Annotated in this window: 54 protein-coding genes and 1 other RNA gene (1 of these 55 only partly in view); 20 read left to right on the top strand and 35 right to left on the bottom strand. The window is 64.3% G+C overall.

The window, feature by feature from the left end; translation table 11 throughout:
- Positions 1-134 precede the first annotated feature (134 nt).
- The 4 genes from infB to rimP all read right to left on the bottom strand — a co-directional run bounded on the left by infB (position 135) and on the right by rimP (position 5981).
- Complete coding sequence (gene infB, locus F3H95_RS21765) at positions 135-2924, bottom strand: translation initiation factor IF-2 (RefSeq protein WP_149747538.1); 2790 nt, start codon at positions 2922-2924, stop codon at positions 135-137.
- Positions 2925-3026: 102 nt separating this feature from the next.
- Entirely contained in the window at positions 3027-3704 is a 678-nt protein-coding gene (locus tag F3H95_RS21760; protein WP_143124257.1) for an RNA-binding protein, read from the bottom strand.
- Positions 3701-5323: a transcription termination factor NusA gene (gene nusA, locus F3H95_RS21755; protein ID WP_149747537.1), complete on the bottom strand. Its 1623-nt coding sequence runs from the start codon at positions 5321-5323 to the stop codon at positions 3701-3703. Before nusA ends, F3H95_RS21760 begins: the two co-directional genes overlap by 4 nt.
- Positions 5324-5390: 67 nt before the next feature.
- Complete coding sequence (gene rimP / locus F3H95_RS21750) at positions 5391-5981, bottom strand: ribosome maturation factor RimP (protein WP_143124255.1); 591 nt, start codon at positions 5979-5981, stop codon at positions 5391-5393.
- Positions 5982-6228: 247 nt separating this feature from the next.
- On the opposite strand from rimP, the gene F3H95_RS21745 reads away from it, so the two are divergent.
- Together F3H95_RS21745 and F3H95_RS21740 are read left to right on the top strand one after the other, a co-directional pair.
- Positions 6229-7869, top strand: coding sequence for an MFS transporter (locus tag F3H95_RS21745; protein ID WP_143124254.1), 1641 nt, complete (start codon positions 6229-6231; stop codon positions 7867-7869).
- A 15-nt stretch (positions 7870-7884) separates the two neighbouring features.
- Positions 7885-8340 carry a GNAT family N-acetyltransferase gene (locus tag F3H95_RS21740; protein ID WP_149747536.1) on the top strand — a complete coding sequence of 152 codons (456 nt, stop codon included), beginning with the start codon at positions 7885-7887 and terminating at the stop codon, positions 8338-8340.
- Positions 8341-8440: 100 nt separating this feature from the next.
- Here F3H95_RS21740 and F3H95_RS21735 read toward each other — a convergent pair whose 3' ends face one another.
- Both F3H95_RS21735 and recR read right to left on the bottom strand, forming a co-directional pair.
- Complete coding sequence (locus F3H95_RS21735) at positions 8441-9643, bottom strand: lytic murein transglycosylase (RefSeq protein WP_244618105.1); 1203 nt, start codon at positions 9641-9643, stop codon at positions 8441-8443.
- Positions 9644-9984: 341 nt separating this feature from the next.
- The gene (gene recR / locus F3H95_RS21730) at positions 9985-10590 is read right to left on the bottom strand and encodes a recombination mediator RecR (RefSeq protein ID WP_143124251.1); all 606 of its coding nucleotides are present in this window, start codon (positions 10588-10590) and stop codon (positions 9985-9987) included.
- A gap of 56 nt (positions 10591-10646) precedes the next feature.
- On the opposite strand from recR, the gene F3H95_RS21725 reads away from it, so the two are divergent.
- Positions 10647-11258: an MOSC domain-containing protein gene (locus tag F3H95_RS21725; RefSeq protein WP_149747534.1), complete on the top strand. Its 612-nt coding sequence runs from the start codon at positions 10647-10649 to the stop codon at positions 11256-11258.
- 60 nt (positions 11259-11318) lie between these two features.
- On the opposite strand, the gene F3H95_RS21720 is transcribed toward F3H95_RS21725, so the two are convergent.
- The 3 genes from F3H95_RS21720 to ffs all read right to left on the bottom strand — a co-directional run bounded on the left by F3H95_RS21720 (position 11319) and on the right by ffs (position 13763).
- A complete protein-coding gene (locus F3H95_RS21720) occupies positions 11319-11642 on the bottom strand; it encodes a YbaB/EbfC family nucleoid-associated protein (RefSeq protein ID WP_143124249.1) in 324 nt (107 codons plus the stop codon).
- Positions 11643-11674: 32 nt separating this feature from the next.
- Positions 11675-13582, bottom strand: a complete 1908-nt coding sequence (locus tag F3H95_RS21715; RefSeq protein WP_149747533.1) for a DNA polymerase III subunit gamma/tau — start codon at positions 13580-13582, stop codon at positions 11675-11677.
- Between the two features lie 84 nt (positions 13583-13666).
- An RNA gene (gene ffs, locus F3H95_RS21710) (signal recognition particle sRNA small type) lies at positions 13667-13763 on the bottom strand.
- 87 nt (positions 13764-13850) lie between these two features.
- Between ffs and F3H95_RS21705 the strand changes: the two genes are divergently transcribed.
- Both F3H95_RS21705 and nudC read left to right on the top strand, forming a co-directional pair.
- On the top strand, positions 13851-14261 hold the full coding sequence (locus F3H95_RS21705; protein ID WP_143124247.1) for an HIT family protein: 411 nt from the start codon (positions 13851-13853) through the stop codon (positions 14259-14261).
- Positions 14258-15226 carry an NAD(+) diphosphatase gene (nudC, locus tag F3H95_RS21700; RefSeq protein ID WP_188134450.1) on the top strand — a complete coding sequence of 323 codons (969 nt, stop codon included), beginning with the start codon at positions 14258-14260 and terminating at the stop codon, positions 15224-15226. Before F3H95_RS21705 ends, nudC begins: the two co-directional genes overlap by 4 nt.
- Before the next feature lie 7 nt (positions 15227-15233).
- Here the strand turns inward: nudC and F3H95_RS21695 are convergent, their stop codons facing one another.
- The 3 genes from F3H95_RS21695 to F3H95_RS21685 all read right to left on the bottom strand — a co-directional run bounded on the left by F3H95_RS21695 (position 15234) and on the right by F3H95_RS21685 (position 17925).
- Complete coding sequence (locus tag F3H95_RS21695; RefSeq protein ID WP_149747531.1) at positions 15234-16178, bottom strand: DMT family transporter; 945 nt, start codon at positions 16176-16178, stop codon at positions 15234-15236.
- Positions 16179-16294: 116 nt separating this feature from the next.
- The gene (locus F3H95_RS21690; RefSeq protein ID WP_143124244.1) at positions 16295-17158 is read right to left on the bottom strand and encodes a prephenate dehydratase; all 864 of its coding nucleotides are present in this window, start codon (positions 17156-17158) and stop codon (positions 16295-16297) included.
- A gap of 11 nt (positions 17159-17169) precedes the next feature.
- A complete protein-coding gene (locus tag F3H95_RS21685) occupies positions 17170-17925 on the bottom strand; it encodes a 3-deoxy-manno-octulosonate cytidylyltransferase (RefSeq protein ID WP_143124243.1) in 756 nt (251 codons plus the stop codon).
- Positions 17926-18076: 151 nt separating this feature from the next.
- On the opposite strand from F3H95_RS21685, the gene F3H95_RS21680 reads away from it, so the two are divergent.
- On the top strand, positions 18077-18649 hold the full coding sequence (locus F3H95_RS21680; protein ID WP_143124242.1) for a cytochrome c family protein: 573 nt from the start codon (positions 18077-18079) through the stop codon (positions 18647-18649).
- 104 nt (positions 18650-18753) lie between these two features.
- On the opposite strand, the gene F3H95_RS21675 is transcribed toward F3H95_RS21680, so the two are convergent.
- Entirely contained in the window at positions 18754-19701 is a 948-nt protein-coding gene (locus F3H95_RS21675) for an AEC family transporter (RefSeq protein WP_149747530.1), read from the bottom strand.
- A gap of 64 nt (positions 19702-19765) precedes the next feature.
- Between F3H95_RS21675 and F3H95_RS27235 the strand changes: the two genes are divergently transcribed.
- The gene (locus tag F3H95_RS27235; protein ID WP_188134449.1) at positions 19766-19909 is read left to right on the top strand and encodes a hypothetical protein; all 144 of its coding nucleotides are present in this window, start codon (positions 19766-19768) and stop codon (positions 19907-19909) included.
- A gap of 92 nt (positions 19910-20001) precedes the next feature.
- Positions 20002-20994 carry an adenosine kinase gene (locus F3H95_RS21670; protein ID WP_143124240.1) on the top strand — a complete coding sequence of 331 codons (993 nt, stop codon included), beginning with the start codon at positions 20002-20004 and terminating at the stop codon, positions 20992-20994.
- 84 nt (positions 20995-21078) lie between these two features.
- Here F3H95_RS21670 and F3H95_RS21665 read toward each other — a convergent pair whose 3' ends face one another.
- Positions 21079-21630, bottom strand: coding sequence for an SH3 domain-containing protein (locus tag F3H95_RS21665; RefSeq protein WP_143124239.1), 552 nt, complete (start codon positions 21628-21630; stop codon positions 21079-21081).
- 175 nt (positions 21631-21805) lie between these two features.
- On the opposite strand from F3H95_RS21665, the gene F3H95_RS21660 reads away from it, so the two are divergent.
- A complete protein-coding gene (locus tag F3H95_RS21660) occupies positions 21806-22810 on the top strand; it encodes a D-glycerate dehydrogenase (RefSeq protein WP_143124238.1) in 1005 nt (334 codons plus the stop codon).
- Between the two features lie 158 nt (positions 22811-22968).
- The gene (locus F3H95_RS21655) at positions 22969-23469 is read left to right on the top strand and encodes a DUF3833 family protein (RefSeq protein WP_149747529.1); all 501 of its coding nucleotides are present in this window, start codon (positions 22969-22971) and stop codon (positions 23467-23469) included.
- Here the strand turns inward: F3H95_RS21655 and F3H95_RS21650 are convergent.
- From F3H95_RS21650 to recF, 3 genes are read right to left on the bottom strand one after another with little or no spacing between them, the layout of a single operon-like run.
- Positions 23459-23971 (bottom strand): GNAT family N-acetyltransferase, encoded by a 513-nt coding sequence (locus F3H95_RS21650; RefSeq protein WP_149747566.1) that lies wholly within the window; start codon positions 23969-23971, stop codon positions 23459-23461. The two genes, F3H95_RS21655 and F3H95_RS21650, sit on opposite strands and share 11 nt — an antisense overlap.
- The gene (locus tag F3H95_RS21645; RefSeq protein ID WP_143126554.1) at positions 23971-24738 is read right to left on the bottom strand and encodes a molybdopterin-synthase adenylyltransferase MoeB; all 768 of its coding nucleotides are present in this window, start codon (positions 24736-24738) and stop codon (positions 23971-23973) included. The genes F3H95_RS21650 and F3H95_RS21645 overlap by 1 nt, the downstream gene beginning before the upstream one ends.
- A gap of 57 nt (positions 24739-24795) precedes the next feature.
- The gene (gene recF, locus F3H95_RS21640; RefSeq protein ID WP_143126553.1) at positions 24796-25917 is read right to left on the bottom strand and encodes a DNA replication/repair protein RecF; all 1122 of its coding nucleotides are present in this window, start codon (positions 25915-25917) and stop codon (positions 24796-24798) included.
- Between the two features lie 211 nt (positions 25918-26128).
- Between recF and F3H95_RS21635 the strand changes: the two genes are divergently transcribed.
- Both F3H95_RS21635 and F3H95_RS21630 read left to right on the top strand, forming a co-directional pair.
- Positions 26129-26416, top strand: coding sequence for a hypothetical protein (locus F3H95_RS21635; protein ID WP_143126552.1), 288 nt, complete (start codon positions 26129-26131; stop codon positions 26414-26416).
- A 98-nt stretch (positions 26417-26514) separates the two neighbouring features.
- Positions 26515-26751, top strand: coding sequence for a SlyX family protein (locus F3H95_RS21630; RefSeq protein WP_149747528.1), 237 nt, complete (start codon positions 26515-26517; stop codon positions 26749-26751).
- Between the two features lie 42 nt (positions 26752-26793).
- On the opposite strand, the gene F3H95_RS21625 is transcribed toward F3H95_RS21630, so the two are convergent.
- Positions 26794-27384 (bottom strand): TetR/AcrR family transcriptional regulator, encoded by a 591-nt coding sequence (locus F3H95_RS21625; RefSeq protein WP_143126551.1) that lies wholly within the window; start codon positions 27382-27384, stop codon positions 26794-26796.
- 352 nt (positions 27385-27736) lie between these two features.
- Between F3H95_RS21625 and F3H95_RS21620 the strand changes: the two genes are divergently transcribed.
- Together F3H95_RS21620 and F3H95_RS21615 are read left to right on the top strand one after the other, a co-directional pair.
- Entirely contained in the window at positions 27737-27937 is a 201-nt protein-coding gene (locus tag F3H95_RS21620) for a hypothetical protein (RefSeq protein ID WP_149747527.1), read from the top strand.
- Positions 27938-28061: 124 nt separating this feature from the next.
- A complete protein-coding gene (locus F3H95_RS21615) occupies positions 28062-28637 on the top strand; it encodes a threonine transporter RhtB (protein WP_149747526.1) in 576 nt (191 codons plus the stop codon).
- Between the two features lie 357 nt (positions 28638-28994).
- Here F3H95_RS21615 and dnaJ read toward each other — a convergent pair whose 3' ends face one another.
- The 3 genes from dnaJ to F3H95_RS21600 all read right to left on the bottom strand — a co-directional run bounded on the left by dnaJ (position 28995) and on the right by F3H95_RS21600 (position 34858).
- Complete coding sequence (gene dnaJ / locus F3H95_RS21610; RefSeq protein ID WP_143126548.1) at positions 28995-30137, bottom strand: molecular chaperone DnaJ; 1143 nt, start codon at positions 30135-30137, stop codon at positions 28995-28997.
- A gap of 84 nt (positions 30138-30221) precedes the next feature.
- Positions 30222-32123 (bottom strand): molecular chaperone DnaK, encoded by a 1902-nt coding sequence (dnaK, locus tag F3H95_RS21605; RefSeq protein ID WP_143126547.1) that lies wholly within the window; start codon positions 32121-32123, stop codon positions 30222-30224.
- 197 nt (positions 32124-32320) lie between these two features.
- Entirely contained in the window at positions 32321-34858 is a 2538-nt protein-coding gene (locus F3H95_RS21600; RefSeq protein WP_149747525.1) for a PBP1A family penicillin-binding protein, read from the bottom strand.
- A 527-nt stretch (positions 34859-35385) separates the two neighbouring features.
- Here F3H95_RS21600 and F3H95_RS21595 point away from each other — a divergent pair.
- Together F3H95_RS21595 and F3H95_RS21590 are read left to right on the top strand one after the other, a co-directional pair.
- On the top strand, positions 35386-35598 hold the full coding sequence (locus F3H95_RS21595) for a hypothetical protein (RefSeq protein WP_149747524.1): 213 nt from the start codon (positions 35386-35388) through the stop codon (positions 35596-35598).
- A gap of 212 nt (positions 35599-35810) precedes the next feature.
- Entirely contained in the window at positions 35811-36167 is a 357-nt protein-coding gene (locus tag F3H95_RS21590; RefSeq protein WP_143126545.1) for a hypothetical protein, read from the top strand.
- Here F3H95_RS21590 and F3H95_RS21585 read toward each other — a convergent pair.
- Positions 36158-36643 carry a YbaK/EbsC family protein gene (locus F3H95_RS21585; protein WP_149747523.1) on the bottom strand — a complete coding sequence of 162 codons (486 nt, stop codon included), beginning with the start codon at positions 36641-36643 and terminating at the stop codon, positions 36158-36160. The genes F3H95_RS21590 and F3H95_RS21585 overlap by 10 nt on opposite strands.
- 500 nt (positions 36644-37143) lie before the next feature.
- Here F3H95_RS21585 and F3H95_RS21580 point away from each other — a divergent pair, with 500 nt between their 5' ends.
- The gene (locus F3H95_RS21580) at positions 37144-37353 is read left to right on the top strand and encodes a cold-shock protein (RefSeq protein WP_143126589.1); all 210 of its coding nucleotides are present in this window, start codon (positions 37144-37146) and stop codon (positions 37351-37353) included.
- Between the two features lie 355 nt (positions 37354-37708).
- Here the strand turns inward: F3H95_RS21580 and F3H95_RS21575 are convergent, their stop codons facing one another.
- From F3H95_RS21575 to F3H95_RS21565, 3 genes are all read right to left on the bottom strand, one after another.
- The gene (locus tag F3H95_RS21575) at positions 37709-39091 is read right to left on the bottom strand and encodes a dipeptidase (RefSeq protein ID WP_149747522.1); all 1383 of its coding nucleotides are present in this window, start codon (positions 39089-39091) and stop codon (positions 37709-37711) included.
- 50 nt (positions 39092-39141) lie between these two features.
- Positions 39142-39645, bottom strand: a complete 504-nt coding sequence (locus F3H95_RS21570) for a MarR family transcriptional regulator (protein ID WP_149747521.1) — start codon at positions 39643-39645, stop codon at positions 39142-39144.
- Positions 39646-39947: 302 nt separating this feature from the next.
- Positions 39948-40184 carry a hypothetical protein gene (locus F3H95_RS21565; protein ID WP_149747520.1) on the bottom strand — a complete coding sequence of 79 codons (237 nt, stop codon included), beginning with the start codon at positions 40182-40184 and terminating at the stop codon, positions 39948-39950.
- A 17-nt stretch (positions 40185-40201) separates the two neighbouring features.
- On the opposite strand from F3H95_RS21565, the gene polA reads away from it, so the two are divergent.
- On the top strand, positions 40202-43195 hold the full coding sequence (gene polA / locus F3H95_RS21560) for a DNA polymerase I (protein ID WP_149747519.1): 2994 nt from the start codon (positions 40202-40204) through the stop codon (positions 43193-43195).
- A 37-nt stretch (positions 43196-43232) separates the two neighbouring features.
- Here the strand turns inward: polA and F3H95_RS21555 are convergent, their stop codons facing one another.
- The 10 genes from F3H95_RS21555 to mepA form a co-directional block, all read right to left on the bottom strand.
- Positions 43233-43526 (bottom strand): hypothetical protein, encoded by a 294-nt coding sequence (locus F3H95_RS21555; protein ID WP_143126593.1) that lies wholly within the window; start codon positions 43524-43526, stop codon positions 43233-43235.
- A gap of 106 nt (positions 43527-43632) precedes the next feature.
- Positions 43633-44241, bottom strand: coding sequence for a phosphonate metabolism protein/1,5-bisphosphokinase (PRPP-forming) PhnN (phnN, locus tag F3H95_RS21550; RefSeq protein WP_149747565.1), 609 nt, complete (start codon positions 44239-44241; stop codon positions 43633-43635).
- Positions 44241-45380: an alpha-D-ribose 1-methylphosphonate 5-triphosphate diphosphatase gene (locus tag F3H95_RS21545; RefSeq protein ID WP_149747518.1), complete on the bottom strand. Its 1140-nt coding sequence runs from the start codon at positions 45378-45380 to the stop codon at positions 44241-44243. The genes phnN and F3H95_RS21545 overlap by 1 nt, the downstream gene beginning before the upstream one ends.
- Positions 45377-46090, bottom strand: coding sequence for a DUF1045 domain-containing protein (locus F3H95_RS21540; RefSeq protein ID WP_149747517.1), 714 nt, complete (start codon positions 46088-46090; stop codon positions 45377-45379). The genes F3H95_RS21545 and F3H95_RS21540 overlap by 4 nt, the downstream gene beginning before the upstream one ends.
- 323 nt (positions 46091-46413) lie before the next feature.
- A complete protein-coding gene (locus tag F3H95_RS21535) occupies positions 46414-47049 on the bottom strand; it encodes a 2,3-bisphosphoglycerate-dependent phosphoglycerate mutase (RefSeq protein ID WP_149747516.1) in 636 nt (211 codons plus the stop codon).
- A gap of 27 nt (positions 47050-47076) precedes the next feature.
- Positions 47077-47898: a 4-hydroxy-tetrahydrodipicolinate reductase gene (gene dapB / locus F3H95_RS21530; RefSeq protein ID WP_149747515.1), complete on the bottom strand. Its 822-nt coding sequence runs from the start codon at positions 47896-47898 to the stop codon at positions 47077-47079.
- Between the two features lie 77 nt (positions 47899-47975).
- Entirely contained in the window at positions 47976-49760 is a 1785-nt protein-coding gene (locus F3H95_RS21525) for an ABC transporter ATP-binding protein (protein ID WP_149747514.1), read from the bottom strand.
- Positions 49761-49887: 127 nt separating this feature from the next.
- Positions 49888-50910 (bottom strand): glucokinase, encoded by a 1023-nt coding sequence (locus F3H95_RS21520; protein ID WP_149747513.1) that lies wholly within the window; start codon positions 50908-50910, stop codon positions 49888-49890.
- Between the two features lie 75 nt (positions 50911-50985).
- Positions 50986-51360 (bottom strand): methylglyoxal synthase, encoded by a 375-nt coding sequence (locus tag F3H95_RS21515; protein WP_143126600.1) that lies wholly within the window; start codon positions 51358-51360, stop codon positions 50986-50988.
- 144 nt (positions 51361-51504) lie between these two features.
- Positions 51505-52506, bottom strand: a complete 1002-nt coding sequence (gene mepA / locus F3H95_RS21510; RefSeq protein ID WP_149747564.1) for a penicillin-insensitive murein endopeptidase — start codon at positions 52504-52506, stop codon at positions 51505-51507.
- A gap of 247 nt (positions 52507-52753) precedes the next feature.
- Between mepA and F3H95_RS21505 the strand changes: the two genes are divergently transcribed.
- Positions 52754-54592, top strand: coding sequence for an extracellular solute-binding protein (locus F3H95_RS21505; RefSeq protein WP_149747512.1), 1839 nt, complete (start codon positions 52754-52756; stop codon positions 54590-54592).
- Between the two features lie 140 nt (positions 54593-54732).
- On the top strand, positions 54733-55202 hold the 5' portion of the coding sequence (locus F3H95_RS21500; protein WP_149747511.1) for a microcin C ABC transporter permease YejB. 616 nt of this gene lie beyond the right edge of the window; 470 of the gene's 1086 nt are visible here — the first part of the coding sequence; its start codon is at positions 54733-54735; its stop codon lies off the right edge, out of view.

Below are 55202 nucleotides of genomic sequence, written 5' to 3'. Positions count from 1 at the left end.
GGCGATGCCCGTCTGGATTGCGCGGACCGGAAACCCAACCGTCGAAGGCCTGTGCCGGGGTTCCCGCTTACAGTGGACGAAATGCAAAACGCCGGGCACAGGGCCCGGCGCTGGATGGTGTCTCTGTCCGTACGTCAGAGCGTACGGGTAACATGTTCCACGCGGAAGCACTCGATGGTATCGCCGGCGCGGATGTCTTCGTAGTTCTCGAAGGCCATGCCGCATTCCTGACCGACCGGCACTTCGGAGACTTCGTCCTTGAAGCGCTTGAGCGTCTTGAGCTTGCCTTCGTGGATGACCACGTTGTCGCGAACGAGGCGCACGCCTGCACCGCGCTCCACCTTGCCTTCGATGACGCGGCAACCCGCGACCTTGCCGACCTTGGTGATGTTGAACACCTCCAGGATCTCGGCATTGCCGAGGAAGGTCTCGCGGCGTTCCGGCGAGAGCAGGCCCGACATCGCTGCCTTCACGTCATCCACCAGATCGTAGATGATGTTGTAGTAGCGGATTTCGGTGCCGGTGCGTTCGGCCAGCGTACGGGCCTGCGCATTGGCGCGGACGTTGAAGCCGATGATGGCGGCATTCGAGGCCTCGGCCAGCGAAATATCCGATTCCGTCACGCCGCCAACGCCCGAATGGACGATACGGGCACGCACTTCGTCGGTGCCGAGCTTTTCCAGCGCGCCGGCAATGGCTTCGATCGAGCCCTGCACGTCGCCCTTGATGAGCAGCGGGAACTCCTTCATGCCCGACGTCTGCAGCTGGCTCATCATCTGTTCCAGCGAACCGCGCGAACCGGACTGGCGGGCTGCCGCCTTGTCGCGGGCGAGACGCTGGCGATACTCGGAGATTTCGCGGGCACGGGCTTCGTTTTCCACGACGGCGAACTTGTCACCGGCAGCCGGCGTACCTGACAGACCGAGAACCTCGACCGGCATGGCAGGACCCGCTTCCTTGACGTGTTCGCCCTTATCGTTGACGAGCGCGCGCACACGGCCCCACTGGTCGCCGGCAACGATGATCTGGCCGGGCTTCAGCGTGCCCTTCTGGATCAGGACGGTGGCAACGGCACCACGACCGCGGTCGAGCTGGGCTTCGATGACCGAGCCTTCCGCCGTGCGGTTCGGGTTTGCCTTGAGGTCCAGAACTTCGGCCTGCAGCAGGATGGCTTCCAAGAGCTTGTCGAGATTCAGGCCGTTCTTGGCCGAGACTTCGACGTCGAGCGTTTCACCGCCCATGGATTCCACGAAGACTTCGTGCTGCAGCAGCGCGGTGCGAACGCGCTGCGGGTCGGCCGTCGGCTTGTCGATCTTGTTGATCGCCACGATGATCGGAACACCTGCTGCCTTGGCATGGTTGATGGACTCGATCGTCTGCGGCATCACGCTGTCATCAGCGGCCACCACGAGGATGGCGATGTCGGTGACCTGCGCACCACGGGCACGCATGGCCGTGAAGGCTGCGTGGCCGGGGGTGTCGATGAAGGTGATCTTCTGGCCGTTCTGCTCGACCTGATAGGCGCCGATGTGCTGGGTGATGCCACCGGCTTCGCCAGCCACCACATTCGCCTTGCGGATCGCATCGAGCAGCGAGGTCTTGCCGTGGTCGACGTGACCCATGATGGTGACGACCGGCGGACGCGGCAGAAGCTCGCCTGCGTCGTCGGCCACGTTGAAGATGCCTTCTTCAACGTCGGATTCGGAGACGCGCTTGACGGTATGACCGAATTCGGTGGCGATGAGTTCAGCGAGGTCGGCGTCGATGACGTCGCCCGGCTTCATCATCTGGCCTTCCTTCATCAGGTACTTGATCACGTCGACGGCGCGTTCGGACATGCGCTGCGACAGTTCCTGAATGGTGATGGTTTCCGGCAGGATGACCTCGCGCATGACCTTTTCGCGGGTTTCCTGCATCTGGCTGCGGCGGAACTTTTCCTGGCGGCGGCGCATGGCCGACAGCGAACGGCCACGGGCGTTGCCGTCCTCGTCCACGTCAGCCGTCGTGACCGTCAGCTTGCCGCGACGGCGATCGTCTTCCTTCGGGCGGGCCGGAACCTTGGCAGGAGCGGGAGCCGCCACCTTGCCGCGGGCCGGGCCACGGGCGGAACCGCGATCGTCGTCCTCGTCATCCGATGCCTTGCGGCTGCGTGGCGCGACGCCGGCCGGTGCGGGGGCTGCCCCGGGAGCCGCCGGGCGCGGCGGCTGCGGACGATTGTCCGGAGCGCGTGCGGCAACAGGTTGCGGTGCCGGCTGTGCTGCAGCGGCCGGGCGTTCGACGGCTGCTGCCGGCTGCGGCTGGGCGGCAGCTTCCTCCTTGGCCGCTTCGGCGGCAACCTTGGCTTCCTCAGCCAGGCGGGCTTCCTCTGCGCGGGCCTCTTCAGCGCGGCGCGCTTCCTCGACCTTGCGGCGCGCTTCCTCTTCGGCGCGCTGCTTGGCTTCGATCACGTCGCGGGCCTGAGCCTCGGCAAGCGCACGGCGACGGGCATCCATCTCGCTGGCCGAGAGGTCGTGCAGGACATTGCCACGCGGACGATCCGGCTGGCGCTGCGGCTGCTGCGGACGACCCTGGTTGTTCTGGTGACCCTGATGGCCCTGTGGGCGCTGGCCCTGCTGCGGACGCTGCTGCTGGTTGGGCTGGTGGATGCGCGGCGGCGGCGTGGTCTGGGCCGGGCGCGGCTGCGGAGCCGGCGCTGCTGCCTCTGCCGGGCGCTGCTGCGGCTGGGCAGGGGCTGCCACCGGCGTGATCGGCTTTTCATCTTCCGGGCGGATCGGGCGACGCTTGCGCGTCTCGACCACGACCGCCTTGGTGCGACCGCGACCCATGTCCTGGCGTACGGTACCCTGGGCCATCCCTGAGGGCTTCAGGGTGAGGGTCTTCTTGCCCGTAACGCTGAGTGTCTTGTCGTCTTTACTGTCGGTCATCCGTTCCTGTTCCTTCCGACAGGAACAGAGATGGCAACCATCAGATCCTGTCGTTCAATACATGTCTTCCAATGCGGCAGCCGGCGATTGCCGGTAACCGCGTCATGTCCTTGACCGGCCAGCGCCGCCATTCGCTCCGGAGTGACCGCCAGTGCGGTACGTTTCGAGCTTGGTTGCGCGCTTCACTACACCCTCACCCGCCTGTCCGGCAAGCGCCGCGGCATGGATAAAAGCATTCTGGCCCATCAGTTCGTCCATTTCGGCCGCAGTCAGAAGCCGGAAGGAGGGAATGTCCTCCTCGGCCTCTGTCCCGAGCCTCCAGGCCTTGCGGGCCTGGTCAATCTTTCGCACGCCGTCGGCTGCGGCATCGGCCGCATGAAACACACCAACGGCCTCGCCGCCACGAATGGCGGCATCCACTTTCATGGCGCCGGAGATGAACTGGCCCGCCTTGCGCGCCATGTTCATCATGCCCACCATGTCGGCCACCAGAAGGCGGTCGACGAGGTCGACAAGCTCGGCGGAGGCCTTGGCCTCCATCTTCAGTGCCCGCGAGAACAGCTTGCGCTGAACCGCCCGCTCGACCAGGCCACGTTCGGCCCGGATCCAGCAACCGCGGCCCGGCAGCTGGCGTTTCAGATCCGGCACCACCTGGCCATCAGGCCCCGCGACGAAGCGGATGAGGTCCGCCGGATCGGTCGCCTCACGGGTGACGATGCAGGTGCGATCGTTCACCACGAGATCCTCGTCGTCCGCGTCATGCTCGGGCGCCGCGATCATTGTTCGGCAGCGGCATCCGCCTCCTCGTCAACCGCTTCCCCGGCCTCATCGGCCTGTTCGCGGGCCAGATCCTCTTCGGTGATCCAGCCGGCCAGCAGACGGGCCTGCACGATCATGGTCTCGGCTTCCACGCGGGATACGTCGAACTTGGAGAAGATGCCTTCGTACTTCTTCGTCTCGCCGTCCTTGCGTTCGGTCCAGCCGATCAGGTCGTCGGCGGCGCAGCCGGCAAAGTCTTCCACCGTCTTGATGCCGTCCTCGCCGAGCGCCACCAGCATCTTGCCGGTCAGGCCCTCGATCTGGCGCAGTTCGTCGGCAACGCCGAGTTCGCGGCGCTTGGCATCCATTTCCGCCTCGAGACGGTCGAGATATTCGCGGGCGCGGGTCTGGATCTCGTTGGCGGTGTCGTCATCGAAGCCGTCGATCGAGGAGATCTCGTCGAGATCGACATAGGCAAGTTCTTCCACCTGGGCAAAACCTTCGGAGGCGAGAACCTGGCCGACCATCTCGTCGACGTCGAGGGCGTCCATGAACAGGTTGGTGCGCTCGTTGAATTCCTTCTGGCGGCGTTCCGATTCCTCGGCCTCCGTCATGATGTCGATGTCCCAGCCGGTCAGCTGCGAAGCGAGACGCACGTTCTGGCCGCGACGGCCGATGGCGAGCGACAGCTGCTCATCCGGAACCACCACTTCGATGCGTTCTGCATCTTCGTCGAGAACGACCTTGGCCACTTCCGCCGGCTGCAGTGCGTTGACGATGAAGGAGGCCGGATCGGCCGACCACGGAATGATGTCGATCTTTTCGCCCTGCAGTTCGCCGACGACGGCCTGAACGCGGGAGCCGCGCATACCGACGCAGGCGCCGACCGGATCGATCGACGAATCGTTCGAGATGACGGCGATCTTGGCGCGCGAACCCGGATCGCGGGCCACCGACTTGATCTGGATGATACCGTCGTAGATTTCCGGCACTTCCATGGTGAACAGCTTCACCATGAACTGCGGATGGGTACGCGACAGGAAGATCTGCGGACCGCGCTGTTCACGACGCACGTCGTAGACATAGGCGCGGACGCGATCGCCATAGCGCATGTTTTCGCGCGGGATCATCTCGTCGCGGCGGATGATGCCTTCGCCACGGCCGAGATCGACGATCACGTTGCCGTATTCGACGCGCTTGACGGTGCCGTTGACGATTTCGCCGACGCGGTCCTTGAACTCGTCATACTGGCGGTCACGCTCGGCTTCGCGCACCTTCTGCACGATGACCTGCTTGGCCGACTGGGCGGCGATACGGCCGAAATCCATCGGCGGCAGCGGATCGGCAATGAAGTCGCCGATCTTGGCATCGACATTGCGGTCGCGGGCCAGAAGCAGCGGGATCTGGGTGTTGTAATCCTCGGCCTGTTCGACCACTTCCAGCAGACGCTGCAGGCGGATTTCGCCGGTCTTGGAATTGATGTCGGCGCGGATATTGCTCTCCGTGCCGTAACGGGAGCGGGCCGCCTTCTGGATCGCATCGGCCATCGCGGCCAGAACGATCTCGCGGTCGATGACTTTTTCGCGCGCCACTGCATCTGCGATCTGCAGAAGTTCAAGCCGGTTCGCACTCACTGCCATTGTTGTCGGTCTCCGTAGATCGAATGTCTGCTGCCGGCCGGGTTGCGGCGGGCAAAATGGGGTCTGTTCAGTCTTCGTCGGCTTCGTCGTTCTGGTTGGCGGCTTCCGCCTTGGCCAGCTTGTCGGCGCGCAACGCATCCCGGATCAGGTCGTCCGTCAGGATCAGCTTGGCTTCCGCCAGCGCCGCATAGGGAACGGTCACGCGCGGTTCTTCGCCGTAGGCAACCTGGTCGCGCTCCAGCGTAAAGCCGTTCTCGTCCGTCTCGGCGATCTTGCCGCGGAAACGCTTGCGGCCATCGAGCAGGACGGAGGTCTCGCACTTCACCAGATGCCCGCTCCAGCGGACGAAATCGGACTTGCGCACCATCGGCCGGTCGATTCCCGGCGAGGACACTTCCAGATGATACGCCTTATCGATCGGATCTTCCACATCGAGAACCGGCGAAACCGCCATGGAGACCGCTTCGCAGTCTTCCACGGTCATGGTGCCGTCGTTGCGCTCGCACATGATCTGCAGCGTCAGACCGTTCTGGTTGAGAAGCCGCACCCGGACAAGGCGAAAATCCATCGCCTCCAGAGTGGGCTCGATGATTTCCGCGATCCTGAGGTCGAGACCCGTCTCGACGATGAGACGCGGTTCCTTCTGGCTGTCCTGCATATGGTCTTTCGGCGTGGTCGCCGTCCCGGCGATGAAGTTCCGTTGGCCTGACCGCCTAATAAAAAAGAGCGGGTCCTTCGCGGGCCCACTCTTCATCTGACGATCAAGAATTTACGGTTCATATACGCGCTAAACCCGCCGATTGCAAGGCCTTGCCGGGGTGGGCCCGGCAAGGCCGGATTTCCGCTTGCCGCCACCGCCGCCACGACTAGTTTAGGCATCGACATGAATCACAGCGAGGTCCACCGTGCCCGAGCGGGTTTCCCCCCTGGCGCCATTCGGCCACCAGACATTCCGCACCATCTGGATCGCCAGCATCGCCTCCAATTTCGGCGGACTGATCCAGTCCGTGGGTGCTGCCTGGATGATGACGGCAATTTCCCGCTCGGAAAACATGGTGGCGCTGGTGCAGTCCTCCACGGCGCTGCCCATCATGCTGTTTTCGCTGGTAGCAGGTGCGCTCGCCGACAACTTCAACCGGCGCAGCATCATGCTGGCAGCTCAGGGCTTCATGCTCGCCGTCTCGGTGCTGCTCACTGTCTTTGCCTTCTTCGGCTGGCTCGACCCGTGGTTGCTTCTCGCCTTCACCTTTTTGATCGGTTGCGGCACGGCCCTTAACAACCCCTCGTGGCAAGCCTCCGTCGGCGACATGGTTCCGCGCGCCATCCTGCCGGCGGCCGTCACGCTGAACAGCGTCGGCTTCAACATCACCCGCAGCCTCGGGCCCGCGATCGGCGGGGCGATCGTGGCGGCTTTCGGGGCCGCCGCCGCCTTTGCCGCCAATGCCGTCAGCTATCTGGCGCTGATCTATGCGCTGATCCGCTGGCAGTCGGAGGTGCCTGCGAGCAAGCTGCCGCGCGAAACGCTGGGGCGGGCGCTCTCGGCCGGCTTCGGCTATGTGGCGATGTCGCCGAAGCTGGTCAACGTGCTGTTCCGCTCCGCGCTGTTCGGCCTGTCGGCCAGCGCCATCCTGGCGCTTCTGCCGCTCGTCGCGCGCGATCTGGTGGCCGGCGGTCCGCTGACCTACGGCTTCATGCTGGGCGCCTTCGGCATCGGGGCCATTGGCGGAGCACTTCTCAATGCGAGACTGCGGGAACTGTTCTCCAGCGAAATGATCGTCCGGATCGCCTTTGCCGGCTTCGGCGTGAGCGCGGTCGTGGCGGCTCTCTCCACATCCACCCTGCTGACCTCGGCCGTTCTGCTCATTCCCGGGGCCTGCTGGGTACTGGCGCTGTCCCTGTTCAACACCACGGTGCAGTTGTCGACGCCGCGCTGGGTGGTCGGGCGTGCGCTCTCCTTCTATCAGACCGCGGCCTTCGGCGGCGTCGCGGTCGGCAGCTGGCTCTGGGGCCGGCTGGCGGAAGACCACGGCGTGGCCACCGCGCTGATGCTGGCGAGCCTTGCCATGGTGCTCGGCGCAGCCATCGGCTGGAAGTTCGCGCTGCCTTCGCTCGAGACCCTCAACCTCGATCCGGTCAACACGTTCCGCGAACCGTCGCTCCGCCTTGATCTGCAGCCGCGCAGCGGTCCCATCGTTCTCCTCATCGATTACGTGATCCGCGAGGAGAACGTGCCGGAATTTTTGGCGCTGATGTCGGAGCGCCGGCGCATCCGCATCCGCGACGGCGCCCGCCAGTGGGCGCTGCTGCGCGATCTGGAAAACCCGGACATCTGGACGGAAACCTATCACACCGCCACCTGGGCGGATTACGTGCGCCACAACCAGCGCCGCACCCAGGCTGATTCCGAAGTGTGGACCCGCATCCGCGCCCTGCATGCCGGGGAAGAGGGGCCGCGCGTCCACCGCATGATCGAGCGCCAGGCCATTCCGCCGCGCGATGCCGGCGACGACATCTTCCACAAGACATCCATCGATCTTCATCACTGAGGGCAGGGGCGGCAGATGGTCGAGATACGAAAGGCAGCGCACCGGGACCTTGGCGCCATCGTCGCCATGCTGGCTGACGATGCGCTGGGTCTTTCCCGCGAGGTGGTGTCCGATCCCGTCGACAGCCGCTACGAGGCGGCCTTCGCCGCCATCGACGCGGATCCCAACCAGCTGCTGGCCGTGGTCGTCCGCGCGGATGGGGCGGTGATCGGCTGCCTGCAGGTGAGCTTCATTCCCGGCCTTTCCCGGCTGGGTCTCTGGCGCGGCCAGATCGAAAGCGTGCGGATCGCCAGCGGCGAACGCGGCGGCGGGCTCGGCCGCCTCATGATCGGCTGGGCCATCGAGGAATGCCGCAAGCGCGGCTGCGGCCTCGTGCAGCTCACCTCCGACAAGCGCCGCGACGAGGCGCTGCACTTCTATGAATCCCTCGGCTTCGAGGCGACGCATGAGGGCTTCAAGCTGAACCTGTAGAGCGCTTCCGGCGAAAGCGGGATCGCCGGTGACGTTCCATCTTTTTGTTTCCTATTCAGTTGCAGGGGCGAAACCGGTTGCCGCTTTCGCGGGAATGACCCTAGCGCAGTTTTGCCTTCAGGCCTTCGTCTGGAAAGCAGGTCGGTGAAAACCCGTTCTTTGCCTGCCAGTCGCCGAGCGAGCGGCGGGTCTTGAAGCCGGCAAGACCATCGGCCTTGCCCACGTCATAGCCCTTGGCCTGCAGCGCCGTCTGCATGGCGAGCACATCCGAGCGGCGCATCTTGCCGACCGGCCCCCAGCCACCGTCGAAGGCGCCGGCGCCATAGGCGATCCGGTCGGCCAGATTGCCGATGAAGAGCGCGTAGAGGTCGGAATTGTTGTATTCCTTCAGCACGTAGAAATTCGGCGTGACGATGAATTCCGGCCCGTTGCGGCCGGCGGGCACCAGCATCATGCCCTCCACCCTGGCCTCATGGGCGGGAAAGGGTTTTGCGGAGGTGCGGGCAATCCCCATCGCGGCCCAGGCGGCAATCGGTTTCGCGAGATCCGGCCCTTCCTGCGCACAGGACACAGCGGCCGGGATCGACACTTCGAAACCCCAGTCGCGGCCGCGCTGCCAGCCCTTCAGCGCAAGATAATGCGCGATCGAGCCCAGCGTGTCCGGCACTGAATCCCAGATGTCGGCGCGGCCGTCGCCATCGAAATCCACCGCATAGCGGGCATAGCTGGAGGGCATGAACTGCGGCTGGCCAAGCGCGCCGGCCCAGGATCCCATCATCCGCCCCGGCGCCACGTCGCCATGCTGGAGGATGCGCAGCGCATCGATCAGTTCGGCGCGGAACATCGCCTTGCGGGTCGACATGAAGGCCTTGGTCGCGAGAACCTCGATCGCCGGATAGGGAAGCTTCGCGCGGCCATAGCCGGTTTCTCGGCCCCAGATGGCAAGGACCACCGCGCCCGGCACCCCATAGGTGCGCTCCACCTGGCGCAGCGTCGCCGCATGCGTTTCGGCCAGCATCCGGCCGGTCGCTGCCAGCGCCTGCAGCCGCGTTTCGGAAAAATAGGCGCCTGGCGAGGAGAATTCCGCCTGGCTCTGATCCTGTTCCTTCGGGGGCGTCGTGCCGGGCGGCACGAGATCCGGCAGGCTCCAGTTCAGACGAATGCCGCGAAAGGCGCTGTCGATCGTCGCCTGAGAGACACCGGCCTTGCGGGCATCGGGGGTGAGATCGCGGCTGATCCAGCTGCGGAACTGCGCCTCCACCTCGGATCTGGAGGAGGCCGCGAGGGCGGGGAGGGTGGTCAGCGTAGCGAGGGCAAAGGCGGAGAGAAGCTTGCTGCTGAATGACACAGTCCCCCACCCAATCCCCCTCTGGCCTGCCGGCCATCTCTCCCACAAGGGGGGAGAAGACCTGCGGCCCCGCCATGCCCCGATCAAGGCGACGAGATCGCGGCAGGTTAAGCCCCTCCCCCTTGTGGGGAGGGGTTGGGGAGGGGTCTTTGTGACCCATCCAGTCGTCGTTCCACTCAAGGAGAGGGGGAATCTCGCGGATCTGTCCATGTCCACCGACGATCCGGAAGTGTCATGCCGTCGGGTGAAAATGTTCCGAAGAAGCCCTGTCAACCTATCGCCTCCTCCTGTCACCCTCATATCGCCGTGCGCGCCCTCAGCGCCGCCGTGAGCGTTCCCTCGTCCAGATAGTCCAGCTCGCCCCCCACCGGCACGCCATGCGCCAGCCGGGTGATCTTCACCGGAAGATCGGACAGACGGTCGGTGATGTAGTGCGCGGTCGCCTGGCCTTCCACCGTGGCATTGACCGCCAGGATGATTTCCCGCACGCCGCCCTCGCTGACGCGGGTGATCAGACCCTTGATGTTGAGATCGTCCGGCCCGACGCCATCGAGCGGCGACAGCGTTCCGCCCAGCACGTGATAGGCGGCGTTCATGGCACCGGCCCGTTCCAGCGCCCAGAGGTCGGAGACATCCTCCACCACGATGATCACCGACTGGTCGCGGCGATCGTCGGTGCAGACCGTGCACGGGTCGCTGGTATCGACATTGCCGCAGCGCGAGCAGACCTTGACCTTGTCATAGGCCTCGCCGAGGGCGACCGAGAGCGGCCCCATCAGCTGTTCGCGCTTCTTGATCAGGTGCAGCGCCGCCCGCCGTGCCGAACGGGGGCCGAGCCCCGGCACCTTGGCGAGCAGCTGGATCAGTTTTTCGATTTCGGGACCGGTAACGCGTTTTGCCATGCGCCGCTTTTAGAGCATAAGAGGCCGGAACGGAATCCGACTTTGGAGCGCCCGGCATGAAAGTCACCGCCATCTGCATCGGCCAGGCCGGGAAACTACCCGGCAAATCCGCGAAAACCGGCATTCGCAAGGCAGAGGTCACGGCGGCGGTGCTGGTCGACCGGCACGGGCTCGTCGGCGATTCGATCTGTAACCGCAAGCATCACGGCGGCCCCGACCAGGCCGTCTATGGCCTCGGCTCGGTGGATCTCTCCGCCTGGGAGGCGGAACTCGGCATGACGCTGCCGCCCGGCACCTTTGGTGAAAACCTGATCATCGAGGGGGTGGATAGCCGCAGCATCCGCGTCGGAGACCGTTTCGAGACGGCGGAGGTTCTGCTGGAGGTGACGGCGACGCGCACGCCCTGTTCCACGCTGTCCGAGCGCATGGGGGATCCGCATTTTGCCCGGCGTTTCAATGCGGTGGCGCGCCCCGGCTTCTATTGCCGCGTGCTGCGGCAGGGCCTGTTGCAGGCGGGCGATGCGGTGACCTGTCAGCCCTTTGCCGGGCCGTCGGTCACCATGCCGGAACTGCTGCATCTTCGCCCGGGACGGCTCTCGGACGAGGACCGCAGCCGCTACCTTTCCTTGCCGATCGGCGAGCGGCTGCGCGCGCTGATCGCCGGATGATGGCCGGCGCGCAGGCCGAAGCGCGCGCGGGCTTGCAATCTCAGAGGGCCTCGAACCGGCTCAGAACGGCAGCTTCATGCCGGGCGGTAGCGGCAGGCCGGCCGTCAGCGCCGCCATCTTTTCCTGCGCCTGGGCTTCGCTCTTGTCCTTGGCGTCCTTGTGGGCGGCGACGATCAGGTCTTCGAGGATTTCCACCTCGTCTTCCTTGAACAGCGACGGGTCGATCTTCAGGCCGCGCAACTCGCCCTTGCCACTCAGGATCACCGTCACCAGGCCACCGCCGGCCTTGCCTTCGACCTCAAGCGCGGCAATTTCCTGCTGCGCCTTCTCCATCTTGGCCTGCATTTCCTTGACCTTGCCCATCATGCCCATGATGTCGCGCATCGGGTCGCTCCTTCGTCTCGTCGTGTCGGGTGTCAGAATTCGATGTCGTCGCCGGGCAGGATGTCGCCCTCGTCCGTCTCGATGGTGGCCGGTGGCTTGATCTCCTCGGCCTCGTCCTCCTCGGTGACGCGGATGCGCACGTCGGTGATGCGGGCGCCCGGAAACTGGGCGAGGATGGCGGCGACGTCGGGATCGGCGCGGGCATCGGTGAGGCGCGCCTCGCGGGCTTCGCTTTCCACCTCGGCGAGCGTCGGCGAACCCTTCTCACGGCTGAGAATCACCATCCAGCGGGTTTCGGTCCATTCCTCCAGCCGGCGCTGCAGGTCGCCGACAATGCTTTTCGGCGCATCCGGCGGCAGGTTGATCTCCAGCCGGCCGGGATCGATGCGGACCAGCCGCACGAAGCTGCGCAGCAGGGCCTTCAGCTTCGGATCGCGGTTCTTGGCGCAGAGATCGGCAATGTCGGCGAGCGAGGTGACCGGAACTTTTGGCGCCGGAGCTGCGGTCGGAGCGGCCTGTGGTGCCGCACGTTCTTCCGTACGACCGAGCGTCATTGGCTGCGGCGTGGAGGGAACGGCGGCGAGCATGGTGGTCGGCCCACCCGAAGCGCCATTGGCGGCCATGCGCGGCGCGGGCGCACCGCTCTCCGGTCCCCGCGCCGTCACCGGCGGAGCACCAAGGCTGGCGCGGGCGCCGCCATTGCCGGATGCCGGGGCCAAGGCGCCGGCCTCGCCACCGCCGTTCAGCAGGTCGGCGACGCGACGCGCGGCATCTTCCGGCGAGGGCAGGTGGGCGGCATGGGTGAGGCGGATCAGCACCATCTCGGCGGCCCCCGCTGCACGGGCGGCGTTCTCGGCTTCCGGAATGCCCTTCAGCAGCATCTGCCACATGCGCGACAGCGTGGTGACCGCGACCGTTGCGGCAAACTCGGCACCGCGCACGCGCTCGACCTCGCTCAGCGACGGGTCGTCGCCGGCCTCGGGGATGTATTTTATCCGGGTGACGAGATGGGTGAAGTCGGCGAGATCGGTCAGGACGACGACCGGATTGGCCCCGGCCTCGTATTGCGCAGCAAATTCCTGCAGCGCCGCCGTTACGTCGCCTCTCACCACATGTTCGAACAGATCGACGATGCGGGCGCGGTCGGCAAGGCCCAGCATGCCGCGCACGGTCTCCACCTGAACGGCACCGCCGCCATGGGCGATTGCCTGGTCGAGCAGCGACAGACCGTCACGGGCGGAGCCTTCGGCAGCGCGTGCGACCATCGCCAGCGCTTCCGCTTCGAAGCCGATGCCTTCCTTGCCGAGGATGGCGGAAAACAGGCCGACCAGATCGGCGGCGCTGATGCGGCGCAGATCGAAACGCTGGCAGCGCGACAGCACCGTGATCGGGACTTTGCGGATTTCGGTGGTGGCGAAGATGAACTTCACATGCTCCGGCGGCTCTTCCAGCGTCTTCAGGAGGCCGTTGAAGGCCTGCGTCGAGAGCATGTGCACTTCGTCGATGATATAGACCTTGTAGCGCGCCGAAACCGGACGGTAGCGCACCTGCTCGATGATCTCGCGGATGTCGTCGATGCCGGTATGCGAGGCGGCGTCCATCTCGATCACGTCGACATGGCGGCCTTCCATGATCGCCTGACAGTGTTCGCCGGGAATCCGCAGGTCGATGGTCGGACGGTCGATCTCGGGGGTCTTGTAGTTCAGCGCGCGGGCGAGAATGCGGGCGGTGGTCGTCTTGCCCACGCCGCGCACGCCGGTCAGCATGTAGGCCTGCGCGATGCGACCCGTCTCGAAGGCATTGGTGAGGGTGCGGACCATCGGCTCCTGGCCGACCATCAGGTCCGAGAAATCCTTGGGCCGGTACTTGCGCGCCAGAACCCGGTAGCCCGTGCCACCCGTCGATGTCGTGTCCGAAACTGTCAGCCCGGTGTCGCTCATCAAGTCCCGCGAGCCTCAATCGGCTATGGCAGCCTTTGGCCAGCCTTGCGGCCGGACCGGAAGCTGACCATCGAAGAATAGAAGGTGGGAGGCTGGCACGGCGACCCGTGCCTGGCTCGTTAGGGCTGCTTCCTTCCGGACCTGACCCGGTTGGCGAGTGGCTCGTCCACCACCAACCTCCCGAGGGGACATATCGTCGTTTCCCGCAGCAAAAGCAAGCCAAGCCTTCAAAAAACTGCTAGCAAGACGAAAAACTTCGGAGGACACCTTGAGCCCTTTTGTACTGGATGACCGGCTGGAACGGGATTCCGAATTCGTCACCGCGCTTGGTCTGTGCCAGCTGCGCCTGTTGAAGGACAGCCGCTGGCCCTGGCTGATGCTGGTGCCGCAGCGCGCCGGCAAGACCGAGATCTTCGAACTGACGCCGCTCGATCAGGCGATGCTGACTTTCGAGGCCAATCTGGTCGCCGGGGCGCTGAAGCAGGTGACGGGTGCGAAAAAGATCAATGTCGGCGCGCTCGGCAATATCGTCAGCCAGCTGCATGTGCATGTGGTGGCGCGCCACGAGGGCGATCCGAACTGGCCCGGCCCGATCTGGGGTTTTGGCACGGCCGTTCCGTACGACAATGACCGCAAGCATGCCTTCCTCACCGCGCTGAACGAGGCGATCGGATCATGACCCTCTCCCTTTTTGAAACGGATGCGCCGCATCCGGAAGCAAGCCGCCTGACTGCCTTTTCCGGCAACCGGCTGGATCGCGGCGCCGAACACCGTACGGAAGATTGCCTGGATCAGGCGCTTGCCCATGAGGGCGCGCATATTCTCGTGCTCGCCGACGGCAAGCTGGTTCTGAAGCATGACGACCAGGTGCTGGATGCGCTGTTTGCCCGGCACGAGGTGGCGGGCCTGCATCCCGACCGGGACACGCTGATCCTGCTCGGTTACCGGCAGAATGGCGAGCCGCGGCTTGCCGTCAGCCTGACGACGCCGGCGGAAGACCTCGAAAAGCAGTTCAAGATCACCGATGCCCGCTCGGCCTTCCGCGACGCTCTGCTGGACGAGGAAACGCTCGGCGAGGTGGCGCAGGCGCTCAGCCTGACCCACTGGAATGCAGCCAACCGCTTCTGCGGCAAGTGCGGCACCAGGACGGATAGCCAGTTCGGCGGCTACAAGCGCAGCTGTCCCGCCTGCGGCCACATGATGTTTCCGCGCACCGATCCGGTCGTCATCATGCTGACGGTGGATGTGGCGGGCGATCGCGTCCTCCTCGGTCGCGGCCACCATTTCGCGCCGGGCATGTATTCCACGCTTGCCGGCTTCGTGGAGCCGGGCGAGACGATCGAGGATGCCGTGCGGCGGGAAACGCTGGAAGAATCCGGCATCGAGACCGGCCGGGTGCGCTATCACGCCTCCCAGCCCTGGCCCATGCCGCATTCGCTGATGATCGGTTGCTATGCGGAGGCGCTGTCGGCCGACATCCGCCGTGACGAGCAGGAGCTGGCCGATTGCCGCTGGTTCAGCCGCACCGAAGTGGCGGCCATGCTGGAGGCGGATCCGGCCGGCGAAGGCCCGTTCTCGCCGCCGCGCGGGGCCATTGCCCACCGGCTGATGCGTGACTGGGTGGAGTGGAGCCGCAGGGACTGACGACCGGTCACTGCGGCGTGGCGTCCGAACCTGCTGTGAGAGCGGCCCTGCGCCGGCGCGTGAAGGTGTGCACCGCAAGCGAGACGCCGGCGATCTGCAGTGCTGCTCCGATTGCCTCCGCCGCCGTTGGCCCGCGGGCGTCGAGGGTCAGGCCGAAGATCAGGCCGAACACGGTTTCGGCGACGATCAGCTGGGCGGTCAGCGCAAGCGGCAGCCGTCTGGAGGCAAAGCTCCAGCACCAGGTGGCAAGCCAGGAGGCGGTCATGCCGAGCACCACGGCCCAGCCGAGGAAGCGCAGCAGATCCTCCGTCGTGGCGGTCTGATAGGTGTTCGAGGCCATCGGGATCAGCACCAGCGAGCCGGCCAGTGCGCCAAGCCCGTGCAGGTTGGTCCAGTCGATGGTGCCGGGCGGTTCGGCTGCGCGCATGATCCGGGCATTGACGATGCCGTAGAGCACCCACACCAGGAGGGCGGCAATGGCGCAGCCGGCGCCGGCCAGCATCATCCGCTGGCCTTGGAGATCGAGTTTCGCCACCAGTTCGACATTCACGACGCCAATGCCGGCGGCGATCATCAGCAGCGGGAGCGCCAGCCGTCGCCACTCGATGGTCTTGTCCATCAGGTTGGCGATCGCCGGCAGGATCACCGGCATGATGCCGATGATCAGCGGTGGCACGACCGGGCCTGCCAGAAGAACCGCCTGCGAGGCCAGTACGAAATAGCCGACATAGCCGATGATGCCGAGCATCATGCCGGTTGCGATCCGCCGGCCGCTGACGCCCTTCAGGCGAAAGCGCGGATGCAGCATGGTCAGTGCACAGGTCAGGCCGAAAACGCCGTAGCGGGCAATGGTGATGTCGAACAGGCTGAACGGATGCACCAGCCGCGCCGCAACGAAGGTCAGGCCCCAGAGGGCGCAGGTCAGCAGGCCTGCCAGAATTCCAAGAAACATGTGATCTCCTTCGCCGCGACAGGCGCAAGCCGACAAGGCCACGCCGGTGGCCGGCAAGAACGGTGCCGGTCCATGACGATCTCACCCCTCTGGCCCGCCGTGCGGCCGTCGGGATGTCAGGCGCCGTTCAGGGCGCGGCGCATCGGGTGACCGAGATAGGTGCCGAGAATGCGGACCTTTTCGGAAAAGAAGCGCAGTTCCTCCAGCGCCCGGCGGACCGGCGCATCGTCGGGATGTCCTTCGATATCCGCGTAGAACTGCGTCGCGACGAATTTGCCGCCGATCTGGTAGCTTTCCAGCTTCGTCATGTTGATGCCATTGGTCGCAAAGCCGCCGAGCGCCTTGTAGAGGGCGGCCGGAATGTTGCGCACGTTGAAGACGAAGGTGGTGACGATCAGGTCCTTGTCGCTCTGCCGTTTCACCCAGGCTTCATCGCGCGACAGCACGACGAAGCGCGTGACATTGCTTTCGGAATCCTCGACATTTTCCTGCAGGATCTCCAGCCCGTAGAGCCCGGCCGCCAGTCGCGGCGCCAGGGCGGCCATGGAACGGTCGCCGCGTTCGGCCACCAGCTTGGCGGCACCGGCGGTGTCGCCGGCCACGACGCCCTTCCAGCCGTTCGAGCGGATGATCTTGCGGCATTGGCCGAGCGCATGGATATGGCTGTGCACGGTGCGGATCTCGTCGCGGGTCACACCCGGCAGCACCATCAGCTGGAAGCGGATCGGCATGAAATATTCGCCGATGATATGCAGCCGCGATTCGGGCAGCAGATGGTGGATATCCGCCACGCGGCCGGCCAGCGTATTCTCGATCGGGATCATCGCCAGATCCGCCTCGCCGCTTTCCAGCGCCGTGAAGGCATCCTCGAAGGTGGGGCAGGGCAGCGGCTCCATGCTCGGGAACATGTCGCGGCAGGCCATGTCGGAGTTTGCGCCGAAATCGCCCTGGAAGGCGATGCGATTGGTCTTGGAAACCATGGGAATGTCCATCAGAGGGAACGGCTGGCGAGGATCGCGCGCGCCTTTTCGAGGTCGGCCGGAGTATCGACGCCGAGCGGAACGGAGTCAACGATCTCCACGTCGATGCGCATGCCCGCCTCCAGCGCACGCAGCTGCTCCAGCTTCTCGCGCTGTTCGAGCACGGAGGGCCCGAGCGAGACGAAGCGTTCCAGCGCCCGGCGGCGATAGGTGTAGAGGCCGATATGGTGGTAGAGCGGGCCTTCGCCATAGGGCGCCGTGGCGCGGGTGAAATAGAGCGCGCGCAGCCGCGAGGGGGTGAGCGGCGAGCCGACCACCTTGACAATATGCGGCAGCACCTTGTCTTCCTCGTTGTCGATCTCGACGGTCAGCGTGGCGATGTCGACGGCGGGATCCTGCATCGGGCGCAGCGAAGCCATCACGGCCTCCGGCTCGATGGTCGGCAGGTCGCCCTGCACGTTGATGATGAATTCTGCCTGGCCGTCGGGATCGGCGCTGAGCACCGCCTCGTGGATGCGGTCGGAACCGGACTGGTGATCGTCCCGTGTCATGACAACCTCGAAACCGGCAGCGTTGACGGCGTCAAAGACGCGCTGGTCGTCGACGGCAACGATCACGCGGCCGACATTGGCCTCGCGGGCGCGTCGGGCAACCTGGACGATCATCGGCGCGCCGCCGATATCGGCCAGCGGCTTGCCGGGCAGGCGGGTGGAAGCCATGCGCGCCGGGATGAGCACGAGCGTTTTGTCGAAATCCGGATTGCGCATCAAAGTCCTTCCGTGAGCGCCGAGGATGGCAAAAGGTAGCAGGGGCAGCTCACTGATTCAGGTTGCACCAGTGTCGCAAAAGACATAGCTTTCAAGGGATTTCAAGGTGGGACGCCTGCGATTCCAGCAGGTGGGAAGGAGCTTTTTTCGAATGAACGCCTATACGAACATGGCTGTGGGGGCCCTGCTCAGTACCGTCTTCGTGATGATGTCCGTGTCGATCGCATCCGAGGGTCTGTTCCATTCGCCAGCGCCGGCAACGCCGGGCTTTGCCATTGCGGCTGCGGAAGCGCCGGCCGCAGGCGGCGGCGAGGCGGCACCGGCTGCTGCTGCCGTGCCGATCGCGCAGCTCCTGGCCAAGGCCGATCCGGTGGCCGGCGCCAATTCCTTCAAGAAGTGTGCGAGCTGTCATTCGGCCGAACCGAGCAGTCCCAACAAGGTCGGTCCAGGCCTGTGGAACGTCGTCAATCGGCCGATCGCTTCGCATGAGGGCTTCAGCTATTCCGCTGCCATCAAGGACTTTTCCAAGGGCGGTTCGGTGGTCTGGGACTATGAGCATCTCAACCACTTCCTGGCGGCTCCGAAGGCCTATATCTCCGGCACGGCCATGGGCTTTGCGGGCCTCAAGAAGGATGACGAGCGCGCCAACGTGATCGCCTATCTGCGCTCGCTCTCGGAAAAGCCTGCCCCGCTGCCGGACCCGGCGGCTCCGGCCACCAACTGAGCCAAGCGCTCCTGCCTCTTGCTGTCGTCAGGGCCCGGTCACGCCGGGCCTTTCCTTTTGGACAAGGGGAAGTATGGTCTGGCCCGCCTGCGACGCATCGGTGATCAACTGAGAAGCCAGGCCCAGAAGCTCACCGAAACCACGCCGAAAATGGTGGTGATGCTGATGACGGAGGCGGCGAGGCTTTGACCCGAGCGGAAGCGTGTGGCGATGATCCAGGCATTGATGCCCGTTGGCACCGAGGAGGTCAGCACCATGGCGGAGGTCCAGGCATGCGACAGCCCGAGCAGATGGGCGAAGCCGTAGACCGAGGCCGGCAGGAGGATGAGCTTCAGCAGCGCCATGACGGTGGCGAGTGACAGGTTGCCGTGCACCGGATATTTGCGCAGCGTCATGCCGAGCGAGATCAGGGCCGCCGCCGCCGTCACCGCAGCGATCTGGTCCACCACGTTCTTGATGACCACGGGCAAGGCGCCAAGGCCGGACAGATTGAAGGCGACGCCGAGCGCCAGTGCAATCACCAGCGGGTTGCGGCTCAGATTGGTGCCGACCTGGCGCAACACCGCCAGAAGACTGCGTCGCCCGCCGCCATCCACCCTGGCGCTCGCATGTTCCATCAGGATCGTCCCGATCACCATCATCAGCGGCAGATGGATGGCCAGCAGGATGGAGATGGCCACGATGCCGTCGGTGCCGACCGAACGCCCCACCAGCGGCAGCCCGATGAAGACATTGTTGGCGAAGGCGGAAGACATGCCGGCGATGACACCGATCTTCTCGTCACGCCCGAACAGGCGCCGGGCCATCAGGTGGCCGACCGTCCAGGTCACGGCGACGCCGGCGAAATAGGCGATCCAGAGGCGAAAGGGCGAGGCTCCCTCGAAATGCGCTTCCGCCAGCGTGCGGAAAATCAGCGTCGGCAGGGCGATCTTGAACACGAATTCCGCCAGCGCATCACCGCTTTCCTCGCGCATCAGGCCGGTGCGGGCAACGATCCAGCCGATCAGGATCAGCAGGAAGACGGGAGCGACATTGGTAAAGACGGCTGACACGGGGGAGGGCTTTCACGGACGGGAGTCCGATGTAGCGCATTCGCGTGCGGGGGACAAACCCGTGATGGCGCGCGGCATCAAAAACACGAAAGCGGGCGTAAAGCCCGCTTCGACCCCTTCCGGGGTTCGAAACCGCGTCCGCCAGTTCATCCGTGGTCCGGGCCGCGATCCGATGATGATTTATCCCGCCTTCGTGACGCCCGCATGACGAGCATCAAGCCACGCGCGCTTTTTCCTTTCCTTCAACTCTGGAAGTTATATGAGGAAGAGAAGGCACCACCCTGCGGAGATTGAGGCTGAATGAGCAAGTTCGACGTCCTGACCATCGGTAACGCCATCGTTGACATCCTGTCGCGATGCGAGGACCGGTTTCTTGAAGAGAACGGCATCATCAAGGGGGCCATGAACCTCATCGATGCGGAACGTGCGCAACTGCTCTACAGCCTGATGGGTCCCGCGCACGAAGCCTCCGGCGGCAGCGCCGGCAACACCGCCGCCGGTGTCGCAAGCTTCGGCGCAAAGGCCGCCTATTTCGGCAAGGTTGCGGAGGACGAACTCGGCAAGATCTTCCAGCACGATATCCGCGCCCAGGGCGTGCACTACCAGACCCGGCCCGACGGCACCTTCCCGCCGACTGCCCGCTCGATGATCTTCGTCACGCCGGATGGCGAGCGCTCGATGAACACCTATCTTGGCGCCTGCGTCGATCTTGGGCCGGAACATGTCGAGGCCGAGGTGGTGGCCGAGGCTAAAGTCACCTATTTCGAAGGTTATCTGTGGGATCCGCCGCGCGCCAAGGAAGCCATCCGCGAATGCGCGCGCATTGCCCATGCGCATGGCCGCGAAACCTCGATGACCCTGTCGGATTCCTTCTGTGTCGACCGCTATCGCGGCGAATTTCTCGATCTCATGCGTTCGGGCACGGTGGATATCGTGTTCGCCAACCGGCACGAGGCGCTGTCGCTCTATGAAACCGACGATTTCGAACTGGCGCTGCGCAGCCTTGCGGCCGACTGCAAGCTGGCGGCGGTGACGCTGAGCGAAGACGGCGCCATCATCCTCAGAGGCGAGGAGCGCTACAAGGTCGATGCCATCGCGGTCGAGAAGGTGCTGGATACGACCGGCGCCGGCGATCTGTTCGCTGCCGGCTTCCTGACCGGCTATACGGCCGGCAAGCCGCTCGATGTCTGCGGCAGGCTCGGCTGCCTGGCGGCCGGTATCGTGATCCAGCATTTCGGCCCACGGCCGATGGTGTCGCTGAAGGATGCGGCCGTGGAAGCCGGCCTTCTCTGACGTCAGAGACTTTCCGTGTCAGTTCGGGCCGTGATCCGTCACGGTCTTGTTGCCCGGTGGCGCGCCTCAAGCGGATCAGGGGACTTACTTGAAGGCTTCGCCGGGATAGGCGCCCCAGATTTCCGATTGCGGAACCCAGCCTTCCATCGAACCGGCGATGGCGAGGCACCAGTCGCCGGTGCATTGTTTCAGGCGCATGATCACGCCCGGCTCGAGCTTGGCGACCACCTGGGCCGTGGTCTGGGCCTCACGGCGCATGTTGACGAACACCTGCTGTCCCTTGTCGCGCATCCATGGTGCTGCAAGCGCCGTGCGCTCGCCGGACAGCAACGCCTGGTTCACCCAGCCTTCGGTTCCATCCGCGTCGCGGACACGCCGCCAGTTTTCGTATTCCTGGATGATTTCCATCGGAAGCCCCTCCTTGAGGTACATCCAGGACACGGCATAATCGGTGCTGGGGCCGACGCGAATGTTGACGCGGCGGGATTTCAGGCTGACGAAGCGCGGCAGCGGCAGGCCGCTTGCGCCCTTGGCCGTCTGCGCCATGGCCGGTGCGGTGTCAACGAAGGCGGCAAGCGACGTCCCGACGAGCGCAATCGCGCCGGCAAGGCATGAAATTCGAATGAAACGTCGCATATGCCTTCTCTCGATGCTCATCGGCCGGAGCAGCCGGGACCTCGCGCATGCCGGGGCAAACGCAGCGCGCGAGGTTTTGTTTGTCTTCGCCGACGGGTCTGGTAGAAAACGCCTGATCCGCCGAATGTCGCCGATCTCGGTTAACGAGATCTGAACAAGCTTCCGAAGGACGACCATGACCGCCAGGAAAAAGCCCAAGGTTTACATCACCCGCAAGCTGCCGGACGCGGTCGAGACACGGATGCGTGAACTTTTCGAAGCGGAACTCAACATAGACGATGTGCCGCGCAGCCCCGAGCAACTTCTGGCGGCGGTGAAGACGGCCGATGTGCTGGTGCCGACCGTGACGGATCGAATCGATTCGGCGCTGATCGAGGCGGCGGGTCCGCAGCTGAAGCTGATCGCCAGCTTTTCCAACGGGGTCGATCATATCGATGTGGATGCGGCAGCCCGGCGCGGCATCACTGTCACCAACACGCCGAACGTGCTGACGGAAGACACCGCCGACATGACCATGGTGCTGATCTTTGCCGTCCTGCGCCGCCTGATCGAGGGATCGCGGGTGCTGACGGAGGATCCCGGCAGCTGGGCCGGCTGGTCACCCACCTGGATGCTTGGCCGGCGCATCGGCGGCAAGCGCATCGGCATTGTCGGCATGGGCCGCATCGGCACTGCCGTTGCCCGCCGCGCCAAGGCTTTCGGCCTGTCGATCCATTACCACAACCGCAAGCGGGTCAACCCCGCAACCGAGGAAGAGCTGGAGGCGACCTACTGGGACAGCCTCGACCAGATGCTGGCGCGGGTCGATATCGTCTCCGTCAACTGCCCCTCGACGCCCGCAACCTTCCATCTTCTCTCCGCCCGCCGGCTGGCGCTGATGCAGCCGTCGAGCATCATCGTCAACACGGCGCGCGGCGACATCATCGACGAGGCGGCCCTCATCCAGCTTCTGAAGGATGGCCGCATTGCCGGCGCCGGCCTCGACGTGTTCTCCAACGAGCCGCTCGTCAATCCGAAGCTGCTGAAGCTCGCGCAGGAAGGCAAGGCAGTGCTTCTGCCGCACATGGGCTCGGCCACCGTCGAGGGCCGCATCGACATGGGCGACAAGGTGATCATCAACATCCGTACCTTCTTTGACGGCCACCGCCCGCCGAACCGCGTGCTGCCAAGTCGTCTCTGACCGTTCCCGCCCTCCGCCGCGCTGACGCTTGATGGATCCGCCCCGCCATGGGGCTGTATCGCCTTCACGCGGCCTTGATCGCGGAAGCCAGATTGGAATCGATCCAGTTTGCAAGATGCTCCGTAGACCCCGTTGAAAAGACGGAAAGGAGGCACCCGATGAAGAAGGGTTTGCTCTCAGTCATGATGGGGCTTTCGATGCTGACATTGACGCAGGCGGCGGATGCGGCGGATCTGGCGCTGGAGCGCTATTTTGAGGGCAAGACGCGCGCAACGGGTTCGTTCAGCGCGATCAATGGCGTCAAGCGGGAGTTCAAGGTGGATCTGACCGGCCGCTGGGACGGCAAGACGCTGGTCTTGCGCGAGGATTTCGTTTTCTCCGACGGCGAGAAGGACCGCAAGACCTGGCGCTTCACCAAGACAGGTCCCGGCCGCTATACCGGCACCCGCGAGGACGTGATCGGTACCACCGAGGTGGTGATCGAGGGCAAGGTTGCGAAGTTCAACTACCTCGTCAACCTCGGCACCGAGGCCAAGCCGAACAAAGTGCGTTTCTACGACACCATGGAACTGGAACCGGACGGAACACTCGTCAACACCGCCTGGGTCACGAAGTACCTGCTGCCGGTCGCCAGGACCAAGGTGATCTTCAGCCGTTGACGGCCTCGGGCCGTCGTTGCTCCGCGGGCGTGGCCAGCATTTTCTGCATCTCGATGAAGGTGATCCGGTCGAAGCCGGGATGCGATTTCTCGGCCGTGCGGACAAAACCCCAGGCGGAAAACGTCGCATGGTTCTGGACCAGTTCGATGCGGGTCTCGAGGCGAAGCCTGGACAAATTGTGGCGCCGCGCTTCCTCTTCCGCCGCCTGCAGCAGGCGGCGACCAACGCCCTTGCCCTGCAGATGCGGCAGGACGGCCAGCTTGCCGACATAGAGGCAATCCGGCGCTTCCGGCTTCAGGAAGAGGCAGCCAACCGGAATGCCGTCTTCAAGTGCCAGATGACAGATTTCGACACGCGCCTTTTCGGCCAGACTTTCCGGTGTCAGCCGGTGGGCAGACGAAGGCGGGTCGATCACGCCGTCCATGGAGGCAAAGGCGGTGCGGATCAGCGCCAGAAGGCCGGGCCAGTCGCTGAAATCCTCGGGGATGCGGGTAATCGTGATCATGATGCTGTCTTTTGTCTGCGTCTCTTGTAACGGATGGTATTGAAGCTTGCCGACAGCGCGTCATAGATCAGCAACCGGCCGGTCAGCGGTTCGCCGATCCCGACGATCAGCTTGATCGCCTCCATGGCCATCAGCGTGCCGATCACGCCGGTGAGCGCGCCGATGACGCCGGTTTCGGCGCAGGCGGGCACGAGCCCTTCCGGCGGGCGAGCGGGAAAGAGATCGCGATAGGTGGGATTCTGTTGTCCCTCGGCATCCGTCTCCCAGGGTTTCAGCACCGTCAGCGTGCCGTCGAAGCGGCCGACGGCGCCGGTCACCAGCGGTATCCTGGCGGCCTCCGCCGCATCGGCTGCGGCATAGCGCGTGTCGAAATTGTCCGAGCCGTCGATGATGAGGTCGAAGCGGCCGAGATGCAGGGCGGCGAAATCCGGTCCGAAACGCTCCTCGAAGGCGAGGGTGCGCACATGCGGATTGAGCCGCGCGATCGCCTCCCGCGCGCTCTGCGTCTTCAGTTCGCCGAGCGTGCCGGAATCATGGATCACCTGCCGCTGCAGGTTGGAGAGCGACACGCGGTCATCATCAACGATGCCGAGCGTGCCGACGCCGGCGGCTGCCAGATAGTGCAGCACGGGTGCGCCGAGCCCGCCTGCGCCGATCACCAGCACGCGGGCGCGCTTCAGCCTCTGCTGGCCTTCGCCGCCCACTTCCGGAAGCAGGATGTGCCGCTTGTAGCGTTCGATTTCATCGGGGCCGAGTGATTCCATGGACTGACCCTAGAACCAGTCAGGCGAAAGGGAAACCCGATTTTTCCATGCAGGCGGTCACGACAGGATGGCACCCTGATGCACGATGAAAAACTGCGCCCGCTCGCCCAGCGCCGAAAACATGGCGCGATCGGTGCCGGTCATGAAGGCCTGGCCGCCAAGCCCGTCGACCAGATCGAAGAGGGCGGCGCGGCGGCCCTCGTCCAGATGCGCGGCAATCTCGTCCAGCAGCAGCACCGGCGCATGGCCGGTCATGTCGGCGGTCAGCCGGGCATGGGCGAGAACGAGGCCAACCAGCAGCGCCTTCTGCTCGCCGGTCGAGCAGCGTTCGGCCTCCATGTCCTTTTCCCGGTGGCGCACGAGAAGATCGGCACGGTGCGGCCCGGTCAGCGTGCGGCCGGCGGCGGCATCGCGATGGCGGCTGTCGCGCAGGGCGGCGAGGAATTCCTCCTCCAGCTCGGCAAAGGGACGTCCCGCCTGATCGTCGAGGAAACCCGACAGCGCGAGGTCCGGCGAGGGGAAAGGGGTCGCACTGCTGCGGGCAATCAGGGCGGCGAGCAGGCCGAGCATTTCGCTGCGCGCCGCAGCCATGGCAATGCCGAGTTCGGCCATCTGCACTTCTATGCCGGACAGCCAGGCGGGATCGAAGCGACCTTCCGAGAGCAGCCGGTTGCGGCTGCGCATGGCGCGTTCGTAGTCTGCGGCACGACGGCCATGGGCCGGATCGAGCGATAGCACCAGCCGGTCAAGAAAGCGGCGGCGGTCGGACGAGGCGCCGGTAAACAGCCCGTCCATCGATGGCGTCAGCCACAATACGCTCAGATGGTCTGTCAGTTCCTCTACCGAGCGCGCCGGCGTGCCATTGAGGCGCAGGCGCCGGCTGGTGGCCTCCTCGCCGGTATCGATGCCTGTGCCGATCGACACCTCGCCCTCGCGGCCGGTGACCTCGGCAAAGACCGAAAAGCCGCCGCTTGCACCAACCCGCGTCACATCGGAAAGCACAGCGCGGCGCAGGCCGCGGCCGGGCGAGAGAAAGGACACCGCCTCCAGCAGATTGGTCTTGCCCGAGCCGTTGTCGCCGGTCAGTACCACATGCCGCGCGTCGAGCCGAAGCGAGGCCTCCGCATAATTGCGGAAGTCGGTCAGCGTCAGCCGGGTCAGGAAGGTCTTGTCAGCCATGATGCCTTGCGCGTTTCACGTGACAGGGAGCTAGACCGTCAGGCCGCTCAAGGCAAGTATTGCGGTCTTTCCTCATCCGTTTCGCCCGGTCTTTCGCCGCGCGGTGTGCCCTCCGGCTCCAAGCCCTGGTTCCCCGAAAATTCCATGGACGACATCGCTGCAAATCATGTTAGAACTTTCTCACGTTCATCGATCCGGGGGAGGACGGTCCATGAGCATGCCTGAGGAACTTACACCCGAAGAAGCCCGCGCAGACCACTGGCACATGCTGCGCTTCCTGGCAGGCAACGCCCTGTTTGGTTTCGCGCTCGGCCTGAGCATCGCCGGCGCCATGATTGCCTTTGATCTCGGTGGCCTCGGCTCGCGCATCGTGCGCTCGCAGCATCCCTGGCTCGTCTGCTTCATTCTTGCAACGCCCTTGGCCTTCACCTTTTCCGGCGCCGTCACCGCATCGGCTGTCATGCTGATGCCCTACAAGCGCAAGAAGGACCGAGGCTGAGGCCGGTCGAGCGGAAGGCGAGGGGGAACCCTGCTCTCGCCACGCGGTTTGAGGGGCAGATCTTTTCAGCCCATGGGCACTCAGCTAGGAGAGAGACCATGACCGAAAACATCCTGTCCGAAAACACCCTGTCCGATCTCGATCGCATCACCAAGCTCGAAGAAATCGTCGCCTATCAGGCGAAGACGATCGACGAGCTGTCCGAGCAGCTTGCCGAGCAATGGAAGGTGGTGGAGCAGACCCGCCTGAAGCTCGACCGTCTTACGGAGCGGTTCCTGTCGCTGGAGGAGGCCTCGCTCGAAGCGCCGGCCATCACCCGGCCGCCGCATTACTGATAGCAGCACCGCGATTCCGATGGGCTGCGGGGTGCTGCCGCATCAGCGTTTGCGCAGGCCCTGCGCGAACTGCCGCGCGGCGAGCCGCAGTTCGGAATCGGAGATAGCCAGGCGGTGCATCACCAGCCGCGCGATGGCAAAGCTTGCGATCTGTTCGCCGGCCATGTTGGCATCGACATCGTCGGCCAGCGTGCCGCGTGCCTTGTTGCGCGTGAGGATCTCGCCGATCCAGTGATAGCGCCCGGCGGTGTAGTCGCCCACCACACGCGCCGAGGCATCGTTCGACTGTGCCTCGGCCAGGATCGAGCGATAAATGGCGCCGGCCGGTGTGTCCCGCCAGTGGCCGATCAGGCCCTTCAGGAACAGAAAAATGTCCTCCTCCAGCGCGCCGGTGTCGGGCATCTTGAGGTCCGGCTTCTGCAGCTCGTAGATCGCCAGAAGCAGCGCGCCGCGCGAGGGCCACCAGCGATAGATCGTGGGCTTGCCCGCCCGCGCGCGCCGTGCCACCGCCTCGATGGAGAAGCCGGCCAGACCGGATTCCGTGATGATGTCGGTTGCCGCCTTCAGGATTGCATCGCGGCTTTCCGGGTTGCGCTGCGCGCCGATGGAGGTTCTGCGGGGATCTGACGTCATGCTGCTTCCTTGCCGCGACATTGCTCGTGTGAAGCGGCCGCTGCGGTTCTGCGTCTGGTAGCATGAAAAACCCCGTCGCGGAAAATCCCTTGCCTGGAAACGCCAATTTGAATAGATACGAAACGGCTCGTTTTTATTGGATGGATCCATGGCTCCGGAACAAACTTCTGCCAGAGGGCAGTCTTCGCATCCTGCTGTGCGGGTGGAAGAGCCACCGGCCGGTCTGCCGCAGGCCGTCGCCCATCCCCATCCCCATCCTCACATCCACCCCCATCACGATCATCTTCATCCGCAGGCGGATCACAGGCCTCTCCCTGCACCACGGACGGCACCGCATCGCCTGCGGCTCGCAATGGTCCTGATGCTCTGTGTCTATCCCGTGATCACCACGCTTCTCTACGTGCTGGTGCCGCTCACGGAGGGCTGGGCGACCTGGCATCGCACGCTGCTGATCACGCCGGTGATGGTGTTCAGCATCATCTTCGTCGTCACCCCGCTGATCCTGAAATATCTGCACTGGCTGGTCATTCCCCGCACCCGCCCGCGGTCCTGACGCTGTGCCGGGGAAGCCCGGCATTTGTCGCGCACAGGTTCCCGGGCCGATTGATATCGATCAGGACGGCCCCTTGTCGGACCTGCTAGGGACCGGCCGTGCCATATCGTCGAAAGGGTGGGGCGTGCTGAGTTTCTGTCTGTCCATACTGTTGCTTCTGGCGACACCCGGCCCCACCAACACGCTGATGGCGCTCGCCGGCTATCAGCACGGCTGGAAGAGGGCCGCGCCGCTGATCTCGGCGGAGCTGGCCGGCTATTTGCTGATCATCATCCCCGTTGCGACGCTTGCCGCGCCGCTGTTCGAACAATGGCCTGTGCTTGCTTTGTGGGCGAAGCTTGCGGCCGGCGTCTGGGTCTTTTTTCTGGCGATCAAGCTCTGGACCATTCAGCCACAGGCCGCAGGCGCGCGCCGGATCGACTGGCGGAGCGTCTTCGTTACCACCTGCCTCAATCCGAAGGCACTGATCATCGGCCTCGTGATCATGCCGCGCGGCGCGCTTGCTGCCCTGTTGCCCTGGCTTCTCATGTTTGCGCTGCTGGTGCTTAGCGCCGCCAGCGCCTGGATCCTCGGCGGCAGCCTGCTGCGGCGGGAGGGCGGATCGGCGCGCACCCACACCCTCATTCACCGCATCGCCGCCATCGGTCTGCTGCTGTTCGCCACGCTGCTCGCCGGCGCAGGGCTGAGGGCGGTCGCCTGACGATGGGCAAGGGTGGATACACAAACGCCGGCCCGAGGGCCGGCGTTGATGTGATTTGGATGGGGGGCGTTATGCAATTACCGCAGCCGGTTTGCGCCCCGGCCCTTCGCTTTGGCTCAGGGCGTTCGCTGCTCAAAACGTGCCACGGCGAAGTTTTGCCGGCTGCGCCGTCGCAACTGGCTTGCACCCCGGCCCTTCGCTTTGGCTCAGGGCGTTCGCTGCTCAAAACGTGCCACTGGCACATTTTGTCGGCTGCGCCGTCGTAGCTGGCTTGCGCCCCGGCCCTTCGCTTTGGCTCAGGGCGTTCGCTGCTCAAAACGTGCCACTGGCACGTTTTGCCGGCTGCGCCGTCGTAGCTCACCCCTCAAAAAACTCTTTCATGCGGGCGAAGAAGCCGGTGGATTCCGGGTTGTTCTCCTTGGACGAGATCTCCTCGAATTCCTGCAGCAGTTCGCGCTGGCGCTTGGTCAGCTTCTGCGGGGTTTCGATCTGGATCTGGATATAGAGATCCCCCGTCTGCGCGGAGCGCAGCACTGGCATGCCCTTGCCCTTGAGGCGGAACTGCTTGCCCGGTTGGGTGCCTTCCGGAACCGTCACGCGCGACTTGGTGCCGTCGAGCGTTGCCACGTCGAAGGTCCCGCCGAGTGCTGCCGTCGTCATCGAGATCGGCACGGTGCAGTAGAGATCCGCGCCGTCGCGCTGGAAGAACGGGTGCGGCTTCACCGACAGGAAGATGTAGAGATCGCCCGAGGGGCCACCGCGGGTACCGGCCTCGCCTTCGCCCTGCAGGCGGATGCGCGTGCCGTCCTCGATGCCCGAGGGAATGTTGACCGAGAGCGAGCGCTCTTCCGTCACGCGGCCCTGGCCGTGGCATTTGGTGCAGGGGTCGGGAATGATCTGGCCGCGCCCGTGGCAGGTCGGACAGGTGCGCTCCACCGAGAAGAAGCCCTGGCTGGCGCGAACCCGGCCGGAGCCCTGGCAGGTGCCGCAGGTCTTCGGCTGCGTGCCGGGCTTGGCGCCTGAACCGGAGCAGACATCGCAGGTCACCGCCGTCGGCACGCGGATCTGCGCGGTCTTGCCGGAAAAGGCTTCCTCAAGCGAAATTTCCATGTTGTAGCGAAGATCGGCGCCGCGTTCCCGCCCGCCGGAGGAGCGGCGCGCACGGCCGCCACCCATCATCTCGCCAAAGATGTCTTCGAAGATGTCGGAGAAGCCACCGGCGCCGCCGAAGCCACCCTGACCGCCGCCGAAGCCGCCACCACCCATGCCACCCTGTTCGAAGGCCGCATGGCCGAAGCGGTCATAGGCTGCCCGCTTCTGGGGATCCTTCAAGGTCTCGTAGGCCTCGTTGATTTCCTTGAATTTCTTCTCGGATTCAGCATCGTCCGGATTCTTGTCCGGATGATATTTCATCGCGAGCTTGCGGAAGGCGCTCTTCAGCTCCTTCTCGTCAGCCGATCTGCCGACACCCAGCGTTTCGTAATAGTCAGCTTTTGCCATGGAGGTAACGGCTCCCGAAAGGGTTCCGGCTGCACTGGGGCAGCCGGATACTTACGCGATTACAGTTGGAATACCCGTCGGATGTCAGGCCGACTTCTTGTCGTCCTTGATTTCCTCGTAGTCGGCATCGACCACGCCGTCTTCCGCCTTGCCACCGGCAGCACCGGCTTCCGCCTGCTGTGCTTCATAGATGGCCTGGCCGAGCTTCATGGACACTTCCATCAGCGTCTGCGTCTTAGCCTGGATGTCATCGGCGTCAGGCTCGGAGGCTTCGACCGCGGTCTTCAGGCTGGCAATGGCATCCTCGATCGCCTTGCGGTCGGTCTCGGAAACCTTGTCGCCATATTCCTTCAGCGACTTTTCCGTGGAGTGAATCAGGCTTTCGGCCTGGTTCTTGGCTTCCACGCCGGCGCGGCGCTTCTTGTCTTCCTCGGCATGCGCCTCGGCATCCTTCACCATCTTTTCGATGTCGGCGTCGGAGAGACCGCCAGAGGCCTGGATGCGGATCTGCTGTTCCTTGCCGGTGCCCTTGTCCTTGGCCGAGACCTGCACGATGCCGTTCGCATCGATGTCGAAGGTGACTTCGATCTGCGGAACACCACGCGGTGCCGGCGGAAGACCGACGAGGTCGAACTGGCCGAGCAGCTTGTTGTCCGCTGCCATTTCGCGCTCGCCCTGCGAGACGCGGATGGTGACAGCCTGCTGGTTGTCGTCGGCGGTCGAGAAGACCTGGCTCTTCTTGGTCGGGATCGTCGTGTTACGGTCGATCAGACGGGTGAAGACGCCGCCGAGCGTCTCGATGCCGAGCGACAGCGGGGTCACATCGAGCAGCAGCACGTCCTTGACGTCGCCCTGCAGAACGCCGCCCTGGATGGCAGCGCCGAGCGCCACGACTTCATCCGGGTTGACGCCCTTGTGCGGCTCCTTGCCGAACAGCTGCTTCACGGTTTCCTGAACCTTCGGCATGCGGCTCATGCCGCCGACCAGAACCACTTCATCGATTTCGGCGGCGGTGACGCCGGCATCCTTGAGGGCTGCCTTGCAAGGCGCGATCGTGCGCTGGACGAGATCATCGACCAGGCTTTCGAACTTGGCGCGCGTCAGCTTCATCGTCAGGTGCTTCGGACCTGAGGCATCTGCGGTGATGAAGGGCAGGTTGATTTCGGTCTGCTGCGAGGAGGACAGCTCGATCTTGGCCTTTTCGGCGGCTTCCTTCAGGCGCTGCAGGGCCAGCTTGTCGCCCTTGAGGTCGATGCCCTGGTCCTTCTTGAACTCGGCTGCGAGATATTCGACCAGACGCATATCGAAGTCTTCGCCGCCGAGGAAGGTGTCGCCGTTTGTCGACTTCACTTCGAAGACGCCGTCGCCGATTTCCAGAACCGAGATGTCAAAGGTGCCGCCGCCAAGGTCGTAAACAGCAATGGTCTTGCCGTCCTTCTTGTCGAGACCATAGGCCAGTGCTGCAGCCGTCGGCTCGTTGATGATGCGCAGAACTTCAAGACCCGCGATGCGGCCAGCATCCTTGGTGGCCTGGCGCTGGGCGTCGTTGAAGTAGGCGGGAACGGTGATGACGGCCTTTTCGACCTTTTCGCCGAGATAGGCTTCCGCCGTCTCCTTCATCTTCTGCAGGATCATGGCGGAGATCTGCGAGGGGGAATAGCCCTTGCCGTTTGCCTTGACCCAGGCATCGCCATTGTCGCCGCGGGAAATATCGTAGGGGACGAGGCCCTTGTCCTTCTCGACCGTCGGATCGTCGAAGCGGCGGCCGATCAGGCGCTTGACGGCGAACAGCGTGTTGGTCGGGTTGGTCACGGCCTGGCGCTTGGCCGGCTGGCCGACGAGACGCTCGCCATCATCCGTGAAGGCCACCATCGAGGGCGTAGTGCGCGCGCCTTCGGCGTTTTCGATGACCTTCGCGTCCTTGCCATCCATGATGGCGACGCAGGAATTGGTGGTGCCAAGGTCGATGCCAATTACTTTTGCCATTTCTTCTCTCTCCTTTAAGCGAACCGTCGGAACCCCCTCAAAGGCATTCCACTGACAGCTCCTCGACTGGGATGGGTTTGCAGCATGACACTGCTTTCATGGGGCGTATATAAGGACCGGATTTTCCGACTGCAAGGCGAGATGCAGCCGACAGGCGAGCAAAAATAAGCCTTTGGCAAAGGGGTTCCGCAGGTTTCTCACTGGCCCATGATGATGTCGAACAGCGTGGTGTGACGCGGTGCGGAACCACCGCGATAGCCGCCGATATCGGCCGGCGGAACCGGTCCGCCGCCGACATTGCCGGGCGGTACCGGTCCGTCGAACGGGCCGCGATATTCGCGGTAATCCTGCACGCCGCCGTCCTCCGGCTGGGGCGCAGCGCGGCGCATGTCGCCGGGGCGCACGGCCGCAGGCGCTGCGGGCGGCATGCGACCCTGCTGCTGGTTTCCGGAGGCCTGCCGCGAAGGCTGGACGGCGGCTGGCGGAAGACCGGTCGGTGGAACCTGCTGCGGGGGAGCTGCCTGTGCGGATGGCACCTGCGCCGCGGGCATCTGGCCGGCGGGCATCTGGCCGGCGGGCGCCGCGACCGGCGGATTCGCTGCCGCCGCGTCCTCCGCGCCCGGCGCGGCTGGTGCCGGCGGATAGAGATCGCGCGCATTGCCGGGCAGCACGCCCGAAATCAGGTCGTTGATCGACAGGTTGCCGGAGGGGGAAGGCTGCTGCGCCGGGGCGGGCTGGATGCCGACCCCGAACAGCGGCGTCGGGCTGTAGCCCTTGAGCGCTGCCGTCATGTAGTCCTTCCAGGCCCGGGCCGGCAGCCCCCCGCCGGTCACCTTCTTCATCGAGGTTCCGTCATCATTGCCGAACCAGACGCCTGTCGTCAGCGTGCTGGTGTAGCCGACGAACAGCGCGTCGCGGAAGGACTGGGTGGTGCCGGTCTTGCCGGCTGCTTCCCAGTTGGCAAGCTTCGCCGCCTTGCCGGTACCCTCGGTCAGCACATGGCTCAACATGCCGTTCATGGTGGCGACCACCTGCTCGCTCAGGACCTGCGGCGGGTTGGAGTAATCCGCTTCGTAAAGCACCTTGCCATCGGCATCGAGAATGCGACTGACCGTGTGCGGGGTTGCCTTGTAGCCGCCGTTCATGAAGGGCGCATAGGCGGCGGTCAGTTCGAGCAGCGACACTTCCGAGGTGCCGAGCGCGATCGAGGCATTCGGCTGCAGATCCGATTCGATGCCCAGCCGGTGTGCCATGCGGATGACGGTATCCGGGCCGACCTGCATGACAAGCTGTGCGGCGATCGTGTTCAGCGAATGGGCCAGCGCCGTCGTGAGGGTCACGTTACCGCTGTATTTCTGCTCGTAGTTTTCCGGCGTCCAGTTGCCGATCTTCACGGGGCCGTCGACCATCACGGTATCGGGCGTGTAGCCTGCCTCCAGCGCGGCGGCATAGACGAAGGGCTTGAAGGCGGAGCCCGGCTGGCGCTTGGCCTTGACGGCGCGGTTGAACTGGCTTTCGGCGTAATCGCGTCCGCCGACAAGCGCGCGCACGGCGCCCGTCGCATCGATCGAGACCAGCGCCACCTGCGAGGCGTTGAGCTTTGCGCCATCCTTCTTCAGCACGTCGTTCAGTGCCTTGTCGGCTTCCTTTTCCAGCCGGAGGTCGAGGGTGGTCTCGACGGTGATGTCGCTCTTCACCTCGCCGATCAGCGATTTCACCTCGTCCATCACGGTGTCGGCGGCATAGTGTTCGGCACCGCTCCAGTAGCTGCGCGCCTTAGCGGGCGGCTGCGACATGGCGGTCTTCACCTCGTCCTCGGTGATATAGCCTTCCTCGCGCATGGTGCCGAGCACCACCTGGGCGCGCTCCTCGGCGGCCTTGGGATCACGCGCAGGCGACAGGCGTGTCGGCGCCTTCAGGAGACCGGCCAGTGTTGCCGCTTCGGCCAGATTTACCTCGCGCGCCGACTTGTGGAAGTATCGCTGCGAGGCGGCCTCCACCCCATAGGCGTTCGACCCGAAATACATCCGGTTGAGGTAGAGGGTGAGGATCTGGTCCTTGGTGAATTTGTGCTCCAGCCACAGCGCCAGCAGCACCTCCTGGATCTTGCGCTCGAATGTGCGGTCGGGAGACAGGAACAGGTTCTTGGCCAGCTGCTGGGTCAGCGTCGAGCCGCCCTGGATGCTGCGGCCCGTCAGGTTGTTGACGAAGGCGCGCGCGAGGCCGAAGGGGTCTATGCCGTAGTGCGAGTAGAAACGGCGGTCCTCGATGGAGATCACCGCCTGCGGCAGAAAGGGCGACATTTCCTCCAGCGCGAGCGCCTCGCCGCCGGTCACGCCGCGATTGGCGAGCAGGCTACCGTCAAGCGCCGTGATCTTGACGTTCGGAGGACGGTCGGGGATCGACCAGGTGCTGGCAGACGGCATCTGGGAGGCATAGTAGGCAACAAGGCCACCAATGCCGATCACGCCCCAGACGCACAACACGATGGACCAGTAGATCATCCGGCGGATCGTGCCGAACACATGCCCGAAAAAGCCTGGCCGTTCCCGTCCGGACCGCCGGCTGCGCTTGCGGGGCGCTTCGTCATCGTCTTCGGCGGCAGATAGCCTGGGCTTCCTCCGGCGTGCCGGGCCGGTGATCCGCTCCTCCGCCTCGACGCGGAAGTCCTCCTCCTCGGCCTCGTCGCCGAAGGAAGGTTCAACGCGGTTGCGGGGTTTCTTGCCCAATGCCATGTGCGGTGGCCGTGTTCCCTACTGTCTCTCGGGCGCACGCGCGGAGTTCCGGGCGTCTTCAGCCGGTCCCGACGTACAGATGAATCGCGGAAGTGCCTTCACAGGCGCTCGTCAGCCCTTATCGAGGCTCGTTGCACTCTAAATACGGCGATTTAAGGGGAGGTTAAGCATTGGCGCAGTTTGCCTGGCGCCCGAAGGGGTGCGCTGGTCGCAGACAGGTGCCTCTACCAATGCGGGTGATCTGCTGGGGTGGCCTTCCGTGCCGGGAGGTTGATCCGCGCCAAAAATATGTCAAATTGAGTATATACTAACTCATCCCTAAATAATGGTAGTTGCAAATTTAGCGTAAGGTCATACAACTTTGCGGGCTGGAATTTAGTCGGAAGGTTTGGGCCAGGAGTGGCTCCTTTTCGGGCAACGAGACCTGGTTCTGTGGCGGTCCCGGAGCCTCGTTGCGCAGGTTTGCATGCGAAAGGATGCGGTGTCTTGGGTAGCGGCCATGGGGGTCGCTTGAATTGGAGGTTGCGATGCAGTCACAGGTTGTAAGGCGTCCTGTCCATCCTGATCAGCTTTCCTTGCTGCAACAGGTCTTCGATGCGGCATGCGCCCAGCATCAGATCAGCAAGGCGAGCCCGGATGGCGAGGCATTGGCGCTCATTCTGGTCAACTCCCTGCAGAAGGGAATGAGCGAGAAAGAGGCACTCGCCTCGCTTGCAGAAACGCTCGCGCAGGCGCGCTGACACCGCATCGTCTCCTGCGCGTGCTGACTTCTCACAAATGACGATAACAGGGATGTTGGGGCGGAACAGTCCCCGTCTTCTTTCCACGACAGGCATCGTCTGCGCTCCCTGCCTGCGCTTCTGACGGAACTCAAAGCCTGCTTCACCGTTGATCGGTCTCCTGATGACCCATCGCCTTGCCGTCCGGCATGGCTTCCAGCAAGGAGACTTTCATGACAGATCCCCAGGCAATGAACGAGGCGCAGGTCCATGCAAGCCGCGCCAGCGAGGAGGGTAGCGCCGCCATCCGGGCGGAACTCAGCGCCCTGCGTGCGGAAATCGCCAGCATTCGCGAAGGTCTCTCCGATTTTGGCAGCGAAACCTATGCTGCCGTGCGGGAGCGCGCCGGCACCGCCGCTGCCTATGTTCAGGAAGAAACCTCTTCCGTTGCGGGTGTGATCCGCGAACATCCGGCAACGGCCACGACGCTGATGACGCTCGTGGGCGGTATTGGTTTTGCCATTGGCTATCTGGTCGCCTCAACTTCGCTGGAGCAGAAGCAGGCCTGGTATCGCCGCTACTACAGCTGAACCGGCTCGCTGACCGGTGGCTGGCAAACATCGACCCAGGTACCCGAGACCAGCATTGCCATGCGGTCGGGCGCAATGCGCACGGCCGCATTGATCGCGCCAGCGGCCGGAACAACCTCCGCATGACGTCGCAGCGAGTCGTCGAGGTAGACGGCGAGCGGCTGCGGCAAGCCGAACGGACACACGCCACCGACCGGGTGGCTTGTCTGCGCGACCACGTCTTCCGCCCCGAGCATGCGCGGCTTTGCGCCGAATCGATCCCGGAACTTGCGATTGTCCAGCCGGCTGGTGCCGGATGCCACAAGCAGGATCACCTCATCGCCCGCCCGCAGGCAAATCGTCTTGGCGATCTGGTCCGGATCGACGCCGTGCGCCTGCGCAGCAAGCGTGACGGTGGCGGAACTCTGCTCGGTCTCGATGACCGATAGGTCGGGGGCGTGCGTGGAGAAGAAGTCTTTGACGGATTGCAAGCTCATGCGCGTACCCTAAGCAGGGAAAAGCTGCGGAGCAAGCCTTCTGGAAAGCCATGCGATATTCGCAATGCTGCAGTGCGATAAATTGACTGTTTTTTAATCGGTGGTGCGGTATTCTCAAATCATCGAACGGCAACCTCCTCCTCCCAACGCTGTTCGATGGGACTGGCAACACCTCCTCCTCCCGGTTGCCGGTCAGTTTCTGAAGCCTGGCGCTCCTCCTCCCGCGCCAGGCTTCTTTCGTTTCAGGCAATCCTTATAAAGCTTGTATTCCAGTCGTTTCAGCGATGGGACGTGCAGTCCGCGTGCTCTCTGCGACCATCATGTCGCGTGGGCCGGTCTTGACACCGTACCCCCGCCGACGTTACCTGAGGCGCATCGATATTTGTTTGACGAGCGGCACGACGCGCTGACGCGCGAGACCTTTCCTGCAAATTCGACATTCCGCGCTCCCTGCATTCATGCGAGGGGCAAGTCAACGTTGCGAGCGAAAGGACTTCGTAATGGCTACTGGTACTGTAAAGTGGTTCAACGCCACCAAGGGTTTTGGCTTCATCCAGCCGGATGACGGCGCACAGGACGTTTTCGTCCACATCTCGGCTGTTGAGCGCGCTGGTCTCTCCGGCCTCAAGGACGGCCAGAAGATCGCCTACGAACTGGTCACCGACAAGCGTTCGGGCCGCGTTTCGGCTGATCACCTCAAGGCAGCCTGATCAGGCCTGTCTGACGCATTTTTGCGAGATTTCTGAATGGCGCCCTTGCAATCGCGGGGCGCCATTCCCATTTCAGGATCAAGCGGCAAGACGATCGATGTCGGCAGCAGCAGGCTGCACCGTCCATCAGCAAGGGTGAATATCTTTACGGGATGTTAACCGAAGCGAGCGACGATGAGACATCAGCGATGGCAGACGCCGTCGCGATCGACATGCCAACCCCGTTTCGTGGCTGACCACGGATGTACTGGCAGGACAGAAACGGGAAGGAAAGGTCGGGTTGCTCCCGGCCTTTTTGCTTTTTGGGGCCTCCCGCCTGTCCTGCAGGCGGGAGGCCCTTTTGCGCTGCTGCGAATCAGAGCGCGTCCAGAATGCGGATCCAGGAACGGATGCCCTTGTGGAACGAGGTAAGATCGTACTTCTCGTTCGGCGAATGGATGCGGTCATCGATCAGGCCGTAACCGACCAGCAGCGAATCCATGCCGAGATAGGTCTGGAAGTCGCCGACGATCGGGATCGAGCCGCCCATGCCCACCACCACGGCCGGTTTCGGCCATTCCTCCGACAGTGCCGATTTCGCCTTGGTCAGCACCGGCGAATCGAAGGCCAGCTGGATGGCGGGGGAGGCGCCGTGTTCGTGGAACTCGACGCGGCAATCGGCCGGCAGCTTCGAGCGCACATAGGCGCGGAAGCTCTCGCGGATGCTCGCCGGATCCTGCGTGCCAACCAGGCGGAAGGACACCTTGGCGGAGGCCTTGGCGGCAATCACCGTCTTGAAGCCTTCGCCGGTATAGCCGCCCCAGATGCCGTTGACTTCGCAGGTCGGGCGGGCCCAGGTCAGCTCCAGCACCGAGCGGCCCTTTTCGCCTGATGGTTCCGACAGGCCGACTTCGCCGAGGAAGCTTGTGGCATCGCGGCCGAGCGTTGCCCAGCTGGCCTTGATGTTTTCCGGCGTTTCCTCGACGCCATCGTAGAAGCCGTCCAGCGTCACGCGGCCGGTCTCGTCGCGCAGGCCGGCCAGGATCTCGGCCAGGATGTGGATCGGATTGGCGGCGGCACCCCCGAACAGGCCGGAATGCAGATCGCGGTCGGCGGCCGTGATTGTCAGTTCCTCGCCGACCAGCCCGCGCAGGGTGGCGGCGATCGCCGGCGTTTCGCCGTCCCACATGCTGGTGTCGCAGACCAGCGCATATTCGGCCTTCAGTTCGTCCCGGTTGGCCTCCAGGAAGGGCTTCAGCGAGGGCGAACCGGATTCCTCTTCGCCTTCGAACAGGATGGTGATCGTCACCGGCAGCGCGCCGTGGACCTCCTTGTAGGCGCGGCAGGCCTCGACGAAGGTCAAGAGCTGGCCCTTGTCATCGGAGGTGCCGCGGCCGGTCACCACCTTGCGGCCATTGCCGAGATCCTTGATCTTCGGATCGAAGGGATCGCTTTCCCAGAGTTCGAGCGGATCGACGGGCTGCACATCGTAATGGCCGTAGAACAGGACGTGCGGGGCATCGGCGCGGCCGGCCGCGTGGTGTGCCACCACCATCGGGTGGCCGGGCGTATCCCGCACCGAGGCATCAAAGCCCAGTTCCGTCAGCGCGGCGACCAGCCATTCGGCCGCCCTGCGGCATTCGGCCTTGTAGGCGGGATCGGTCGAGATCGAAGGGATGCGTACGAGGTCGAACAGCCGCTCGAGGCTTGAGGAGAGATTGCTGTCGGCCCAGGCGAGAACGGTGGAAAGATCGGTCATTGCGAAGACTGCCTTGCGGGGAATATTGGCGAAGGCCGTCAGGTTAGCGGTTATTCCCCCGCGAGGGAACCACCGGCGGCCGCTTTGTCGGCGACCTGGCTTTGCTCGCGCTCCGGTATCCGATCCATGCGCCGCGCATTGGCAATCGCCATGCGCATGTATTCCAGCAAAAGCTCCCGCTCGAAGCGGCGGAAGCCCGAAAAGACCTCGTCGTCGGCGCAAGCGGCCGCATCGGTCGCCACCGGTTCCAGCGCCCGCCCCTGCTCGGTCAGCCGCACGATCTGGGCGCGCCGGTCGGCCGGATGCGGGCTGCGCCGGATCAGCCCGTCGCGTTCCATGCGGGCCAGCGTATTGGCAAGTGTCGCCTGTTCCACCTCCAGCCTGTCCAGCAGTTGCCGCTGCGTGAGGCCGTCTTCCTGCCACAGGGCAAGCAGCACGGGAAACTGTCCGGGAGAAAAGCCGAGCGCTGTTGCCCGCTTCTGCAGGGCGCGTGAGAGACCCTTGGCCAGCTGCGTGGCCAGATACAGTGCCGAATCCGAGCGCTCAAAGCCCATGCCGCCGACAACCTCTCGTCCTGTCTCTGCCGAGACAGCGGGCTGCCGTGCCGCTGAAGACGGCCCGGCCGAGCCCGGCACGGGCCTGCGTCTAGAGGGGAGCAGGCGCTTCGCTGCAACCACAGGATAGATAGCACGATATTCTTTGGTGCTTGCCTTGGCAACCACGCCCTTGTTCGGGTGCCACATGCAAAAACCGCCACGGCCGGAGGGGACGGCCGTGGCGGCGGATGAGAGGACAAAGGCCCGGAGAGGGGGTAAGGCCTTTGTCCGGTCTGACGCGGCGGGGGACAAGCCTGCAGTCAGACGGCGGCGTGATCAGTGCCGTCTTCAGGGAAATGGCCGTCACAATGCGGCTTTTCAAGGGAAGCTCCGATGACGGCCGGGTAACGTTGCGGTGAGCGGCTTTTCCATCCGCAGCCCATGCCGGTCGGAGGGTTGCGCGGTCGGCATCGGTCGGTGTTGCCGTCTGCCTGATTGGTACAGCCTGCTTTTTTGCCGGGCGCATCGCGCCTGCGCAATGGACCTTTGGCCTGCATCGCGCTATCCATCGCCCATGAAAAAAGGCGATCACCTCTTCCTCGTAGACGGTTCCGGCTTCATCTTCCGGGCCTTCCACGCGCTTCCCCCGCTGACGCGCAAGAGCGACGGCCTGCCGGTCGGCGCCGTCTCCGGTTTCTGCAACATGCTGTGGAAGCTGCTCACCAATGCCCGCGATACCAGCGTGGGCGTCACGCCGACGCATTTCGCCGTGATTTTCGACTATTCGTCGAAGACGTTCCGCAAGGAACTCTATCCGGACTACAAGGCCAACCGCTCCGCGCCGCCGGAAGAGCTGGTGCCGCAGTTCGGGCTGATCCGCCAGGCGACGCGGGCCTTCAACCTGCCCTGCATCGAGACCGACGGTTTCGAGGCCGATGACATCATCGCCACCTATGCGCGGGCGGCGGAGGCGATCGGCGCCGATGTCACCATCATTTCCTCCGACAAGGATCTGATGCAGCTGGTGACGCCGAACGTCCACATGTACGACAGCATGAAGGACAAGCAGATCGGCATCCCCGACGTCATCGAGAAATGGGGCGTGCCGCCGGAAAAGATGATCGACCTGCAGGCGATGGTCGGCGATTCCGTCGACAACGTGCCGGGTATTCCCGGCATCGGTCCGAAGACGGCCGCCCAGCTGCTCGAGGAATTCGGCGATCTCGACACGCTGCTTGCCCGCGCCTCCGAAATCAAGCAGGTCAAGCGTCGCGAAAATATCGTCGCGAATGCCGATCTGGCCCGTCTTTCCCGCCAGCTGGTGGCGCTGCGCACCGATGTCCCGCTCGAGCTTGGCCTCGATGCGCTGGTGCTGGAAAAGCAGGACGGGCCGAAACTGGTCGCCTTCCTGAAGGCCATGGAATTCGGCAGTCTGACGCGCCGCGTGGCGGACGCCTGCGATTGCGATGCGGGCGCCATCGATCCGGCCACCGTCACCGTGGAATGGGGGGCGGAGGCCCGCGGCCCGGATCTCGATCCGGGGGCAGGCGACGCACAGGCTGTCGATCCGGCGCCTTCCGGTCCAGTCGCCGACGCCGGTCCGTCCGCCTCGGAGAAAGCCGAGGGCGCAAGGGCCGCAGACCTTGCAAGTGCCCGCCATGAAGCCTTCATGGGTAAACCCATCGATCGTGCCGGCTATGTGACGATCCGCGATGTCGCGACGCTGAAGAGCTGGGTCGCGGCCGCGCGCGAAACGGGTCTCGTCGCCTTCGACACGGAAACCACCTCGCTCGATCCGATGCAGGCGGATCTTGTCGGCGTTTCGCTCGCCGTTCAGGACAACGCCGCATCTCCCGCCTCAGGTCCGATCCGTGCCGCCTATCTGCCGCTCGGCCACAAGGCCGGCGGCGACGACCTGTTCAGCGACGGCGTGAAGCTCGTCGAGGGGCAGGTGCCGATGGCCGAGGCGCTGGCACTCCTCAAGGATCTGCTGGAAGATCCGTCCGTCCTCAAGGTCGCGCAGAACCTGAAATACGATTATCTCGTCATGAAGCGGCACGGCATCACCATGGCCGGCTTCGACGACACCATGCTGATCTCCTACGTGCTGGAAGCGGGTGTTGGCGCGCATGGCATGGATGCGCTTTCCGAGCGCTGGCTCGGCCACACGCCGATCGCCTACAAGGACGTGGCCGGCTCCGGAAAATCCGCCGTCACCTTCGATCGGGTCGATATCGACAAGGCGACCGCCTATGCGGCGGAAGATGCCGACGTGACGCTTCGGCTCTGGCTTGTGCTGAAGCCGCGGCTGGCGGCCGAGGGCTTGACCCGCGTCTACGAGCGTCTCGAGCGGCCGCTGGTGCCGGTGCTGGCCCATATGGAGGAGCGCGGCATCACCATCGACCGGCAGATTCTCTCGCGGCTCTCCGGCGAACTGGCGCAGAAGGCGGCAAGCTTCGAGGACGAGATCTACGCGCTTGCCGGCGAGCGGTTCAACATCGGTTCACCCAAGCAGCTGGGCGATATCCTGTTCGGCAAGATGGGGCTGCCCGGCGGCTCCAAGACCAAGACCGGGCAGTGGTCCACCTCGGCCCAGGTGCTGGAGGATCTGGCGGCGCAGGGTATAGAGCTGCCGCGCAAGATCGTCGACTGGCGCCAGCTGACCAAGCTGAAGAGCACCTATACGGACGCGCTGCCCTCCTATGTGCATCCCGAGACGAAGCGCGTGCACACCAGCTATTCGCTGGCTTCCACCAGCACGGGGCGCCTGTCTTCCTCCGAGCCGAACCTGCAGAACATTCCGGTGCGCAATGCCGAGGGCCGCAAGATCCGCACGGCCTTCATCGCAACCCCCGGCCACAAGCTCCTCTCGGCCGACTACAGCCAGATCGAACTGCGCGTGCTGGCGCATGTTGCGGACATTCCGCAACTGCGTCAGGCGTTTGCCGATGGTATCGACATTCACGCCATGACTGCCTCGGAAATGTTCGGCGTTCCCGTGGAAGGCATGCCGTCGGAGGTGCGTCGCCGTGCCAAGGCGATCAATTTCGGCATCATCTACGGCATTTCCGCCTTCGGCCTTGCCAACCAGCTCGGCATCGAACGCTCGGAAGCGGGCGACTACATCAAGAAGTATTTCGAGCGCTTCCCGGGCATCCGCGACTACATGGAAAACACCAAGGCCTTTGCCCGCGAGCACGGCTATGTGGAAACCATCTTCGGGCGGCGTGCGCATTATCCCGAAATCAAGTCCTCCAACCCCTCGGTGCGGGCCTTCAACGAGCGCGCGGCGATCAACGCCCCGATCCAGGGATCTGCGGCCGACATCATTCGCCGGGCCATGGTACAGGTCGAGCCGGCGCTCGCCCGCACGGGTCTTTCCGAGCGTGTGCGGATGCTGCTGCAGGTGCATGACGAACTGATCTTCGAGGTGGAGGACGAGGCGATCGAGGCGGCGATGCCCGTCATCGTGTCGACCATGGAGCATGCCGCCATGCCGGCGCTCTCCATGCGGGTGCCGCTGAAGGTGGATGCGCGTGCGGCCCATAACTGGGACGAAGCCCACTGAGGTTGACGCACGACAATGCAGGCCGTTCGGCCTGCACTCAGTTCAGGCTGGCGGGATAAAGCGACGAAAGGGCGGTGCCGAGCAGGCTGCGTGCATAGTCCTGTGCCGATTTCTGGCATTGCTGCGAAAGGCCGAGTTCGTCACAGCGGTGGTCGACGGTCTGCAGGATGAGCTGCATCAGGCTGTTGGCCTGTTCCCTGTCGGCCGTCTCGGATGTGTCCATCACCATGGCAAGTGCCGACATGGTAACGATTTCCAGGACCACGAGGCGGGCTTCCAGAGCCGTGATCGCTTCATAGGTCGGCATGTCCCGGATCGTGGATTGCGCCATCTGGACTCCTTTTTGGAATGCGTCCCACTCACCGGCCGCTCTTTCTGCATGCCGCCAGTCTAACGAGGGAATAACCTCTGTGCCACTCCCGTATTTCAGGGAGCTTTCAGGCTTTGTGCAGCGCTTTCGAAAGAATATCCACGAGTTTGCTTCCCGCGCGCGCGATGTCATCACTGTTGTCGATGGTCACCACACTGTAATCGCCGACGACGGACAGCTGCGCTCGCTCCAGTCTTGCCAGAATATCCTCCCGTGTTTCTCGTCCGCGGACCACAAGACGCTCGGCCAGGATCTCCGGACGCGCGGTAATATTGATCACCAGCAGGTTCTTGTAGGCCTCCTGGAAGTGCGGCAGGGCGGAGCGGGAACCATTGGCGACCAGCACCATGCCGGCCGCCAGTTCCGCCTGTGTGCGGCGTGGAATGCCATAGTGGAGGCCGTGCGCCATCCAGGATACGGCAAAGCCGCCCGATTGTTCCATGGCGGCGAAATCCTCGGAGCTGACCCCTTCGTGATCCTCGCCGCCGGCATCGGCGGGCCGGGTAATGAAACGGCGCACGAAGCGAAGACGCGGCTCGTCGCGAAAATGAGCCGCCGCAAAGGCCATCAGCGTATCCTTGCCCGCGCCGCTCGGGCCGACGACCACGGCCATGGTGCCGCCTCCAGCGGCATGTTCCGGTGTGCCGGCTGCGGGTTTCTCCTCTGTACTGTCCATCACGCCACCCGTCGTCCTGCACGCCAGACCGAGCGGCTGACCGGAACGCCTTCCTGCCGGTGGACCCGCACCAGATCGGCGCGCAGGCCGGGTGCAATGCGGCCGCGATCCGTGAGGCCGACCGTCTTGGCAGGGGTCGCGCTCACCATGGCGATTGCCTGCGGCAGTGACAGCCCTTCAACGGTATCGGCCAGAATGAAAGGCGCGTGCAGGAGGCTCAGCGGCACGTAATCGGAGGAGAGCACATCGAGCACGCCGAGATCCGCGAGGTCACGGGCGGCGATATTGCCGGAATGGGATTTGCCGCGTACCACATTCGGTGCCCCCATCAGCACGCTCATGCCCGCCGCATGCGAGGCGCGGGCCGCCTCCAGGCTGGTCGGAAACTCTGCCAGCCGCACGCCATGGCCCCTGGCCTCTTCCACATGGGCAAGCGTCGCATCGTCATGGCTCGCGACCGTGATGCCGCGTTCGGCGCAGCGCGCCGCCAGTTCATCACGGTGCTTGGCCGAATAGCGTTCGGAGGCGTCTTTTCTGACCTTCATGAAGGCCTCGAACGCCTCGTCCGAGAGGCCGCGCTTCTTCTTGTAGAAGAAGACATATTGCTCCAGCGACTGGAACTGGCGCTGGCCGGGCGCATGGTCCATCAGCGAGGCAAGCCGCACGCGGGGATCACCCTCGAAATCGGAAAACTGGTCGATCACATCGGCGCAGGGCACCTCGCAGCGCAGGTGGATCAGGTGCTCGGCCCTGAGACGCCCGGCCGCTTCGGCCGCCTCGATCGCATCGGCAAGGCGCCGCATCTCGCCGCGCTCGAAGCCACCATCCTCATCCGAGCCGAGGCGCAGGCAATCGAAGACGGTGGTGATGCCCGATGTCGCGATCTGTGCATCATGCGCCTGGATGGCGGCTGTCGTATCCCAGCGCACGCCCGGACGGGGCGAATAATGCTGTTCCAGATGGTCGGTGTGCAGTTCCACCAGGCCTGGAATCAGGAAATCTCCTTCGAGATCCTCGCCGGTCGCAAGCACACCTTCCGAAATATCTGCGATCTGTCCGCCAATGATCTGAAGGGCGCCATCGACGATCCTGTCTTCGAGGACGATGCGGGCGTTTTTCAGGATAAGTTCCTGGCTCATGCGTGGCTCCTGTCGGTATTCGGCGTGCCGCCGAGGGGGGCATGGCGGTCAACACGGAAGGGGGCACCCCGCGTGGGTTCCACGAAGAGGCCGAGATGGGCAATGGGAAGCGGCCGGTCGATAAAGGTGGAAAAGCGGGATTCGAGAAGCGCACGCATTCCTGGGCGTGCATCTTCCGGCACGGGCCCCGTCAGCGTCATGTGAAAGCGGAATTCCTCGAAGACGTAAGGATAGCCCCACTCGTTGAGCAGGGCGCGCTGCCGCTCGGTGAGCCGCTCCGGCTTGCGTCGCGCCACATCCTCCGGCGAAAGCGGCGCACGAAACGGCTCGAAGGCGCGGGTGATCTCGGCGCAGAGCGCGTCGATTGCCTGCGAATCGCCGTCCGGCACCAGCGCGAAGAAGGGGCCGATCCCCGCCAGGCAGAGTTTCGGGATCGTCACAGGTGCCGTTCGATTGCAGAAGGTGTCGAAGGCTTCGGCAAGATCCTCCACCGTCTTTTCGGAGGAAAGCGTGAAGGGGGCCTTCAGCGTGGCGTGAAAGCCGTAGCGGCGCGGCTCCGCCGTCAGCGCCTGCCATTTCTCCAAGGGAAGGCCTGAATCGGCGGGTGGCGAGATACCCTGTTCCGAAAATGCGTCGCGGCCGAGCCAGAGGGCTGCGGCACGGTTCAACGGATCATCCTGGGGCGGAGCGAAATAGACGGCATGGCGCATGAGAGGGAGACTCACCCGTGACTGGGGACTGGAAGAAGGTCCCTCTAGCGGAAAGCCGTGACGCAACGATGTCAAGCATCAACATTCCCGAAACGGATTCGTGCAACTCTTTATGCCGCTCGTGCATTGAAAGGCAGGCACGACACGCAAAACGGGAGAATTCGCATGGAACCCGGCATCCTCATCGGCACCTTCCTCTCTGTCCTCGCCGCCAGCGGCCTGATCAGCGCCTACTGGTACGGCCGCTGACGGCAGCTGCGATCCCCAATGAAAAGGCGCCGCCGGATGCCGGCAGCGCCTGAAAAAGACTCTGGCGGGATGTGTCAGTGGGCGCCGGACATGTCGCCCAGCACGTCCTTGGAGGCGACGGTCGAATCGGCATTCAGCTTGTAGACCATCGGCACACCGGTCGCGAGGTTGAGCTTCAGGATCTCTTCCTTCGACAGACGGTCGAGCACCATCACCAGCGAGCGCAGCGAATTGCCGTGGGCGGCCACCAGAACCGTTTCGCCGCGCAGCACGCGCGGAAGAATTTCCGTCATGAAATAGGGCCAGACGCGGGCGCCGGTGTCGCGCAGGGACTCGCCGCCGGGCGGCGGCACGTCATAGGAGCGGCGCCAGATGTGCACCTGCTCTTCGCCCCACTTTTCGCGGGCATCGTCCTTGTTGAGCCCGGAGAGGTCGCCGTAGTCGCGCTCGTTCAGCGCCTGGTCGCGAATGGCTTCGAGATCCGGCTGGCCGACCTTTTCGAGAACGATGCGGCAGGTTTCCTGGGCGCGCTTCAGCGCCGAGGTGAAGGCGATGTCGAACTTGATGCCGTAATCTGCCAGCGCCTGGCCGCCGGTCTCGGCTTCCTTTACGCCAAGCTCCGTCAGGTCGGGGTCCTTCCAGCCGGTGAAAAGGTTCTTCAGGTTCCAGTCGCTCTGCCCGTGGCGAACGAGGACGAGGGTTCCGCTCATGTATGCCTCCAGTATGGGATCAAAGGATCAGTGGGACAGCCCGAGGACGTCGAGCATGGAAAACAGGCCGGGCTTCTGGTCGCGCGCCCAGAGCGCCGCCGCCACCGCGCCGCGGGCGAAGATCGAGCGGTCGAGTGCCGAGTGCGAGAGGGTAACGAGTTCGCCTTCGCCGGCCAGGATCGCCGAATGTTCGCCGACCACCGAGCCGCCGCGCAGCGTGGCAAAGCCGATCGAACCCACGGGACGGGCGCCGGTATGGCCGTCGCGCACGCGCACCGAACTGGATTTGAGATCGATGCCGCGACCCTTCGCGGCCGCTTCGCCGAGCAGCAGGGCCGTGCCGGAGGGCGCGTCCACCTTGTGCTTGTGATGCATTTCGAGGATCTCGATGTCCCAGGCCGCAGGCGGAAGGGCGCGCGCGGCTTGCTCCACGAGAACGCCGAGCAGATTGACGCCGAGGCTCATATTTCCGGATTTCACGATGCGGGCATGGCGGGCAGCGGCTGCAATGCGCGCTTCGTCATCCTCGCCGCAGCCGGTGGTGCCGATCACATGCACGATGCGGGCCTGCGCCGCCAGCCCTGCAAATTCCACCGTGCCGGCCGGCGAGGTGAAGTCGATCACCCCATCGGCATGCAGGAAGGCCTGCAGCGGATCGCTGGTGATTGGTACGCCGAGCGTTCCCGCGCCTGCCAGTTCGCCGGCATCCTTGCCGATGAAGGGGGAACCTTCCCGCTCGATGGCGGCATGCAGCGCAACGCCCTGCGTTTCCTTGATGACGCGGATGATGGTCTGGCCCATCCGTCCGGCGGCGCCGACCACCACCAGCTTCATGTCATGCTCGCTCATGCGGAAATGCGGCTCCCTGTCGTGTGGATCTGGCGTGGCGAAGGGCTCGCCGGAAGGTGCGGTCCATGGGGCGCCCGTCAGACGGGCGCCTGCAGATTGTTGAGGCGAGCGTAAAGCCCGTCCGGGCGGCGCGCAAGGCTCTCGTGGTTGCCTTCCTCCATCACCCGTCCCTCGGCCATCACGATGATCTTGTCGGCCTTGACGATGGTGGAGAGGCGATGGGCGACGACGACGACGGTGCGGCCCTTCATGGCCGTGTCGAGCGCCTTTTGGACGGCCGCCTCCGATTCGTTGTCCAGCGCCGAGGTCGCCTCGTCGAGGAGCAGGATCGGCGCCCGGCGGACCAGCGCGCGGGCAATCGACAGGCGCTGGCGCTGGCCACCGGACAGCGTCACGCCGTTTTCGCCGACCGGCGTCTCGTAGCCCTGCGGCTGGGCCAGGATGAAGTCATGGGCGTAGGCGAGGCGCGCGGCCTCCTCCACCTCCGCATCACTCGCCTCCGGGCGTCCGTAGCGGATGTTGTCGCGGATCGTGCCTTCGAACAGGTAGGGCTGCTGCGAGACATAAGCGAGGTGTTGGCGCAGCGACGCCTTCGTGACCTGCGAAATGTCCTGGCCATCGATCAGAATGGCGCCTTCGGACGGATCATAGAAACGCGGAATGAGCGAGATGATGGTCGATTTTCCGGCACCGGAGGGGCCGACAAGCGCTGTCGTCTTGCCGCCTTCGGCGACAATGTCGACGGCTTTCAGGATCGCGTCGCCCTCGCCGTAGCGGAAGGTGACACCCTTCAGTTCTACGCGGGCCTCGCTCACCACCAGGTCCGGCGCGCCGGGCCGCTCGCGCTGCTGCGGCTGCAGGTCGAGAAGCGCGTAGATCATCCGGGCATTCACGACGGCACGTTCCATCTGCACCTGCAGCTTGGCGAGCCGGCGGGCCGGATCATAGGCCATCAGCAGCGCGGTGATGAAGGCGAAAAAGGCCCCCGGCGGTACGCCATCATAGATCGAGCGGAAGGCGGCATAGCCGACGACGCTGGAAATCGACAGGCCGGCAAAGGTTTCGGTTAGCGGCGAGGTGCGTTCCGTCAGCCGGGCAATGCGGTTGGAACGGTTTTCGGCGGCATCGATGATGCCATTGACCTTGCGGCTGAGTTCCTCTTCCATCGTGAAGGCCTTGACGATGGCAATACCCTGAATGGTTTCCTGCATCGCGCCGAGCACGTGGCTGTTCAGCTCGACCGATTCGCGGGTGGCGCTGCGCAGGCGCCTCGAGACGTAGCGCAGGGCATAGAGCAGCGGCGGCGCCACGCCGAAGACGATGAGCGACAGGATCGGATCCTTGGTGATCATCACGAAGATCAGCGCGATCAGGCTGAGAAAATCGCGGGCGGTCGAGGTGACCGTGAGGTTCAGGACGTCGCGGATGCCGTTGACGTTCTGGCTGATCTGGGCGGCGAGATGCGCCGAGCGGGACTCGCTGTAGAAGCCGACCGACAGCTTCATCAGATGGGTATAGAGCCGCTTCTGATATTGTGCGACGATGTTGTTGCCGATCTTGGAGAGCGTCACGGCCTGCCCGTAGCTCGCCAGGCCTCGCAGAACGAAGGCGATGAAGATCGCGCCACAGATGATCCAGACCAGATCGGCGCGCTTGTTGGCGAAGGCCTCGTTCACCACCGATTCCATGATCCAGGCGGTAAAGGCGGTCGATAGAGCCACGGCGACGAGACACAGAATGGCGAAAAGATAACCGCGCACATGTTCACGGCCGTTTTCGGCGATGATGCGTTTCAGCACGCTGGTCAACGTACCGGAATCGAGCTGTGCATTGCGTTGCTGGGCTTTTTCGGCTTCTTCCAACAAGATGGTCCTATCATAGAACGCGGCATTCTTGTCCGCGAGGGCGGTCTTACCCAGTCGCGGCAGGCTTGGCTAGCGCCCGGCCACGATTCCGGGTTCCTGTTGCATTCGCGCCTTGATCCTGCGCTCAACCGCGCCAGCGGCGTCCGTCTGTCGAGATGCCGAAATGGCCGGGCGTGCGGGCAAACGAGGCAAGACCGGCGAGTGCTGCCTGCGGATGGGTGACGACGAAGGTCGGGATATGCCGCATCAGCGCCGTGTGCGGGGCCTTGTCCTCGAAGGCGGCGCGGAATTCCGGGCGCTTGAGGGCAGGCACGATCTTCTGCGAGATGCCGCCGGCCAGATAGACGCCGCCCTTCGCCATCATCACCAGCGCCATGTCGCCGGCCACACGGCCGAGATAGGTGACGAACAGCACCAGCGTTTCGGCCGCCTGGGCGTTCTCGCCGGACAGGCCGTGGGCCGTGATATCCGCCGGCACGGACAAGACCGGCGCGACGCCATCAGCGGCGCAGACGGCGCGGTAAAGGTTCACGAGACCGCGTCCGCAGAGGATCTGTTCGGCCGAAACACGGCCCTCGATGCGCTCGATATGCGGAAACACCGCGGCATCACGCGCCGTGCGCGGACCGAGATCCACATGGCCGCCTTCGCCGGGCACCGGAAACCACATGTCGCTGGCATGCACGAGGCCGGCAACCCCAAGCCCGGTTCCGGGGCCCAGCACCACGCGCGAGGCCAGCGGCGCGGAGGAGACGGTGCCGACCGTCTCGCGCGCCTCTTCCGGCAGTGTCGCGACCGCCAGCGCCTGCGCCTCGAAATCGTTGATGACGAGAACGTCGCCGAAGCCGAGGTCGCCGATCAGGATCTTCGGCCGAACCACCCAGTCGCAATTGGTGAGCGGAATCTCGTCGCCCTCGATCGGACCGGCAATGGCCAGGATTGCCGAGCGCGGCTTCATCGATGTCTTGTCCAGCACGTCCTTCTGGATGGCTTCCTCGATGGTCGGGAAATCGGCCGTACGGATATTGGGAAACTGCATCGGTTCTGCGAAGGCGTCCGTCAGGATCCAGAACCGCGCATTGGTGCCGCCGATGTCGCCGATCAGGATCGGGAAGGCGGGCTTGTCAGTGTCCAGCGTTCTTGCCATCACAAAGGTTCCGTCGTTGCAGCCGTTCATCGGCCTATTCGCGCCAGGGTTTCACCGGCGGTTCTAGCGGTGGTCTTACTGGAAATCGATCAGCTTTTCAGCCGTGGCGCGGTTGAGGGCCATCGGAATGTCGTAGACGGTGGCGAGCCGCGTCAATGCCTTGACATCCACGTCATGGGGCAGCGGCGTCAGGGGATCGGTGAAGAAGATCAGCATCGAGACTTCGCCGGTAGCGATCATCGCGCCGATCTGCTGGTCGCCACCGAGCGGACCGCTTTTCAGCCGCGTCACGTCGAGGCTCGGCGCTGCCTCCAGCACGCGTCCGCCCGTCGTGCCCGTCGCCACGATGCGAAACTGCGACAGTGCCCTCTCGTGCTGTCTGGCGAAGGCGGCCATCTCGTCCTTCTTCTGGTCATGCGCGATGAGTGCGATGCAGGGTCTGTCCGCCACGGGCCTATCCTTGGATGTTCCTCTCCAGGCCGGTTTCTATACCGAACAGGGGGCGCAAGAAAAGGCTTTAAAACGATTTATATGCGGATCGCTGGTGGCATTCACCCTGGCTGTCGCGCGCCTGCCGCAAGGGTGTTCCACGCTTTACTGCGCGGGCCTTGCGCGCGGCATCGGCACGTCTTCCGACGGCGTGGGGCCATTCGCGTCATCCGCCTCCGGCCCGGCCTGCATCGGCGCCATGGCGGCGCTCGGCATTGTCCCGGCGGCGGCCGGTGCCGACAGCAGGGCAGCGCAGGCGCGTGGCAGATCCGACACCATCACCGGGCGCGGCGCCGCCGGCGGCTTCTTCTTCGGATCGGGCTTGGCCCAGGGCTCGTCAGTGAACCACCAGGCAAGCGACTTGTCGCAGCCGTCGCCGGCTGCCACCGGCGCCTGAGGCTTGCAGCTGGCAAGGCCGGGCGGGCAGGTGAGGCGGATGTGGAAATGTTCGTCATGGCCGTACATCGGCCGCACCTTGCCGAGCAGCGACCGGTCGCCGGTCCAGCTGTCGCAGAGCTTCTTCTTGATCGCCGGATTGACGAAGATGCGTTCCACCTGCGGATAGCTTGCCGCCGTCATCACCAGCCGCGCGGCCGTCGGCGTGAACCTGCGGGTATCGACGGTCAGGAACTTGCTCTTGTCCAGCATCGAGGTGAAGGGCAGCGTTTCGCGCTGCTGGCGGGTCAGACGCTGCTCCGGCATCGGCGTGAACCAGACATCCACATCGAGCCCGATCTGGTGCGAGGCATGGCCGGAAGCCATTGGCCCGCCGCGCGGCTGCGACATGTCGCCGACGAGGATGCCGTTGCCCCAGCCGATGCGCACCGCATCCTGCGACAGGCGCTCCAGCAGGGAAACCGTTTGCGGCATGCCCCAGTGGCGGTTGCGTGACAGGCGCATGGCCTGCCAGTGCGGCCCGTCATCGCCAAGCGCCACGGCACCCGAAATGCAGCCTTTGGCATAGGAACCAATCGGCGTCGGAGCGCCGCCGCTGGGGGCGGCAACGGCACCAAAGGCCTTCTTGGCCTCCTGATCGGCAAGGGCAGCCGCCGGAAAGGTGGCGGGAAGCGAAAAGGCCGTCAACAACAGAAGCGCGGTGGCGGCCATGCGGCGGGACAGGGGGCAAGACGTCGGCATCAGATCCAGGACTGCGAGAAGCGGCGGAGGCGCCCGCCGGGTTGCGCCCGATTCTAGACTGATTTGGGCGTATGGTGAATGCTCACCCGATGAGGAAGGCGAGACGATGGCGCATTTCCTTCCAGATCGTCAAAAGCTTGTGAGGCAAGGCAGGCTGTACTCTGGCCGGCTTTGCCTTATGCTTCGGAGAATTCAACAACGACGAAGGGACCGGTGAATGCTGCTGGCGCGCATCCGCAAGACATGTCTGGTTTTGACCTGTGCCGCGATGGCACTCGTTCCGATCGCGGCAGCCGCCGAGGAGCAGACATGGCACCATGCGATCGGCACGCTGGAGCCACCGAAGCTGCCCGCTGATTTCAAAGCGCTTCCCTACGTGAATACCAAGGCGCCGAAACAGGGCGAACTGAAGCTTGCGGACGAAGGCACCTATGACAATTTCAATCCGCTGGTGGACAAGGGCAATCCGGCCTCCGGCACGGGACTTCTCTTCGATACGCTGCTGACCTCCTCCGAGGACGAGATCGGCGTGCGCTACGGCCTGCTGGCCGAGGCCCTGACCTGGCCGGAAGATCGCTCCTCCGTGACCTTCCGGCTGCGGCCAGAGGCAAAGTGGGCGGATGGCCAGCCGGTGACGCCGGATGACGTGGTCTTCAGCTTCGAGAGCGCCAAGGCCAACAGCAATCTGCTCGCCAATTACTATCGTCATGTCACCTCAGCCGAAAAGACCGGGGAGCGTGAAGTCACCTTCCGCTTCGACGAGAAGAACAACAAGGAACTGCCCGCCATCGTCGGCGAGTTCCCGATCCTGCCCAAGCACTGGTACGCGGCAAAGGATGCAAAAGGCAATCCGCGCGATGTCTCCAAAGGCAGCCTCGAGCCGCCGATGGGCTCCGGCCCCTATCGGATCGCCTCCTTCCAGGCAGGCGCCACCATCCGCTACGAATTGCGTGAGGATTATTGGGGCAAGGACCTGCCGATCAATATCGGGCAGAACAATTTCCGGGTGATCAGCTACACCTATTTCGCCGACAGCGACGTGGAGTTCGAGGCCTTCCGGGCCGGCACGATCGACTACCGGCAGGAAAACAGTTCCAGCCGCTGGGCGACACGCTATGAGTTCGATGCGGTCAAGGATGGCCGCATCAAGCGCGAGGCGCTGCCCAATGCCTTCCGCGCCCGTGGCATTATGCAGGCCTATGTGCCCAACCTCAGGCGTGACCAGTTCAAGGATGCGCGTGTTCGCGAGGCGTTGAACTATGCCTATGACTTCGAGGATCTGAACAAGAATCTTGCCTATGGCGGGCTGAAGCGTGTCGACAGCTTTTTCTGGGGCACGGATCTGGCCTCGTCCGGCCTGCCGCAGGGCAAGGAACTGGAGATCCTCGACAGCCTCAAGGACAAGGTGCCGGCCCGTGTCTTCACCGAACCCTACACCAACCCGGTGAACGGCGATCCGCAGAAGGTGCGCGACAACCTGCGCAAGGCGATCGCGCTGTTCAAGGAGGCGGGCTGGGAGCTGAAGGGCAACCGCATGGTCAACGTCAAGACCGGCCAGCCGATGCGCTTCGAGATCCTGCTCAACAATCCCTCCATGGAACGCACCGTGCTGCCCTATGTGGCAAGTCTCAAGAAGATCGGCATCGATGCCAGCATCCGCACCGTGGATTCCTCGCAATATGTCAACCGCGTGCGCGCCTTCGACTTCGACATGATCTTCGGCGTCTGGGCCCAGACGATGGATCCCGGCAACGACCAGCTTGTCTACTGGGGGTCTGCCGCCGCCAGCCAGCCGGGCTCGATGAACTATGCCGGCATTGCCGATCCGGCGGTCGATGACCTGATCCGCCGGATCATCCAGGCTCCGACGCGCGAAGATCAGGTGGCCGCGGTACATGCGCTCGACCGCGTGCTGCTGGCCAACCACTTCGTCATTCCGATGTTCTATTCCGGCGAAAGCAAGATCGCCTACTGGGCCAAGCTTGCCCATCCGGAACCGCTTCCGGAATATGGCATCGGCTTCCCCGCACTCTGGTGGGCCAAGGGTGCGGAATGAACCGCTAAAATGCTTGTGCGACGGCGGCCGGACAGGCCACATAGAGACATGCTGATTCTTGCCCCAGTCACGACGAAGGAACCGGACCCCCTGATGCCGAACGAGATCTGCGGCGCTGACCGCCGAACGGGAGACGCCTGATGGGAGCCTATATCCTTCGCCGTCTTCTCCTGATGATCCCGACCATCATCGGCATCATGGGCATTTCCTTCCTCGTGGTGCAGTTTGCGCCCGGCGGGCCGGTGGAACAGGTGATCGCCCAGATCCAGGGATCCGACAGCGGCGACCGTCTGTCCGGCGGCGCGTCGGATCTGCAGCCTGCCGGTGGCGGCGGCGAGGAGGCGCGCTACCGTGGTGCGCAGGGTCTCGATCCCGAGCTGATTGCCCGGCTGGAAAAGCAGTTCGGCTTCGACAAGCCGCCGCTCACCCGCTTCCTCGACATGATGTGGAACTATATCCGTTTCGATTTCGGCGAGAGCTTCTTCCGCAACACGCCGGTGCTCGATCTCATCATCGACAAGCTGCCGGTCTCGATGTCGCTTGGCGTCTGGATCATGATCGCTTCCTATGCGATCTCGATTCCGCTCGGCATCCGCAAGGCGGTGAAGGA

The organism is Rhizobium sp. RU35A (assembly GCF_900156005.1).
GTDB classification, from domain to species: Bacteria; Pseudomonadota; Alphaproteobacteria; order Rhizobiales; family Rhizobiaceae; genus Neorhizobium; species Neorhizobium straminoryzae.
Note: the sequence above shows the minus strand (reverse complement) of the source record. Positions and strands in the feature narration are given on the sequence as shown.

Bases quoted from the DNA above. Each gene is read 5' to 3' on its own strand.
- F3H95_RS21575 (WP_149747522.1), bottom strand. From the start codon at position 39,091: ATGACCGATCTTTCCACCGTTCTCGCCTGGGCCGACAGCAATCTCTCC.
- F3H95_RS21540 (WP_149747517.1), bottom strand. From the start codon at position 46,090: ATGCGCCATGCCGTCTATTTCGCTCCGCCCCAGGATGATCCGTTGAAC.
- F3H95_RS21695 (WP_149747531.1), bottom strand. From the start codon at position 16,178: ATGTTTCTTGGAATTCTGGCAGGCCTGCTGACCTGCGCCCTCTGGGGC.
- dnaK (WP_143126547.1), bottom strand. From the start codon at position 32,123: ATGGCAAAAGTAATTGGCATCGACCTTGGCACCACCAATTCCTGCGTC.
- F3H95_RS21580 (WP_143126589.1), top strand. From the start codon at position 37,144: ATGGCTACTGGTACTGTAAAGTGGTTCAACGCCACCAAGGGTTTTGGC.
- F3H95_RS21590 (WP_143126545.1), top strand. From the start codon at position 35,811: ATGACAGATCCCCAGGCAATGAACGAGGCGCAGGTCCATGCAAGCCGC.
- F3H95_RS21520 (WP_149747513.1), bottom strand. From the start codon at position 50,910: ATGGCAAGAACGCTGGACACTGACAAGCCCGCCTTCCCGATCCTGATC.
- F3H95_RS27235 (WP_188134449.1), top strand. From the start codon at position 19,766: ATGGCGCGCGGCATCAAAAACACGAAAGCGGGCGTAAAGCCCGCTTCG.
- F3H95_RS21665 (WP_143124239.1), bottom strand. From the start codon at position 21,630: ATGCGACGTTTCATTCGAATTTCATGCCTTGCCGGCGCGATTGCGCTC.
- F3H95_RS21655 (WP_149747529.1), top strand. From the start codon at position 22,969: ATGAAGAAGGGTTTGCTCTCAGTCATGATGGGGCTTTCGATGCTGACA.
- F3H95_RS21690 (WP_143124244.1), bottom strand. From the start codon at position 17,158: ATGGTTTCCAAGACCAATCGCATCGCCTTCCAGGGCGATTTCGGCGCA.
- F3H95_RS21635 (WP_143126552.1), top strand. From the start codon at position 26,129: ATGAGCATGCCTGAGGAACTTACACCCGAAGAAGCCCGCGCAGACCAC.
- F3H95_RS21680 (WP_143124242.1), top strand. From the start codon at position 18,077: ATGAACGCCTATACGAACATGGCTGTGGGGGCCCTGCTCAGTACCGTC.
- F3H95_RS21740 (WP_149747536.1), top strand. From the start codon at position 7,885: ATGGTCGAGATACGAAAGGCAGCGCACCGGGACCTTGGCGCCATCGTC.
- polA (WP_149747519.1), top strand. From the start codon at position 40,202: ATGAAAAAAGGCGATCACCTCTTCCTCGTAGACGGTTCCGGCTTCATC.
- nudC (WP_188134450.1), top strand. From the start codon at position 14,258: ATGACCCTCTCCCTTTTTGAAACGGATGCGCCGCATCCGGAAGCAAGC.
- F3H95_RS21595 (WP_149747524.1), top strand. From the start codon at position 35,386: ATGCAGTCACAGGTTGTAAGGCGTCCTGTCCATCCTGATCAGCTTTCC.
- dnaJ (WP_143126548.1), bottom strand. From the start codon at position 30,137: ATGGCAAAAGCTGACTATTACGAAACGCTGGGTGTCGGCAGATCGGCT.
- F3H95_RS21505 (WP_149747512.1), top strand. From the start codon at position 52,754: ATGCTGCTGGCGCGCATCCGCAAGACATGTCTGGTTTTGACCTGTGCC.
- F3H95_RS21715 (WP_149747533.1), bottom strand. From the start codon at position 13,582: ATGAGCGACACCGGGCTGACAGTTTCGGACACGACATCGACGGGTGGC.
- F3H95_RS21725 (WP_149747534.1), top strand. From the start codon at position 10,647: ATGAAAGTCACCGCCATCTGCATCGGCCAGGCCGGGAAACTACCCGGC.
- F3H95_RS21565 (WP_149747520.1), bottom strand. From the start codon at position 40,184: ATGCAGGCCAAAGGTCCATTGCGCAGGCGCGATGCGCCCGGCAAAAAA.
- dapB (WP_149747515.1), bottom strand. From the start codon at position 47,898: ATGAGCGAGCATGACATGAAGCTGGTGGTGGTCGGCGCCGCCGGACGG.
- recR (WP_143124251.1), bottom strand. From the start codon at position 10,590: ATGGCAAAACGCGTTACCGGTCCCGAAATCGAAAAACTGATCCAGCTG.
- F3H95_RS21620 (WP_149747527.1), top strand. From the start codon at position 27,737: ATGGTCCTGATGCTCTGTGTCTATCCCGTGATCACCACGCTTCTCTAC.
- F3H95_RS21660 (WP_143124238.1), top strand. From the start codon at position 21,806: ATGACCGCCAGGAAAAAGCCCAAGGTTTACATCACCCGCAAGCTGCCG.
- recF (WP_143126553.1), bottom strand. From the start codon at position 25,917: ATGGCTGACAAGACCTTCCTGACCCGGCTGACGCTGACCGACTTCCGC.
- F3H95_RS21555 (WP_143126593.1), bottom strand. From the start codon at position 43,526: ATGGCGCAATCCACGATCCGGGACATGCCGACCTATGAAGCGATCACG.
- infB (WP_149747538.1), bottom strand. From the start codon at position 2,924: ATGACCGACAGTAAAGACGACAAGACACTCAGCGTTACGGGCAAGAAG.
- F3H95_RS21535 (WP_149747516.1), bottom strand. From the start codon at position 47,049: ATGAGCGGAACCCTCGTCCTCGTTCGCCACGGGCAGAGCGACTGGAAC.
- F3H95_RS21545 (WP_149747518.1), bottom strand. From the start codon at position 45,380: ATGAGCCAGGAACTTATCCTGAAAAACGCCCGCATCGTCCTCGAAGAC.
- rimP (WP_143124255.1), bottom strand. From the start codon at position 5,981: ATGCAGGACAGCCAGAAGGAACCGCGTCTCATCGTCGAGACGGGTCTC.
- mepA (WP_149747564.1), bottom strand. From the start codon at position 52,506: ATGGCCGCCACCGCGCTTCTGTTGTTGACGGCCTTTTCGCTTCCCGCC.
- F3H95_RS21645 (WP_143126554.1), bottom strand. From the start codon at position 24,738: ATGGAATCACTCGGCCCCGATGAAATCGAACGCTACAAGCGGCACATC.
- F3H95_RS21570 (WP_149747521.1), bottom strand. From the start codon at position 39,645: ATGGGCTTTGAGCGCTCGGATTCGGCACTGTATCTGGCCACGCAGCTG.
- F3H95_RS21670 (WP_143124240.1), top strand. From the start codon at position 20,002: ATGAGCAAGTTCGACGTCCTGACCATCGGTAACGCCATCGTTGACATC.
- phnN (WP_149747565.1), bottom strand. From the start codon at position 44,241: ATGGACAGTACAGAGGAGAAACCCGCAGCCGGCACACCGGAACATGCC.
- F3H95_RS21625 (WP_143126551.1), bottom strand. From the start codon at position 27,384: ATGACGTCAGATCCCCGCAGAACCTCCATCGGCGCGCAGCGCAACCCG.
- F3H95_RS21760 (WP_143124257.1), bottom strand. From the start codon at position 3,704: ATGATCGCGGCGCCCGAGCATGACGCGGACGACGAGGATCTCGTGGTG.
- F3H95_RS21630 (WP_149747528.1), top strand. From the start codon at position 26,515: ATGACCGAAAACATCCTGTCCGAAAACACCCTGTCCGATCTCGATCGC.
- F3H95_RS21685 (WP_143124243.1), bottom strand. From the start codon at position 17,925: ATGCGCAATCCGGATTTCGACAAAACGCTCGTGCTCATCCCGGCGCGC.
- F3H95_RS21600 (WP_149747525.1), bottom strand. From the start codon at position 34,858: ATGGCATTGGGCAAGAAACCCCGCAACCGCGTTGAACCTTCCTTCGGC.
- F3H95_RS21585 (WP_149747523.1), bottom strand. From the start codon at position 36,643: ATGAGCTTGCAATCCGTCAAAGACTTCTTCTCCACGCACGCCCCCGAC.
- nusA (WP_149747537.1), bottom strand. From the start codon at position 5,323: ATGGCAGTGAGTGCGAACCGGCTTGAACTTCTGCAGATCGCAGATGCA.
- F3H95_RS21720 (WP_143124249.1), bottom strand. From the start codon at position 11,642: ATGCGCGACATCATGGGCATGATGGGCAAGGTCAAGGAAATGCAGGCC.